Source organism: Patescibacteria group bacterium (assembly GCA_028715115.1).
Taxonomy (GTDB): domain Bacteria; phylum Patescibacteriota; class Patescibacteriia; order UBA2591; family UBA4787; genus JAQUSN01.
In genome coordinates, this window is sequence record JAQUSN010000001.1 from 287,444 (window position 1) to 345,114 (window position 57,671).

General features: G+C 39.2%; 58 protein-coding genes, 3 tRNA genes, 1 rRNA gene and 2 pseudogenes (2 of these 64 running past the window's edge). 44 read left to right on the top strand and 20 right to left on the bottom strand.

The window, feature by feature from the left end; genetic code table 11:
• A protein-coding gene (locus PHV78_01510; protein ID MDD5395912.1) for an ABC transporter permease crosses the window boundary here: on the top strand, positions 1–478 show its 3' portion. 272 nt of this gene lie to the left of the window's left edge; 478 of the gene's 750 nt are visible here — the last part of the coding sequence; the start codon falls outside the window, past its left edge; the stop codon is at positions 476–478.
• A gap of 58 nt (positions 479–536) precedes the next feature.
• Here the strand turns inward: PHV78_01510 and PHV78_01515 are convergent, their stop codons facing one another.
• On the bottom strand, positions 537–3,074 hold the full coding sequence (locus PHV78_01515) for a PBP1A family penicillin-binding protein (protein ID MDD5395913.1): 2,538 nt from the start codon (positions 3,072–3,074) through the stop codon (positions 537–539).
• 99 nt (positions 3,075–3,173) lie between these two features.
• Here PHV78_01515 and tyrS point away from each other — a divergent pair, with 99 nt between their 5' ends.
• The 6 genes from tyrS to PHV78_01545 all read left to right on the top strand — a co-directional run bounded on the left by tyrS (position 3,174) and on the right by PHV78_01545 (position 8,459).
• A complete protein-coding gene (tyrS, locus tag PHV78_01520; protein ID MDD5395914.1) occupies positions 3,174–4,418 on the top strand; it encodes a tyrosine--tRNA ligase in 1,245 nt (414 codons plus the stop codon).
• Positions 4,419–4,506: 88 nt separating this feature from the next.
• Entirely contained in the window at positions 4,507–4,839 is a 333-nt protein-coding gene (gene rpsP / locus PHV78_01525; GenBank protein ID MDD5395915.1) for a 30S ribosomal protein S16, read from the top strand.
• 166 nt (positions 4,840–5,005) lie between these two features.
• Complete coding sequence (locus PHV78_01530; protein ID MDD5395916.1) at positions 5,006–5,332, top strand: KH domain-containing protein; 327 nt, start codon at positions 5,006–5,008, stop codon at positions 5,330–5,332.
• Between the two features lie 357 nt (positions 5,333–5,689).
• Positions 5,690–6,343, top strand: coding sequence for a tRNA (guanosine(37)-N1)-methyltransferase TrmD (trmD, locus tag PHV78_01535; protein ID MDD5395917.1), 654 nt, complete (start codon positions 5,690–5,692; stop codon positions 6,341–6,343).
• A 16-nt stretch (positions 6,344–6,359) separates the two neighbouring features.
• Positions 6,360–6,590, top strand: a complete 231-nt coding sequence (locus PHV78_01540) for a hypothetical protein (protein MDD5395918.1) — start codon at positions 6,360–6,362, stop codon at positions 6,588–6,590.
• Positions 6,591–6,939: 349 nt separating this feature from the next.
• Positions 6,940–8,459: ribosomal RNA gene (locus PHV78_01545) — 16S ribosomal RNA — on the top strand.
• A gap of 272 nt (positions 8,460–8,731) precedes the next feature.
• Here PHV78_01545 and PHV78_01550 read toward each other — a convergent pair.
• Together PHV78_01550 and PHV78_01555 are read right to left on the bottom strand one after the other, a co-directional pair.
• A tRNA-Val gene (locus tag PHV78_01550) sits at positions 8,732–8,808 on the bottom strand.
• 3 nt (positions 8,809–8,811) lie between these two features.
• A tRNA-Ile gene (locus tag PHV78_01555) sits at positions 8,812–8,888 on the bottom strand.
• Positions 8,889–9,010: 122 nt separating this feature from the next.
• On the opposite strand from PHV78_01555, the gene PHV78_01560 reads away from it, so the two are divergent.
• The 6 genes from PHV78_01560 to PHV78_01585 all read left to right on the top strand — a co-directional run bounded on the left by PHV78_01560 (position 9,011) and on the right by PHV78_01585 (position 13,407).
• Positions 9,011–9,715, top strand: coding sequence for a DNA alkylation repair protein (locus tag PHV78_01560; protein MDD5395919.1), 705 nt, complete (start codon positions 9,011–9,013; stop codon positions 9,713–9,715).
• Positions 9,712–10,098, top strand: coding sequence for a cupin domain-containing protein (locus tag PHV78_01565; GenBank protein MDD5395920.1), 387 nt, complete (start codon positions 9,712–9,714; stop codon positions 10,096–10,098). The genes PHV78_01560 and PHV78_01565 overlap by 4 nt, the downstream gene beginning before the upstream one ends.
• A 30-nt stretch (positions 10,099–10,128) precedes the next feature.
• Positions 10,129–10,443, top strand: coding sequence for a thioredoxin (gene trxA, locus PHV78_01570; GenBank protein ID MDD5395921.1), 315 nt, complete (start codon positions 10,129–10,131; stop codon positions 10,441–10,443).
• 14 nt (positions 10,444–10,457) lie between these two features.
• The gene (locus PHV78_01575; GenBank protein MDD5395922.1) at positions 10,458–11,381 is read left to right on the top strand and encodes an FAD-dependent oxidoreductase; all 924 of its coding nucleotides are present in this window, start codon (positions 10,458–10,460) and stop codon (positions 11,379–11,381) included.
• Between the two features lies 1 nt (position 11,382).
• On the top strand, positions 11,383–11,943 hold the full coding sequence (locus PHV78_01580; GenBank protein MDD5395923.1) for an L-threonylcarbamoyladenylate synthase: 561 nt from the start codon (positions 11,383–11,385) through the stop codon (positions 11,941–11,943).
• Between the two features lie 732 nt (positions 11,944–12,675).
• Positions 12,676–13,407 carry a hypothetical protein gene (locus PHV78_01585; protein ID MDD5395924.1) on the top strand — a complete coding sequence of 244 codons (732 nt, stop codon included), beginning with the start codon at positions 12,676–12,678 and terminating at the stop codon, positions 13,405–13,407.
• Positions 13,408–13,503: 96 nt separating this feature from the next.
• On the opposite strand, the gene PHV78_01590 is transcribed toward PHV78_01585, so the two are convergent.
• On the bottom strand, positions 13,504–15,756 hold the full coding sequence (locus PHV78_01590) for an AAA family ATPase (GenBank protein MDD5395925.1): 2,253 nt from the start codon (positions 15,754–15,756) through the stop codon (positions 13,504–13,506).
• Between the two features lie 141 nt (positions 15,757–15,897).
• On the opposite strand from PHV78_01590, the gene PHV78_01595 reads away from it, so the two are divergent.
• Positions 15,898–16,305 (top strand): hypothetical protein, encoded by a 408-nt coding sequence (locus PHV78_01595; protein ID MDD5395926.1) that lies wholly within the window; start codon positions 15,898–15,900, stop codon positions 16,303–16,305.
• Between the two features lie 254 nt (positions 16,306–16,559).
• On the opposite strand, the gene rnc is transcribed toward PHV78_01595, so the two are convergent.
• The 3 genes from rnc to rpmF all read right to left on the bottom strand — a co-directional run bounded on the left by rnc (position 16,560) and on the right by rpmF (position 18,128).
• Positions 16,560–17,240, bottom strand: a complete 681-nt coding sequence (gene rnc, locus PHV78_01600; protein MDD5395927.1) for a ribonuclease III — start codon at positions 17,238–17,240, stop codon at positions 16,560–16,562.
• A gap of 4 nt (positions 17,241–17,244) precedes the next feature.
• Positions 17,245–17,697, bottom strand: a complete 453-nt coding sequence (nusB, locus tag PHV78_01605) for a transcription antitermination factor NusB (GenBank protein MDD5395928.1) — start codon at positions 17,695–17,697, stop codon at positions 17,245–17,247.
• A gap of 164 nt (positions 17,698–17,861) precedes the next feature.
• The gene (gene rpmF / locus PHV78_01610; GenBank protein MDD5395929.1) at positions 17,862–18,128 is read right to left on the bottom strand and encodes a 50S ribosomal protein L32; all 267 of its coding nucleotides are present in this window, start codon (positions 18,126–18,128) and stop codon (positions 17,862–17,864) included.
• Between the two features lie 131 nt (positions 18,129–18,259).
• Here rpmF and infB point away from each other — a divergent pair, with 131 nt between their 5' ends.
• The 10 genes from infB to PHV78_01660 all read left to right on the top strand — a co-directional run bounded on the left by infB (position 18,260) and on the right by PHV78_01660 (position 30,413).
• Positions 18,260–20,260: a translation initiation factor IF-2 gene (gene infB / locus PHV78_01615; protein MDD5395930.1), complete on the top strand. Its 2,001-nt coding sequence runs from the start codon at positions 18,260–18,262 to the stop codon at positions 20,258–20,260.
• A gap of 8 nt (positions 20,261–20,268) precedes the next feature.
• Positions 20,269–21,138 carry a C39 family peptidase gene (locus PHV78_01620; protein ID MDD5395931.1) on the top strand — a complete coding sequence of 290 codons (870 nt, stop codon included), beginning with the start codon at positions 20,269–20,271 and terminating at the stop codon, positions 21,136–21,138.
• A 183-nt stretch (positions 21,139–21,321) separates the two neighbouring features.
• Positions 21,322–21,936 (top strand): MBL fold metallo-hydrolase, encoded by a 615-nt coding sequence (locus tag PHV78_01625; protein MDD5395932.1) that lies wholly within the window; start codon positions 21,322–21,324, stop codon positions 21,934–21,936.
• A gap of 3 nt (positions 21,937–21,939) precedes the next feature.
• Positions 21,940–22,236: a hypothetical protein gene (locus PHV78_01630; GenBank protein MDD5395933.1), complete on the top strand. Its 297-nt coding sequence runs from the start codon at positions 21,940–21,942 to the stop codon at positions 22,234–22,236.
• Positions 22,208–24,706, top strand: coding sequence for a DNA gyrase subunit A (gyrA, locus tag PHV78_01635; protein MDD5395934.1), 2,499 nt, complete (start codon positions 22,208–22,210; stop codon positions 24,704–24,706). The genes PHV78_01630 and gyrA overlap by 29 nt, the downstream gene beginning before the upstream one ends.
• A gap of 88 nt (positions 24,707–24,794) precedes the next feature.
• Complete coding sequence (locus tag PHV78_01640; GenBank protein ID MDD5395935.1) at positions 24,795–26,162, top strand: extracellular solute-binding protein; 1,368 nt, start codon at positions 24,795–24,797, stop codon at positions 26,160–26,162.
• A gap of 85 nt (positions 26,163–26,247) precedes the next feature.
• Entirely contained in the window at positions 26,248–26,913 is a 666-nt protein-coding gene (locus PHV78_01645) for a magnesium chelatase domain-containing protein (protein ID MDD5395936.1), read from the top strand.
• Positions 26,914–27,098: 185 nt separating this feature from the next.
• The gene (locus PHV78_01650) at positions 27,099–27,956 is read left to right on the top strand and encodes a restriction endonuclease (GenBank protein ID MDD5395937.1); all 858 of its coding nucleotides are present in this window, start codon (positions 27,099–27,101) and stop codon (positions 27,954–27,956) included.
• 68 nt (positions 27,957–28,024) lie between these two features.
• Positions 28,025–28,834: a thermonuclease family protein gene (locus tag PHV78_01655; GenBank protein MDD5395938.1), complete on the top strand. Its 810-nt coding sequence runs from the start codon at positions 28,025–28,027 to the stop codon at positions 28,832–28,834.
• 1,003 nt (positions 28,835–29,837) lie between these two features.
• Positions 29,838–30,413, top strand: coding sequence for a hypothetical protein (locus tag PHV78_01660; protein ID MDD5395939.1), 576 nt, complete (start codon positions 29,838–29,840; stop codon positions 30,411–30,413).
• Between the two features lie 275 nt (positions 30,414–30,688).
• On the opposite strand, the gene PHV78_01665 is transcribed toward PHV78_01660, so the two are convergent.
• The 9 genes and pseudogenes from PHV78_01665 to PHV78_01705 form a co-directional block, all read right to left on the bottom strand.
• Complete coding sequence (locus PHV78_01665) at positions 30,689–31,324, bottom strand: hypothetical protein (GenBank protein ID MDD5395940.1); 636 nt, start codon at positions 31,322–31,324, stop codon at positions 30,689–30,691.
• A 686-nt stretch (positions 31,325–32,010) separates the two neighbouring features.
• Positions 32,011–32,199: pseudogene (locus PHV78_01670) on the bottom strand (DNA translocase FtsK).
• A gap of 188 nt (positions 32,200–32,387) precedes the next feature.
• Positions 32,388–33,278: an FtsK/SpoIIIE domain-containing protein gene (locus PHV78_01675; protein MDD5395941.1), complete on the bottom strand. Its 891-nt coding sequence runs from the start codon at positions 33,276–33,278 to the stop codon at positions 32,388–32,390.
• 4 nt (positions 33,279–33,282) lie between these two features.
• Positions 33,283–33,756 (bottom strand): DNA translocase FtsK, encoded by a 474-nt coding sequence (locus PHV78_01680; protein ID MDD5395942.1) that lies wholly within the window; start codon positions 33,754–33,756, stop codon positions 33,283–33,285.
• Between the two features lie 53 nt (positions 33,757–33,809).
• Positions 33,810–34,325: a hypothetical protein gene (locus PHV78_01685; GenBank protein ID MDD5395943.1), complete on the bottom strand. Its 516-nt coding sequence runs from the start codon at positions 34,323–34,325 to the stop codon at positions 33,810–33,812.
• 4 nt (positions 34,326–34,329) lie between these two features.
• Entirely contained in the window at positions 34,330–34,623 is a 294-nt protein-coding gene (locus PHV78_01690) for a hypothetical protein (protein ID MDD5395944.1), read from the bottom strand.
• A 9-nt stretch (positions 34,624–34,632) separates the two neighbouring features.
• Positions 34,633–35,064 (bottom strand): hypothetical protein, encoded by a 432-nt coding sequence (locus tag PHV78_01695; protein ID MDD5395945.1) that lies wholly within the window; start codon positions 35,062–35,064, stop codon positions 34,633–34,635.
• A gap of 5 nt (positions 35,065–35,069) precedes the next feature.
• Positions 35,070–35,285, bottom strand: a complete 216-nt coding sequence (locus PHV78_01700) for a hypothetical protein (protein MDD5395946.1) — start codon at positions 35,283–35,285, stop codon at positions 35,070–35,072.
• A gap of 95 nt (positions 35,286–35,380) precedes the next feature.
• The gene (locus PHV78_01705) at positions 35,381–37,450 is read right to left on the bottom strand and encodes a trypsin-like peptidase domain-containing protein (GenBank protein ID MDD5395947.1); all 2,070 of its coding nucleotides are present in this window, start codon (positions 37,448–37,450) and stop codon (positions 35,381–35,383) included.
• Between the two features lie 342 nt (positions 37,451–37,792).
• On the opposite strand from PHV78_01705, the gene PHV78_01710 reads away from it, so the two are divergent.
• From PHV78_01710 to murJ, 12 genes and pseudogenes are all read left to right on the top strand, one after another.
• A complete protein-coding gene (locus PHV78_01710) occupies positions 37,793–38,737 on the top strand; it encodes a hypothetical protein (GenBank protein MDD5395948.1) in 945 nt (314 codons plus the stop codon).
• A gap of 124 nt (positions 38,738–38,861) precedes the next feature.
• Complete coding sequence (locus PHV78_01715; GenBank protein MDD5395949.1) at positions 38,862–39,128, top strand: DUF5659 domain-containing protein; 267 nt, start codon at positions 38,862–38,864, stop codon at positions 39,126–39,128.
• Between the two features lie 12 nt (positions 39,129–39,140).
• Positions 39,141–39,296, top strand: a complete 156-nt coding sequence (locus tag PHV78_01720) for a hypothetical protein (GenBank protein MDD5395950.1) — start codon at positions 39,141–39,143, stop codon at positions 39,294–39,296.
• Between the two features lie 12 nt (positions 39,297–39,308).
• Positions 39,309–39,941, top strand: a complete 633-nt coding sequence (locus PHV78_01725) for a CHC2 zinc finger domain-containing protein (GenBank protein ID MDD5395951.1) — start codon at positions 39,309–39,311, stop codon at positions 39,939–39,941.
• The gene (locus PHV78_01730) at positions 39,938–41,305 is read left to right on the top strand and encodes a hypothetical protein (protein MDD5395952.1); all 1,368 of its coding nucleotides are present in this window, start codon (positions 39,938–39,940) and stop codon (positions 41,303–41,305) included. The genes PHV78_01725 and PHV78_01730 overlap by 4 nt, the downstream gene beginning before the upstream one ends.
• 26 nt (positions 41,306–41,331) lie before the next feature.
• Positions 41,332–41,643, top strand: a complete 312-nt coding sequence (locus PHV78_01735) for a hypothetical protein (protein ID MDD5395953.1) — start codon at positions 41,332–41,334, stop codon at positions 41,641–41,643.
• Positions 41,644–41,663: 20 nt separating this feature from the next.
• Complete coding sequence (locus PHV78_01740; protein ID MDD5395954.1) at positions 41,664–42,332, top strand: hypothetical protein; 669 nt, start codon at positions 41,664–41,666, stop codon at positions 42,330–42,332.
• A 15-nt stretch (positions 42,333–42,347) separates the two neighbouring features.
• On the top strand, positions 42,348–42,638 hold the full coding sequence (locus PHV78_01745) for a hypothetical protein (GenBank protein ID MDD5395955.1): 291 nt from the start codon (positions 42,348–42,350) through the stop codon (positions 42,636–42,638).
• Positions 42,639–42,817: 179 nt separating this feature from the next.
• The gene (locus PHV78_01750) at positions 42,818–44,464 is read left to right on the top strand and encodes a recombinase family protein (protein MDD5395956.1); all 1,647 of its coding nucleotides are present in this window, start codon (positions 42,818–42,820) and stop codon (positions 44,462–44,464) included.
• A gap of 163 nt (positions 44,465–44,627) precedes the next feature.
• A pseudogene (locus tag PHV78_01755) lies at positions 44,628–44,816 on the top strand (ATP-binding protein).
• Complete coding sequence (locus PHV78_01760) at positions 44,805–45,164, top strand: ATP-binding protein (GenBank protein ID MDD5395957.1); 360 nt, start codon at positions 44,805–44,807, stop codon at positions 45,162–45,164. Before PHV78_01755 ends, PHV78_01760 begins: the two are co-directional and overlap by 12 nt.
• 283 nt (positions 45,165–45,447) lie before the next feature.
• Positions 45,448–47,019, top strand: coding sequence for a murein biosynthesis integral membrane protein MurJ (gene murJ / locus PHV78_01765; GenBank protein ID MDD5395958.1), 1,572 nt, complete (start codon positions 45,448–45,450; stop codon positions 47,017–47,019).
• Between the two features lie 227 nt (positions 47,020–47,246).
• Here murJ and PHV78_01770 read toward each other — a convergent pair.
• The 4 genes from PHV78_01770 to PHV78_01785 form a co-directional block, all read right to left on the bottom strand.
• Positions 47,247–47,318: transfer RNA gene (locus tag PHV78_01770), tRNA-Arg, on the bottom strand.
• Between the two features lie 87 nt (positions 47,319–47,405).
• Positions 47,406–49,202: a prepilin-type N-terminal cleavage/methylation domain-containing protein gene (locus PHV78_01775; protein MDD5395959.1), complete on the bottom strand. Its 1,797-nt coding sequence runs from the start codon at positions 49,200–49,202 to the stop codon at positions 47,406–47,408.
• Positions 49,177–50,115: a tyrosine-type recombinase/integrase gene (locus PHV78_01780; GenBank protein MDD5395960.1), complete on the bottom strand. Its 939-nt coding sequence runs from the start codon at positions 50,113–50,115 to the stop codon at positions 49,177–49,179. The genes PHV78_01775 and PHV78_01780 overlap by 26 nt, the downstream gene beginning before the upstream one ends.
• Before the next feature lie 125 nt (positions 50,116–50,240).
• Positions 50,241–50,447: a hypothetical protein gene (locus PHV78_01785; protein MDD5395961.1), complete on the bottom strand. Its 207-nt coding sequence runs from the start codon at positions 50,445–50,447 to the stop codon at positions 50,241–50,243.
• Positions 50,448–50,716: 269 nt separating this feature from the next.
• Here PHV78_01785 and rpsO point away from each other — a divergent pair, with 269 nt between their 5' ends.
• From rpsO to tsaD, 8 genes are all read left to right on the top strand, one after another.
• Positions 50,717–50,983: a 30S ribosomal protein S15 gene (gene rpsO / locus PHV78_01790; GenBank protein MDD5395962.1), complete on the top strand. Its 267-nt coding sequence runs from the start codon at positions 50,717–50,719 to the stop codon at positions 50,981–50,983.
• A 24-nt stretch (positions 50,984–51,007) separates the two neighbouring features.
• The gene (locus PHV78_01795) at positions 51,008–51,514 is read left to right on the top strand and encodes an NYN domain-containing protein (protein ID MDD5395963.1); all 507 of its coding nucleotides are present in this window, start codon (positions 51,008–51,010) and stop codon (positions 51,512–51,514) included.
• Positions 51,515–51,552: 38 nt separating this feature from the next.
• Positions 51,553–53,769: a polyribonucleotide nucleotidyltransferase gene (locus tag PHV78_01800; GenBank protein MDD5395964.1), complete on the top strand. Its 2,217-nt coding sequence runs from the start codon at positions 51,553–51,555 to the stop codon at positions 53,767–53,769.
• Positions 53,770–53,816: 47 nt separating this feature from the next.
• Complete coding sequence (locus tag PHV78_01805) at positions 53,817–54,827, top strand: rod shape-determining protein (GenBank protein ID MDD5395965.1); 1,011 nt, start codon at positions 53,817–53,819, stop codon at positions 54,825–54,827.
• 90 nt (positions 54,828–54,917) lie between these two features.
• Positions 54,918–56,078, top strand: a complete 1,161-nt coding sequence (locus PHV78_01810; GenBank protein MDD5395966.1) for a putative glycoside hydrolase — start codon at positions 54,918–54,920, stop codon at positions 56,076–56,078.
• Between the two features lie 2 nt (positions 56,079–56,080).
• Positions 56,081–56,377, top strand: a complete 297-nt coding sequence (locus PHV78_01815) for a GIY-YIG nuclease family protein (protein MDD5395967.1) — start codon at positions 56,081–56,083, stop codon at positions 56,375–56,377.
• 20 nt (positions 56,378–56,397) lie between these two features.
• Complete coding sequence (gene rbfA, locus PHV78_01820; GenBank protein MDD5395968.1) at positions 56,398–56,745, top strand: 30S ribosome-binding factor RbfA; 348 nt, start codon at positions 56,398–56,400, stop codon at positions 56,743–56,745.
• A 143-nt stretch (positions 56,746–56,888) separates the two neighbouring features.
• Positions 56,889–57,671: the 5' portion of a tRNA (adenosine(37)-N6)-threonylcarbamoyltransferase complex transferase subunit TsaD gene (gene tsaD / locus PHV78_01825; protein ID MDD5395969.1), read on the top strand. It continues 303 nt past the right edge of the window; only the first 783 of its 1,086 coding nucleotides appear in the window; it begins with the start codon at positions 56,889–56,891; the stop codon falls past the right edge of the window.

Genomic DNA, 57,671 nt, shown 5'->3' on the forward strand with positions numbered 1-57,671 from the left:
TCCGGTTTCTCGCCTTAAAATTATGCTTGGCCGGACCTTGGGCGGCGCTACCGTGGCCACTTTACAGGGCTTGATAGTTTTTATTATTTCTATGCTAATAGGCTTTCACTCAGAGAGGCCAGCTTTGATTCTTTTAACTGTTTTTATAATGTTTTTTATCGCGCTTTTATTTGCTTCGTTGGGTACCGTCATTGCCGCTTTGCTGAAAGATATGCAAGGATTTCAATTGATTATGAATTTTTTGGTTATGCCAATCTTCTTCTTGTCCGGCGCGCTTTTCCCACTCAAAGGCTTGCCGCCCGCGATTGGCACCATTACGAGGTTTGATCCGCTTTCTTATGGAGTAGACGCCCTAAGAGGGTCCTTGATTGTTGGTGGCAGTCATTTCGGTCTGTTAACCGATTCGATAGTGCTGGTTTTAATCGTAGCTGCTTTGCTTTATTTGGGCAGTTATTTATTTTCCAAAATGCAGGCTTAAAAATTTAGTAAAACTAAAATCGGTTTTTGTTAAACCGATTTTTAATATATATAATTTATTAGAAAGCAACAGGAACAGGATTAACCAAATTAATATTAACCATTGCTTCGTTATTATTATCAATGTCGTCGTAGGCTACAATTTTTATTTGATGAGGGCCGGAAGAATATCCGCTTACATTTATAGGGCATGACCAAGGAGCACTATAAGAAATAGCAGCTTGATTATTATCAAGGAAGCATTCGACGCGGTTAATTCCGCGCGGCGCGAAAGCGGCGATGTTTACATTAATTAATTGATCGCTAACATAGGCTGCTTCGCTTGGGGAGGTGATAGTGACTGATGGTTTATTGGCCAAGGTGTGTACGTCATCATATTCGGTTGGCGGCAAATCAGCTTTAATATTATTTTTTGTCATCCAATTACGCACGGCTTCTTCCCAGCGGCTATATTGGGGGTCGCTAGACGGATTTATTGGGACTGGGCCGTTAGGATTGTTCTTGTCGACGTATTGCAAAATACTATGATAATCATGATAAGATTTTTCTATAATATAACTAGCGGGCGTTAACTCGGTCGCCAGTTTGCCCGACGCTTTATCAATTTTGACCATAGTTTTTCCAGGAACATCGCCAATTAACACTGGATTGCCAGGGTTAACCGGATCTGGCGAGGTAAAATATTCAATAGGTGAATTTGCCAAAGCGCGAACCATGAAATTATGCCAAATCGGCGCAGCTACTACAACGCCATCAGCCTGTTTTTTCATTTGAGCGTTGTCATTATTGCCAACCCAAACTCCGCAGGCTAAACTCGGCGTAAAACCCATAGTCCAACCATCAACCCAATCATTGGTCGTGCCTGTTTTGGCCGCGACTGGTCGGTCGCCCAAATAAAGAGGCGAGTTGGCGCCGAATATAAATGTTCGGGCCTGGTTATCAGTTAAAATACTATTAGTTAATCGGGCCACTTGCGTCGGCAAAACTTCCTCAGGTTGATAGTCACTATTCTTCCACTCTTCCAAGACGTTTCCTTGGCTATCTTCAACTTTCAAAATTGCGCTGGTGGTAATTTTTTTGCCCTCACGCGCCAAGGTGGCAAAGGCTTGAGTATGCTCTAATAATTTTACTTCTGCTCCGCCCAGAGCTAGCGATAAACCATAACGACTCGGATCGTTCAGGGTCGTGTAGTCCATTTTTTGCGCTAAGTTTAAAACATTATTTACGCCAGTTAGGTATAGAGTTTCTACGGCAGGAATATTAAGCGATCCGGCCAGGGCTTGGCGCATAGTGACGGGCCCGCGTTCTTTGCCGTCATAATCATGCGGGATATAATTTTTTCCATTTGGCCCGGCTGGACCAAAATTAGTTTCAACGTCAAAGAGCGGCGTATCTGGTGTATAGCCCTTTTCAAAAGCGGCACTATAAATGATTGGTTTGATTGATGAGCCGGGTTGTCGCGGGCTTAGGGTCACATTAACTTGTCCATCAATAGAGTCATCAAAGAAATCTTTAGAGCCGACCATAACCAGAATTTGTCCAGTTTTAACATCAAGCGCCACCATGGCCGCGTTATTGGCGCCAAAGTTTTTTGCGTTTTTTTCTGCCTGTTTAGTCACTTCTTCTTCAGCAATTTTTTGTTTTTCAACGTCGAGCGTAGTTGTGATTTTCAGTCCGCCCTGTTCTACCAAGCGTGTGCCGTATTTTTCTGATAATAATTCTTTGATATACATGACAAAATGAGGCGCTAAGATGCTTTCATGTCTGGGCGCTATTTTTTTAAGCGTATCAATATTCTTTGCGGCTTCGGCGCGTTCGTTATTAATATAACCATCTTTAACCATTAAATCTAAAATAAAATTTTTGCGGCCGACTAGCTCGTCGCGATGTTCTCCGTTAGGCGAATAATAGGTCGGTGCTTTGGGTATGGCCGCCAAAAGAGCCGATTCATCCAGGGTCAGGTCGCGGGCTGATTTAGCAAAATACATTTGGCTGGCCTCTTCAATGCCATAGGCATTGGAACCATAGGGAATCTCATTAAAATACATTTGTAAAATTTGATCTTTAGAGAATTTTTTTTCAATTTGATAGGCTAACAACAATTCTCTAATCTTTCTCGTATAACTTTTAGTATTGGTTAATAGGGCATTTTTAATGAATTGTTGGGTAATCGTTGAACCGCCTTGCGCTTTTCTTAAATTGATAATATCGGTAATAACGGCCCGAACGATACCCCTTAAATCAAAGCCGGGGTGTTTATAAAAATCTTTGTCTTCAACTACGATAGTGGCGTAAACCACGTCGCGAGGAATATCTTGGAGGGGAATAAGTGTGCGGCGTTGATCGGTAAAAATTTCATAAAGTAATGTTTTGCCGGTGCGGTCATAGATTTTAGTGCTTTGAGCGATCGACCGATCCAATAATTTATTCGGATTAGGCAAGGTGATGCCTAGCCAGACAAAATTTAAAATTAAAAAAACTACGCCCAAAATAGCCAAAAGTAAAATAAAAAGAAATAATCTTTTCATTATTCCGCCTTTGACCTTATGAACGCCTTTAATGGCTTGGCTTCTCCAGTTTGACAGTTTTTTCTTCATAATAAAGATTTAACGCGTTTAGTATAACAGAACAAAAATTTAAGGCAAGCGAGCTTGCCAGTTGACCTTATTTCTTAAATCCGTTATATTTTAAATAATATGATAAATACAGATCAAGTTAAAATTGAGCAATTACTTAGCCGTGGCGTTGAAAATGTTTATCCTAATCGCGAATTTTTGGCTAAACTTTTATCATTGGGCAAACGATTGACCTTATATACTGGTTATGACCCGACTGCGCCGACCCTGCACATTGGCCACGCTATTACTATGTTAAAATTGCGCGAATTTCAGGATTTGGGACATAAGGTTATTATGTTGATTGGAGATTTTACCGGTATGATTGGCGATCCGACCGACAAGAGCGCGACGAGAAAACAATTGACGCGGCAACAGGTTTTAAATAATTGCCAAGAATATAAAAAACAAGCTTCGACTATTTTAAATTTTAAAGGCAAAAATCCGGTTGAAGTAAAATATAATAGCAAGTGGCTGGCAAAATTAAACTTTGCTGATGTTTTGGAGTTAACTTCCCATTTTACGGTTCAGCAAATGTTAGTTAGAGACATGTTTCAAGAAAGAATGAAACAGTCGCGGTCAATTCATGTTCACGAATTTTTATATCCGGTGATGCAGGCTTATGACTGCGTGGCTATGGATGTTGACGGAGAAGTGGGCGGCAATGATCAAACTTTTAATATGCTGGCTGGCCGCGATTTGATGAAACAATTGAAAAATAAAGAAAAATTTGTGCTTACTACCAAACTTTTAACCGATAGTAGTGGATTAAAAATGGGCAAGACAGAAGGCAATATGATTTCTTTGTCTGATTCGGCTAAAGATATGTACGGCAAAACAATGGCCTTGAGTGATGATTTAATTGTCAGAAGCTTTGAAATCGCCACGCGCATACCCGTGGAGCGAGTCAAAGAAATAGAACGGCTTTTAAAAAGCGGTGCTAATCCGCGCGATCTTAAGGCAGAGTTGGCCTATGAAATAGTTAAGATCTATTACGGCGAAACCGAGGCTAAGGTTGCGCGAGAAGAATTCGATAAAATCTATACTAAAAAAGATTACCCAATGACGCCCGTTGTCATAAAGGCACGCGTTAAACCAGATAATCTTTTGGGTATATTATGGGAATTAAATTTATCTTTAGAATTAGGTCGTTTCCCAAGTAAAACCGAGGCTAAGCGTTTGATTGAGCAAGGGTCAATTAAGGTTAATGATCAAGTCGTGAAGGATTGGGCCAAGAAAATAGACGTGGAGAATGGTCAAAAAATAGATATTAAAATCGGAGGCAAGCATCCAGGAGAATATTCGATAACCTGGCTTGACAAATAAAACAAAGGTGATAGTATATTGAATATTAATGATATCTTCATGTAGGTATCTTTAATATTAATTAGTAAAAGCAGAGATTTTAAAAACTATGTTAGCAATTAAATTAGCTAGACGCGGCAAAAAAAATCAGCCTCTGTTTCGGTTGCTGGTTCAAGAAAAGGCCAAAGATCCATTTGGAGATTTTTTGGAAGAGTTGGGACATTGGAATCCAAAAACTAAACAAGGAGATTTTAATAAAGAGAGAATTGTTCATTGGATCTCTCAAGGCGCTCAGCCCACGCCTTCGGTTAATAATCTTTTAATTAATCAGGGAATCATTGAAGGTAAAAAAATGAAGGCCAGCAAAAAACCTCAGACCAAAGAGCAGCCCAAAGTAGAAGAAGCGAAAAAAGAAGAAGCACCTGCCGCTGAAGCCAAATAAATTTTATTTTATAAAAAATATTTTCCTAAGAGTACCAGTCTCGAATGCTTGAGTTCAACTTTTAAGCAATTCAAGTATTTTAGAAAAAGGTCGCCAGACTGGAGGCATGTTAACAGGTAGTTTTGCCATCTGCCTTAGGGCAGATTGAGCAATATGATAGAGCACTATGGCTGAGAAACATCTCGATCAAGAATTTCTTGAGAATATTGTCAAAGTGCTGGTCAATAATCCGAGCGACGTGAAAATCACCCGAACGGTTGATGAAATGGGAGTCCTTCTTTCTTTGAAGGTTAACCCGGCTGACATGGGTCAGATCATCGGCCGCGGTGGTGAGACTGCCCGCTGCATTCGATCTTTGGTCAGATTAGTCGGCTTGAAAAATAAAGCCAGAATCAACTTAAAGATCGAGGAACCGGAAGGCGGTCGAGCTCCAAGAGCTCCACGAGCCGCTCAACCGACCAGTGCTGTGACTGACGAAGAATTCAAGCTCTAAAGCGCGGTTCTTCAGAAGTGAGAATCACCCCAAAATTTGGGGTGATTCTTATTTAGCCGATTTTGTTTCCGCCTTAGCGGATTACAAAATCGAGCATCCCGTCACCGGCAGAGGCGGAGAGGGATTACCTTATAGTATATCGCTATGATGTATCGCTATTTGCAAAATAGCGGAGTTGCCAAATATATGATATAATTACATAATCTAAATAAAATTTATTTCACTATAACCCAATTCGACATAATCACTATATTTTGCCAATTTTCTTTCGCCAAAGGCGAATATAGAAAATTGAACATCCCGCCGAATCCGCCGGCTGGCGGAGAAGGCGGGACAGCCTAATTTAAAACATATTTTATGATTCAGTTCGACGTAATCACCATTTTTCCTGACATCTTTGACAACTATTTTAACACCTCAATTATTAAGCGTGCCAAGGCCAAAGGTTTGATTAAAATAAAAATTCATAATTTGCGCGATTTTGCCCTTGGCCGGCACAAATCAGTCGATGATCGGCCATACGGAGGCGGACCGGGCATGATTTTGCGCGCTGATGTGCTTTTAAGGGCGTTGAAAAAAACTTCCAAGAATAAGCCGTCGGAGAAGATAATTTTGACCAGCGCGGCCGGTAAACAATTTGACCAAAAAACAGCTTATCGTTATGCGAAATTAAAACGGATAATTTTTATTTGCGGCCGTTATGAAGGAGTTGATGCGCGAATAGAAAAATTTATTGACGAAAAAGTTTCCGTTGGGCCTTATGTTCTAACCGGCGGCGAATTGCCGGTTATGACTATGATTGATGCTGTTACTCGTCTTATTCCGGGCGTCATCAAAGAGGAGTCGTTGAAAGAAGAAACATTTACTTCTTCGGCGGCAGAATATGCCCAGTATACGCGGCCGGAAATTTTGACCTTTCGCCAAAAAAACGGTAAAATAAAAACATTAAAAGTGCCAAAAATATTATTAAGTGGTCATCATAAAAATATTAAGGACTGGCGAAATAAATAATCATTAAAAAATATTTATGCCTGAAGTTTTAAATGCTGCAGAAAATATAACCGATAAAATAGAAGCTCTTCATACAAGACTAAGACAACTAGAAGATGAAAGATTAAAATTAGAAGAGGCAATGAGGGCCTCTAATGACGATAGTTTTGTCGGTGAACTTAAGGAAAGGACAAGTGAGGTCATAAAAGAAGCAGAAGGGGTAAGACTAGAATTAAAAAAACTCAATGATCCGGTCTATTCTGGTTAAAAGCGTTTTTAAGACCTTTTCCACAGGGCTTGCTTGACAGAAGATCGAAATTGTCCTATAATATAAACATAAAATTTAACTATTACATTGTCACATATGTAACAGATCGGAATCAACAAGACTAGCTAAAAACTTAATAGCGGATGTTGTTGACCTCCGCTGTTTATTTTGTCCAATTTACAAAATTTAGTAATTTAGACAATCAGTTGTTCATTAACAATTTGAGTAATCGAATATTCCACCAAAGAATATTCCACTCATTTTACGACCACAACATTCATTCGTTTTTATGTTAATTTTTCCGGAGCGCTTAAATTTATTTAAGCGAGTCGGAAAATCAAATCAAATTTTTTTAGAGAATTTGATCCTGGTTCAGGATGAACGCTGGCGGCGTGTTTAATGCATGCAAGTCGAACGGTCCGCAAGGACAGTGGCAAACGGGAGAGGAACACATTGGTACGTACCCTGGAGTGGGGCATAGCTAGTCGAAAGACTAGATAATTCCCCATAATCTCTTCGGAGCAAAGTCGCAAGACGCTTCAGGAGCGGCCTGTGTCCTATCAGGTAGTTGGTGAGGTAATGGCCCACCAAGCCTATGACGGGTAGCTGGTGTGAGAGCACGACCAGCCTCATTGGGACTGAGACACAGCCCAAACTCCTACGGGAGGCAGCAGCAGAGGATCTTCCTCAATGGCCGAAAGGCTGAAGGAGCGACGCCGCGTGAATGAAGAAGCCCTTCGGGGTGTAAAGTTCTTTTGTTTGGGAACAAGCTTCGGCTGAGTGTACCAAGCGAATAAGCGTCTACTAACCACGTGCCAGCAGTCGCGGTAATACGTGGGACGCAAGCGTTATCCGGATTCATTGGGCGTAAAGGGTGCGTAGGCGGTTCGATAAGTTGGATGTTAAATCTCAGTGCTTAACATTGGGGCTGCATTCAAAACTGTCAAACTAGAGGTCGGGAGAGGTAAGCGGAATTGCCGGTGTAGGGGTGAAATCCGTTGATATCGGCAAGAACACCAAAGGCGAAGGCAGCTTACTAGAACGATTCTGACGCTGAGGCACGAAAGCGTGGGGAGCAAAAAGGATTAGATACCCTTGTAGTCCACGCCCTAAACGATGGATGCTAGACATTGGAAGTGTCGACCCTTTCAGTGTCGTTTACAAAAGATAACTCGTTAAGCATCCCGCCTGGGAAGTACGGCCGCAAGGCTAAAACTCAAAGGAATAGACGGGGAGCTGCACAAGCGGTGGAGCATGTGGTTCAATTCGACAACAAGCGAAGAACCTTACCAAGGCTTGACATGCTAGGAGTATCCCGACAGAAACGTCGGGGGACCGTTAAATCGGAGCTTAGCACAGGTGCTGCATGGTTGTCGTCAGCTCGTGTCGTGAGACGTCACCTTAAGTGGTTAAACGAGCGCAACCCCTATTTTTAGTTGCCCCCTCACTCGGTATTATTAAAAGATAGTATTGAGTGAGGGGGCTCTCTAAAAAGACTGCCGTAGATGATACGGAGGAAGGCGGGGATGACGTCAAATCAGCATGGCCCTTACGCCTTGGGCTACACACATGTTACAATGGCCAGTACAAAGGGGCGCTAAGCCGCAAGGCGGAGCAAATCCCATCAAAACTGGCCCCAGTTCGGATTGGAGTCTGAAACTCGACTCCATGAAGCCGGAATCGCTAGTAACCGTGGGTCAGCTACACCACGGTGAATACGTTCTCAGCTCTTGTACTCACCGCCCGTCAAGCCAAGCGAGCCGGTAGTACCCGAAAATCCACATTAGTGGAGATAAGGTAAGACCGGTGAGAGGGGCTAAGTCGTAACAAGGCATGGGTAGCGGAAGCTGCTCATGGATCACCTCTTTTAGAGGAAAATTTCCCTCACTTTCTAGTTTTTTTGACATCAACAGGTTAGTCAAAGATGAATATATATGATGATTTATCTGACAACACAGAAGTGCTTTAAGAAAACTAGAAAGTGAGGGAAAGTCGATTGTTTTTATCTTGCTTCGGCAGGGTAGAAACAATTTGCCCTAGTTCCAATTTTATTGGAATTATGGTAAACAAGAATGTTGTGGTCGTAAAAGTAGTGGAAATAAAAAGCAAGCTTTTGACAAGCTTGTTTTTTATTTAAAAAATGGTGGGCGCACGAGGATTCGAACCTCGGACCTTTACAATGTCAATGTAACGCTCTAACCAACTGAGCTATGCGCCCCTCTGGTGGGTGTGGGAGGACTCGAACCTCCGACCTCTTCATTATCAGTGAAGTGCTCTAACCAGCTGAGCTACACACCCATATAATTAAATCATTATAAATTATTCAGCAGATTTGTCAATTTAATTTTGTTGATAATAATTATAGGAATTATGGCTAGTTTGTCAATTGTGGGGTTTTAAATTTTTGCTATAATTAATATATGTTAAACAAAATCAAAAAAGATTTTTTAAAAGCGCAAGACAAGAAAAAGGCCAAGCTATTGGCTGGATTTTTTAAAACCGGTAAAGGGCAATATGGCGAGGGTGACGTTTTCTTGGGCATTATCGTGCCAAAGCAGCGCGCCATTGCCAAAAAATATTCTGATTTATCGCTTATTAATTGCCAAAAATTACTAAAGAGTAAAATTCACGAATATCGCTTGACAGCGCTTTTAATTTTAGTCGGACAATATAAAAAATCCGATTGGCCGAAGCGAAAAAAGATTTTTGATTTTTATTGTCGTAACTTTAAATACATTAATAATTGGGACCTGGTTGATCTCTCGGCGCCAAACATTACCGGCCATTATTTATATAACCAGAGCGGTGGACCCCTAATAAAACGCTGGATTAAATCAGATCATCTTTGGACTAAAAGAATTGGACTTTTAAGCACAGCTTATTTTATAAAGAATAAACAATTTAACGAAATTTTAAGCGCAGCCAGGTTATTATTAAAAGATCGGCATGATTTAATTCATAAAGCCAGCGGTTGGATGTTAAGAGAAGCGGGCAAAAAAGATGGTCAAGTTTTGACTAAATTTTTAGACCAAAATTTTAGACAAATGCCGCGAACTATGCTAAGATATGCCATTGAGAAGTTCCCAGAAAAAAAGAGACAACACTATTTAAAGACGTCAAAATGAAAATTAAACATATAAATTTAAATTTTTCTAAAGCTAATACTGATAAAGCAGCTAAAATTAAACACATTTCTTTGGTTAAGAACAAAGAAATTGGCTATTATGTTGCCCAGGTTGATAATTTTGTTCAGGCTCATTATCATAAAAAGGGCGATGAAATATATCATATTTTGAAAGGGCGAGGATTGATTTATCTTGGCCGATTAACTAAAAATTTAGTTCGCTGGGAAAGACCAAAAAAAATTTATAAAGATGATGTTATTTTTGTGCCGGCCGGTTACGCTCATTGTTTAATGAATTCCAGGAAAGAGCCATTAGTTCTTGCTTTTATTTGTCCGCCCTTACATTTATCGAAAGATAGAAAAGTTTTAAATAATCCCAAGTAATTTTTAAAAGTTAATCATTAAAATATTTTTATGATGTTTGACGATAAAAATTTTTTACAAGAAGTTCTAAAAGATAAGGATTTGGTCTTGGTTGATTTTTTTGCTTCTTGGTGCGGACCATGCCAGGCTTTGATTCCTATTATTGAGGAATTGACTAAAGATTATGAAGGTAAAGTAAAAATTGGTAAATTAAACGTTGAAGAATCTCTGGAAACTGCGCAAAATTATGACGTGATGAATCTTCCGACTTTGATATTTTTTAGAGACGGCAAAGAGATCGAGCGCGTATTAGGCTTTCATTCAAAAGAAGAATTAAAAGCCAAAATCGACAATCTACTAAAATAATTTTATATAATTTTATGCCGGAAAATAATTATGATTTGATTATTATTGGCACCGGTGCGGCTGGGTTAGCTGCCTCGATTTACGCTTCACGTTATAAGATTAACCATTTAGTCATCGGTCAGAAAACCGGTGGCCTGGCGGCTTGGTCGCATATGATTGAAAATTATCCCGGGACCCTGACTATTACCGGACAAGATTTAATGAATAAGTTTATGGAACACGCCAAACATTACGGCGCGCCAGTGATTGAATCGCAAGTTTTGGAAGTTAAAAAAGAAAATGATTTATTTAAAGTTACTTTGCCGGACAATAAAATTTTTTGGGCTAAAGCTTTGGTTTTAGCCTTGGGAACTGAACGCAAAAAACTCGGCGTGCCAGGCGAGCAAGAGTTTTGGGGCAGGGGGGTGACTTATTGCGCGACTTGCGATGCGCCGCTTTATAAAAATCGCACCGTGGCTGTAGTGGGCGGTGGTGATTCAGCCTTGACCGCAGCCTTGCTTTTGGCTAGCTATGCGCAAAAAGTATATTTAATTCATCGTCGCGATCAATTTGCCGGTCAAGAAATGTGGCAACATAAAGTGGCAGAAAATTCTAAAATTGTTAGCATTTTTTCGACCAATATCTTGGAAATAAAGGGTGATAAAGTAGTCAAAGAGTTAATTCTCGACCGTCCTTATGAAAACAGCACATCGCTGCCAGTTAACGGAGTTTTTATAGAGATTGGTTCTACGCCCAGTATTTATTTAACTAAACAGCTTAACATCGACCTAGATGATCATCAATATATAAAAGTAGATAATAATAACCAAACCAATCTGGAAGGAGTTTTCGCCGCTGGCGACGTAACTAACCAAAACCATTTGAAGCAGATTTTAACGGCAGCCAGTCAGGGGGCAGTGGCCGCTTATAGCGCTTATAAATTTTTGTTTAAAAAATAATATGTTGGTTTTGCCAGTCTCGCCGAAAAATATCAAGTTAGCCAGGCAAATTATCAAGAAGGGCGGGATTATCATCTATCCGACCGACACGATTTACGGCTTAGGCGCTGACATTTTTAATCAGCAAGCCGTTAAAAAAATCATAGACATTAAAGGCAGAAAGAAGACAAATCCGATTTCAGTGATGATTTCGGATTTTTTGCAAATAAAAAAAATAGCCTCAGTAAACGCGCGACAAGCTAAAATAATTAAAACATTATTGCCCGGGCCGTTTACAGTCATTCTAACCAAGAATAAATCAATTTCTGATCTATTAACCGCTAAGCGCAAAACAATTGGTGTTCGCTGGCCAAAATTAAAAATTTGTCAGGCTTTGGCAAAAAATTTGCCGATTACTACCACTAGCGCCAATTTATCAGGTCAGCCGAATACTTTAAGCGTAAATAAATTAAATAAAATTTTTAAAAACAAGGTAGATTTAATGCTAGTTGGCGGAAAAATGTCTGGTCGCGCTTCGACTATTATAGATTTGACGGTTGGGCCATTTAAAATTTTGAGATAAATTTTTTTAAAAGGCAAAAAGAGCCCTTGGGGGCTCTTTTTTGTTTTCTTGACAAAAAATAAAATTTTGCTAAGATTTAAACTTCTTTACAAGGACCTAACAAGGAGCTATCGTGGCGAAGCGACGTTACTTGTCTGACCATTTCAATCAGGATCTGAAAGGATTCAGGATTCTGGAGGTTTGCTATCTAAGAGAGCCGCCTACATATAACTCTCCTCGGGTAGAGATGCTTTGTCGGAAAACGCGCAGGGGCGCCGGACCGGTGATCTTCTTTCCAGAGGGGTTGTTGCACGGCGGGCTTTCCGTTGGACGAGCATTCCGCGGCTGGCACTTGCACAAGGGCTATGCCCTGGTGCACCTAAAGACAGGCAGAGCCTTCTGGCTTAACGGGTTTCAGAGCACAGAGCGGTATCCGTCCAGACCGGCCGGGCTGTGGGTTACTAAGCGGCGCTTAGCCGCTTGGCGTCGGCAAGGGCGCCTGCCTCTTACTGCCGGCCTGAGGTCTGTCAGCGATATGAGTGGAGTCGATTAGGGAGGTGGTATCATATTCACGGGCGCTGGTTTGCACCAGCGCCCTTGGTTTTTTAAAAAAACAATTCTTGACAAAGCCATAAAATTTTGCTAAAATATCAATATTACTGGGTGAGCCCGGTATACCTAAGTCATGAGGGTAAAATCATGACAAGGTCCAAACTGCTTTCAGAGGTGCGCCTTTGAAGCAAAGGAGGATACATGTCTGATGGTGCCAATGTCGTTGAGTGCCTTGCTCGCACTACGCCGCTTTCCAGCGCAGAATGGGCTGCGTTGGTAGAGGCTCGCCGTCGTCTCTTTTCTCGGGTGGTTGCGAAATGGCGAACTCTGCCAAGTATCGGGGATCAGAAAGGTCTCTATGTCGAAGGCCATCCAAGTCCAATCAATGGCGGTTTGCTAAGGAGCAGGATCGTCTATGTATTTGGGGAATTAGGCAGCACGACCGTTTCGGAGACCGGGGAAGCGCAGGGCGTATTCGAGCATATCGGCCATGAGTTGCCAAAGCGCCGGGTCAATGAAGATCTTCCGTTGCCCTCGGATCTAGATCCCGATATAATAGGGACTCTTCGCTACTGGGCCTTAATGAGGAATGGTGCCTGGGCTCTAATAACCGTTTTTTACGTAACAGGTTACGGTTATAAGAATCGGGGCAAGGACATCGCATTTAGGGTCGTAATTCAGCATTGCGCTTTCGACGAGCTACTCAAAGAGGCGAAGATTCATCCACGACAGATCTGGTGGCGGTTAAGAATAGCTTTTGCCGAGGCCATCAACGCCACTCGACGCCGTGCTCAAGTCGCAGAAGAGCTGGCTCGTCGCATAATGGCTGAAGACGAGCTGCTCAGGGTTTCGCCAGGAGAAAACGAAGCAGCTCCTACAGACGCCCTGCGGCACTTTGTCCGTGAGCTCGATAATCCCAGCAACGACGACTGAGGGAGTCGTAGAATCGGGCGCTGGTTTCGGCCAGCGCCCTCGGTTTTTAAAAAAACAAGGCTGTTAGGCCTTATTTTTTAAAAACAGATCTTATATTTAGAGCTTCATAGACAAGAGCTTGGAAATTCCGTCTTTCATCATGGTCACGCCATACAAAGTATCGGCTGATTCCATGGTTTGGCGATTATGAGTAATGACGATAAATTGAGTTTTGTGAGCCAATTCACGTAAAATATTAGAAAAGCGAGAAGAGTTTTGTTCGTCGAGCGCAGCGTCAACTTCGTCTAAGATAACGAACGGTGGTTTATTGATGGCAATGATGGCGCAAATTAAGGCGAGCGAGGTTAGCGCTTTTTCGCCGCCGGACAAAGCTTCGATATTTTTTAACTTTTTCCCTGGCGGATTAGCCATGATTTCGATATTAGTCACTTCTTCTTTTTCCTTAGACTCGGTTTCTTTTTCTTTTGCTTCTTCTGTTGGTTCGTCTTCTTTTTTTTCGGCTGGGTCACTTTCAACTTCTTCTATTACCGATTTTTGCAAAACTATCTTGGCCTTGCCGCCATTAAAGAACACGCCAAAATAATAATCAAACTTATCATTAATTTGATGAAAAGTTTTATTAAACTGTTCGTCCATTTTTTCGTTCAATTGTTTAATGACTTTATTGAGGGATTGTAGTGCGCCGCGCAAATCTTGGATTTGGTTGGTCAAAAATTCATAACGCTCTTTGGCTTCCGGATATTCTTTGGTGATTTCAGGATCAATGCCGCCAATAAGTTCAAGCTGCCTTTTTAATTCCTGAACTTGGCCGTAACAATTTTCATCATCACCGGTGTTTTCGGTTTGGCTGGATAAAATTTGTTCAGGATTTTCGACGTTCATCTCCCGTTTAATTTCTGCTATTAGATCTTCTTTGCGCGTATCGATTTTAGCTTGATCGACTTCGAAAACATTAAGTTCATGGTTAATGGCATTTAATTCATTTTGTTTATGTTGGGCTTTTTGCTGCAGCTCAAAGAAGGCCCGGCGTTTTTCCTGTTCGCTCTGGGCGAAGTTTTTGAGTTGCTGGTTAATGCCGTCGATTTGTTCGTTTAATTTTTTAATTTCTTGGTCTAGGCCTTGAATTTCCTGCTCGATTTTTTCTATTATACTGGATTTGTTTTGCTCTGGTGTCTGCTCCGGTTCACCCGATAAATAAGCCAGTAAGTTATTGATTTTTTGCTCTAAGCGGTTAACTTGGTCTTTTAGTTCTGACAAATTATCAAGGGAATTTAGTGTTGCCAAGGCGGTATTTAATTGGTTGTTTAATTGTTTAATACTTTCCAGGTCGGTGATGATTTTATTGGTATCCAGTTCTTCTTCTTGGCCTGATTCTGGTTGCTTGGCCCTTTGCTGTTCAATAATTAATTTTCCTCGCCAGACGGTAATTTGTTCTAAATATTTATTTTTTAATTCAACTAATTTTTGTTGATCTTGCTGCAAGCGGCGATAATTATCATCTATATTTTCTTTGGCGATTGATTCAAGTTGTTTTTGCAGGACTTCGAGTTCGGTCTCGAGTTTTTTTTGTTGGTTAGCGTTATCGACCGATTGTTGAGAAATATTTTTTGATTGTGCTTCGAGATTTTGCCAAAGGCCGCTATAATATTTTTTTTGTAGAGCCAAAAGCTCTTCTTCGAATTGTTGCCGGCGTTCGAGTTTTTTTATTTGACGAGTCAAAGATCTCATGCGCGGTTCAAGCTCTTGAAGCGCTACTTCGGCTTGCTGGAGATTATTCTCGGCTTTTTCTATTTTTCGCAGTGCTTCATCTTTTTTAATTTGATATTGGCGAATGCCGGTCGCTTCATCAAAAAAGTTTTTTCTTTCGGCCGGAGAGCTGTGTAAAATAGAGTCGATCATGCCCTGGCTGACGATACTATAACTTTTTTGTCCAAAGTTGGCTTGGGCTAAAAGCATTAAAATATCTTGTAAGCGGACTCGAGCATTATTTAAAAGATATTCTCCTTCGCTCTGGCGATTGACACGGCGGAGAATGGTAAACTGGCGATATTCAATGGCCGCCTCGTCTTGTTCGTTATTAAAATGCAAGGATACTTCAGCGGAATTGAGTCGGCCCTTTTTATCTGAACCGGAAAAAATAATATCTTCGGCGCGTTTGGTGCGCAAGCTTTTCATGCTTTGTTCGCCCAAGCCCCAACGGATAGCTTCAAGAACATTGCTTTTTCCCGAACCATTGGGACCCAAAATTGCGTTAATGCCATAAGAGCCGTCCTTGGGTCTAGGGAACTCCAAAACTGTTTTGTTGGCGAAAGATTTAAAGCCGTTAATTTCTAAACGCTCGAGATACATGAAGGGGAAATATTAATTAAACTCACGAATAGAACATTTTAACATAAATAAAATTTTTGACAATCAAAAATTGGACAATATTGACAAAACGAGCATAAAAGATACAATAAAAACGTCACTATAGAGTGGCAAGGAGACAAAATGAAGATAGTTACAATCCACCGAGCAGCGAAGCTTAGAGCTTTTCTGGCTCATCATGCCGGGAAAGATGATCTCGGCAACAGGACGTATCGACTCGCTACCAGGAGAGACATTCGAGCACACGCTCCTTTGTTCTGGGTTCCGATATATCGGGGTCTTCGCTTCAGCGGGGAAGCCCGTTTCGATGATCTCTACGGCGGTATGTATGAGATTATACTAGGTGACGATGCTTTCGTCGGCGAATATGTTCAGTTTTCGGTCGTCGATAGCGTCATTGACGGCGATCCGGCCTTGAGGCGGTCAGGTCTGATAGAGGTAGACTTTGACTATATGACCGAAGAGGCCCACCCAGCGTCTGCAAATTCGCCGCACCTGACTGACCTGTTCCTGGTCGAGGACAAGTCGTAGGAGACAAAGTGCCCAAGACAAAGAAAGCGAAGAGATACAAACCTCGTCGATCAAGACCTCGAGGTATGAGCGTTATGGAGCGAAACGAGGTCAGGTGGCGGGAGGAGCACGTTTATCCCTATACCTTCCCAGTTCGCTAGAACAAGGAGGCAAAATGCGCATACGCGCTGGTCCCGTCGACTTTGGTCGGCGGGACTTGCTTTTAAAATAAAAAACGAGCGTAAAGCTCATTTTTGTTTTAACTTGATTTTTAATTAAATTTTGCTCAAGCCGTTTTTAGCAGCATCAACTTCGGCTTCGAACTTACTGGTACCCTGGCCCTTGGAAATCAATTTATCGCCGAGGAATAAGCCAACTGTGAATTTTTTTTCATGGGCTAAGCCGGTTTCTTTCAGAACTTTGTAAGAAGGAGTGATTTTTTGTTTAGCTTGAGAGATCTCCTGAAATTCGCTTTTCGGATCTTTGTATAATTTATTTTTAATGATTTTCGGCAATTTGATCAAAAGATTTTTACTGATGAATTCTTTGGCCCTTTTCGCTCCTTGGTCCAAATAAATTGCGCCGATTAAGGCTTCAAAAGCATCCGCCAAAATTACGTTACGCGCTTTGCCGGTTGACTTGGCTTCGCCGCGGCTTAAAAATAAAAATTCATTTAAACCGAGCTCTTTAGCTAGAGCCGATAAACTATCTGTATTAACCAAACTGGCGCGCCAGGAGGTTAATTCGCCTTCGGGGTTATCGAATTTATGGTAAAGATATTCAGTGACGATTAATTCTAAAACCGCGTCGCCTAAAAATTCCAATCGTTCATTGTGTTCTATCTTTTCTCGAGAGTGTTCGTTAACATAAGAGCGGTGGGTCAGGGCCTGTTTTAAAAATTTAATGTTTTTAAACTTTAATTTCAGCTGATTTTCCAGTGTATTCAAATTTGTCATAAAACTAAGCTTCTTTTTTAATTAGGCCATCCTTTAACATATCTTCGTAGAGAGCGCCTAAGACGCCATTAACGAATTTGCCACTCGAATTTCCACCGAAAACTTTAGCTACTTCAATGGCTTCGTTAATCGCCACTTTAGGCGGAGTTTCTTTCAAGAATAACATTTCATATAAACCGATGCGTAAGACATTGCGGTCGATTAAAGTAATTTGATCAAGCGGCCATTGCGAGGCGTATTTTTTTAAGTAGCCATCAATAGTCGATAAATTTTTTATAATTTCATCCACCAATAAATAAGCGAAATCATTTTTTTCGTTGGCATTTAAACCGGCCCCCTGGATATTTTGTTCGATAATTTCTTTTTTTTCCTGCTCTTTTATTTTCTCAAATCCAAGGAAGTCCAGCTCATAAAGCGTTTGCAGAGCAATGGTGCGACAAAGATGCCGATTGCCCATAGGAATAGAAGTTATCCCGACGCTGCAGTCAAAAATTAAGAGAAGGTCGGGATCCCGACTTTACGTCGGGAGAAAATATCAGCCCAAGGCCTGCCTACTGGATAGGTGGGCCGACCTCAGCCCAAGACTGATGAGCCTCGGGCTCACGCTCTCGGGCGGGGAAATTATTTATGTTTGTGTTCGTGTTTTTCTTTTTCTTCTTTTTTATGCTTATCATTGTGCTCGTGTTCGTGTTGGTGAGCTTTATGTTTTTTATCGCGCAAGGTAATGACCTGGCGATTGGCATAATAACCGCAGAATGAACAGGCGTGGTGCGATTGAACTGCCTTTCCGCACTTCGGGCATTTATTCAATCTCATTTTTTTTATGCGCAAGCGATATTGTTTTACTCTTTTGCGACTTTTAGCTCGTTTTTGATTTGGCAAAGCCATAGGTGATTCGTTAACATTTTAAAATTAATGGTTTTAGTATAGCCCTTTTTTTAAAAAAGGCAAGTACGCCATCTAATAAAATAGGGCTTATTTATTTGACTTTTTAATTGCAATGCATTATAATATAGTATATGAATTTAAGCGAATTGGCTAGAAAACTGAAAATTACCACCAAGGAGCTCAAGGAAAAATTACCGGAGCTCGGTTTTCACATTGGGCTGCGAGCCATTCAAATTCCGGATGGCCAAGCGGAAAAGGTTATTGCCAAATGGTACGAGTTAAAAGCTCAAGAAGAAATAGCTCAAAAGGGCGAACTTTTAAAACAGCGCGGCGAGGCACAGGAAGAAGAAAAAAAACCGGAACGTTCGGTTAGTTTACAGAATGTTGTCACTGTTAATCGTTTAGCAGAAAAGCTAGGATTGCCGGTGGTAAAAATTATCAGCGAACTTTTAAAACAAGGAGTCGTGGCAACGATTAATGATAATTTAGATTATGAAATCGCGGCGATTATTGCCGAAAGTTTGGGCTGGCGCGCGGAAAAAAGTGAAGAGCAAGAAACACAAAAAATTCGTTTAAAAGAAAAGCTAAAAAATCTATTAGCCGAAGAAGATAAAAATAATTTAACTATTCGACCGCCGGTTGTAGTGGTGATGGGACATATTGATCATGGTAAAACTAGTTTATTAGATTATATTCGTCAGACCAATGTAGTGGCCAAAGAAACCGGCGCTATTACTCAACATATCGGCGCCTATCAAGCCGAGATTAATGATAAAGAATTCGGTAAACGCTTAATCACTTTCATTGATACGCCTGGCCATGAGGCTTTTAATGAGATGCGTTCTCATGGCGGCCAAACAGCCGACATCGCCATATTGGTTGTAGCAGCTGATGACAAAGTTCAACCGCAAACCATCGAATCGTTAAAAGTCATTCAAGAATCAAATTTACCATTTGTGGTAGCTATTAATAAAATTGATAAATCCGAAGCCGACCTTGATCGCATTAAAAAAGGTTTGTCAGAAATAAATTTAGCCTCAGAAGATTGGGGCGGTAAAACTATTTGTGTACCGATTTCAGCTAAAACCGGCGAAGGTATTGATAATTTATTGAAAATGGTTTTGTTATTAGCTGATATGGAAAAAGAAAAATTAATGGTTAATGCCGACCGCGACGCTTTGGGGGTAGTCATTGAGAGTCATCTTGATCGCGGTCAAGGCCCTGTGTCTACAGTCTTAATTTATGCCGGCACTTTACATACCCGTGACATGATTATTATCGGTCAAACTTCAGGGCGCATTCGTTGTTTAAGAAATTTTCGTCAACAATTAGTTGACCAAGCTGTGCCAGGCATGCCAGTTCAGGTTTTGGGTTTAAAGGAACTGCCCAGAGTGGGTGATATTTTAGAAGTTGTCAGCGACCAAAAAGAATTTAAGCGTCGCAGTAAAAGTCTGGACTCGTCTTTCAGGGGCAACCAAAGCTTAACGACTATTAAAGAAAAAAATAAAGAGGCTGTTGATTTAAATGTTGTCTTAAAAGCCGACGTGCTTGGTTCTTTAGAGGCCATTGTGACTGCTTTGGATAAATTAAATAAAAATCCGGAAGTTAAAATAAAAATAATAAAAAAAGGGTTAGGAAATATTACTGACACTGATTTTACTATGGCTCGTTCGTCTTCGGCTTGGCTGATCGGTTTTAATGTCGACATTAATTCCGCGGCTAAAAGTTTAGCCGAAGAGACTTGTTATCCTTACGACACTTATAAAATAATTTATGAATTAATCGAAGAAGCGCAACGCCGCATGAATGCGTTGTTTAAGCCAGAAATTGTCGAGCACGCGTTAGGCAAGGCTAAAGTTTTAGCTTTATTTAGAAAAAGCGGCAATCAAAATGTAGTTGGTGTCCGAGTCAATGAAGGCAAGGCGGTTAAGGGATCTAAGGTTAGGGTTTGGCGCCAGGATAAATTAGTGGGTGAGGGCATTTTAGCCCAATTACAGATCAATAAAGAAGAAGCCCAAGAAGCCAAGACCGGAGCAGAGTGCGGCCTAAGAGTTGATGGACACGTTAGCATAGAGATTGATGATATATTAGAATTTTATTCAGAAGAAAAGAAAGAGCGCAAAATCTTTTAAGTTAATTTATGAAAAATAAAAATAAAATATTGATTCCCGTGGGAATCATTATCTTTGCCATTTGTTTAATTTCTGCTGCAGAAAATTTTTTTATTTTTCCAAAAAAAGAGCTAAACGATAACACGCCGAGTATTTTTAAGACTCTTCCGTCTAGCTTGCCGGTAGGCGAGCCAACCAAACAAGAAAATAACGAGTTCGTAAACTTACCAACTAATAACGTTGTCACTTCGCCCTCGGCCAATGTAATGCCCAGTAAATCCAAAGACGTGATTACTAGTTATATAATAGAAGTGCCTTTTACTTCGCAAGCTCCCTTTAAGGTCTGGGATGCTGTTCATAATGACGCTTGCGAAGAAGCGTCTCTAGTAATGGCTAGGCATTGGAGCGATGGGCATTTATTAAACGCTGCAATTGCCGATAAAGAAATTCTAGATTCGATAAATTGGGAAGATCAAAATTGGGGTCAGCAGTATGAGTTAAACGCAGAAAAAATTGTCGAGCTTGGCCAGAGATTTTTTAATTTAAACAATTTGACTATTTCCCCAAATCCCACCGTTGATGACATAAAAAATAAATTAAAAGAGGGTAATTTAATTTTGGTGCCGATAGCCGGAAGAGAATTAAACAATCCTTATTATCGTAGCCCAGGGCCTATTTATCATGTTTTGGTTATTAAAGGATATGATAGCGCAGGATTTATTACCAATGATCCGGGCACGCGTAATGGCGAAAGCTATCATTACAGTTATCAAACATTATTGAATGCCATTCATGATTGGCCGTATCCTAGTCCTGATTTCGGCATAAATGTGGATAAAAATGAGCAAGCAAGGGCAATATTATCTGGTTCGAAAGTAATAATCGTGGTTGGCAGGTAAAATGTATTGTTTTTTGTTTTTATTTTAGTATAATATATAGATAATAACTCATAAATTTTAACCATAGCCAAGGTTACTTCTTTCCGCTCCGCTGGCTGGCGGATAGTGGATTCGGAGGACTAAAATTTGTAACGAAATTTACTTCGTTACAAAATATAACTCGTAAATTTCGACAAATTTGGTATGTATATATATTGGTACGGACAGTCGTCTTTCAAAATCCAAGATAAAGAAGTAACGGTTTTGCTGGATCCGTATAGCTCTCGGCAGGCTGGCCTTCGTGGTCCTAATTTTAAGGCCGACATTACCATTTTGGACAGCGAAGAATTATCAAAACAAGCGCAAAAAGATATTAAAGAAGGTTTTTTAATTGATTCGCCCGGCGAATATGAAGTTAAGGGCGTTTTTGTTTTAGGAGTAAAAACAGGCAGCAATAAAATAATTTATCAAATAGAAGTTGATGGAGTCAAAATCGGTTATTTGGGGGAAATAAACAAAACCTTAAACGACACTGAACTCGACAAAGTCGACAATATCGATGTCTTAATTATTCCGGTTGGCGATAAAAAAAATACACTGGGTTCAAAAGAAGCGGCAGAAATTATCCGTGAAATAGAGCCGAAAATAGTTATTCCTTCCTGTTATCAAATCTCCGGACTAAAAAATGAACTCGAATCGCTCGACAAATTTTTGAAAGAAATTGGCGTGAAGAAATATGATATTGACGACAAGGTCCGTATTGTCAAAAAAGAATTGCCAGAAAACGGTATGCAGGTTATGGTTTTAAAAAATTCGTAAATTATGTCCAAGGGATTTTTAATTGTTTTAATAATCATCCTTTGTCTAGTGGTAATGTTTTTCTGGTTTAATAGTTTTAATACTAATTTTAAGGCTGACAGCTTGAGTAAAATTATGCGCAAGGGCTGGCAAGACGCTTCGCAAATTTATCAAGGTTTTAAAATCCAAACCAGTCCTGTCGGCAGGTTTATTAATTCTTCGGCGGCTAACGAAAGTACAACAGACCAGACGCTAACGCCGATTAATCAATCAATAGAAACAAATCAAACCAATGACACCCAAGAAAAAACCAATAATTAAAATTAACGAAGAACCGACAGTCGGTCGGGTCATTTCGCGTCCAATTGACGAAGAAGTTAAGAGTTCTTATCTGGATTATGCTATGTCGGTTATTGTTTCGCGCGCTTTGCCTGACGTTCGCGACGGCCTGAAGCCAGTTCATCGCCGAATTTTATATACGATGTGGAAAATGGGACTTAAATCAAACGTCAAATACAGAAAATCCGCGACGGTTATTGGTGAGGTTTTGGGTAAATATCATCCCCACGGCGACGTGGCGGTTTATGATGCCTTGGTGCGTATGGCCCAAGATTTTTCCTTACGCTATCCATTGGTAGATGGTCAAGGCAATTTCGGCAGTATTGATGGCGACGCGGCCGCGGCTTATCGTTATACTGAAGCCAAGCTAGCGGCTATTGCTGAAGAAATGCTGATTGATATTGAAAAAGAAGTGGTGCAATTCGTGCCTAATTATGATGGTACCTTGAGCGAGCCCTTAGTTTTACCTTCAAAGCTACCCAATCTTTTATTAAACGGCGCCCTGGGCATTGCCGTGGGTATGGCCACTAATATTCCGCCACATAATTTAAAAGATTTATCACAAGCGATTGTCCATTTAATTGATCATCCTGATTCAGACGTAGATGATCTAACCGAAATTTTAAAGGGACCGGATTTTCCAACTGGCGCCCTTATTTTTAATCCCAATCAAATTAAAGAAGCTTATACTTTGGGCAAGGGCCCAATAGTGATGCGAGCCAAAGCTGAAATCGTGGAAGCTTCGGCTGGTAATTTCCAAATCGTCGTGACAGAAATTCCTTTCCAGGTGAACAAGTCAACTTTAATCGAGCGCATTGCCGATTTAGTTAAAGATAAAAAAATAGAAGATATCCGCGACCTTAGAGATGAATCGGACAGAGAAGGCATCCGCATAGTTATCGAATTAAAAAGACATACTTATCCGCAAAAAGTTTTAAATCAGTTATTTAAATTGACCGATTTGCAAACCACTTTTCATGTTAATATGGTGGCCCTGCTTGATGGTATTCAGCCGCGGCTATTGGATTTAAAATCAATTTTAGAAGAGTTTGTTAAGCATCGCCAAGTTGTTATCAAAAGACGCACTGAATATGATTTGGCCCGCACCAGAGAAAGAATTCACATTTTAAAAGGGCTAAAAATTGCCGTTGACCACATTGAAGAAATAATTCGTTTAATTAAAAAAGCTAAAGATCGCGACGACGCCAATGCTAGTCTGAGAAAAAAATATAATTTATCCGAGATACAAGCTAACGCGATTTTGGACATGCGTTTGCATCAATTGGCCAATTTGGAGCGGATGAAAATAGAAAACGAATTAAAAGAAAAATTAAAAATAGAAAAAGAATTAATGAGCATCTTAGAGCAACCAAAGAAAATTTTACAAATGATTAAAGCAGATTTGCAATCTTTGATTGATACTTACGGTGAACCCAGGCGAACGCAAATCGTTACTCAATCAATCGATGATTTCAAGCAGGAAGACTTAATTCCCAATGATCCGACTTTAATTTTAACCACCCAAGACGGCTATATTAAAAGATTGGCGCCTTCATCGTTTAAAACTCAAATTCGAGGCGGTAAAGGCGTGGTAGGCGTAGAAGCCAAAGAAGAGGATGCGGTCGAGCACTTGATCTCTGCCACGACCCATACTGATTTATTATTTTTTACCACGACTGGTCGAGTATTTCAAATTAAAGCCTATGATGTGCCTGAATCAGCTAGAGCGGCCAAGGGTCGCGCACTGGTCAATTTTTTAGAGCTGAGCGACCAAGAAAATGTTTCAGCTATTTTGCCGCTTGGTAAAGAGAGTGGCGCTAAGTTTTTAACCATGGTTACAGCCAATGGTATAATCAAAAAGACTGAAATATCAGAATTTGAAAATGTTCGCCGTTCCGGATTAATCGCCATTAAATTAAAAGATAACGATGCTCTAAAATGGGTTAAATTAACCTCTGGTCAAGATGAAATAATTTTGGTTACAGCTCACGGCCAAGCTATTAGATTTTCGGAAAAGAATCTGCGGTCCATGGGCAGGTCAGCGGCTGGTGTGCGCGGCCTAAGACTGTCGAAGGGTGACTTTGTGGTAGGCATGGATGTCTTAGAAGCGTCGAAGATAAAAACCGGCCAAGTAAAATTATTAGTTGTAATGGAAAACGGTTTTGGCAAAATGAGCGAAGTTAAAGATTATCGTTTACAACAGCGTGGTGGTGGCGGCATTAAGACTGCGAAAATAACCGACCGTACTGGCGGGTTGGTGGCCGCTTTAGTGATCGACGAAAAGGGTTTACCTGAACATGCCACCGGCGATTTATTGGTAGTTTCCAAGACAGGGCAAATTATTCGTTTGCCGTTAAAAACTATCAAAACTGCCAGCCGAGCCACGCAAGGAGTTAAATTAATGCGCTTTAAAGATGAAAAAGATAAAGTTGCTTCCGTTACTTTAATTTAATTGCCACTACGAAATTATAAATTTTAATTAACTTTAGCCTAACAAGCTTAATTAGCTTAAAGGGCTTAATGAGCTTATTTTCTAATTTATGATGAAACGCAATTTTTCTAAAATTATCATTTTGGTCTTGTTTTTGTCTTTCATCACTTTAACCGGTTTGCGTTGTACGATTTTTTCGCAAAAAGCTGCAGAACGCATTAAGCCAATTGTTTTAAATTGGTGGCGCGTGGCTGATTCAGCTGATACGACTACCGAATTAATCAGTGCCTTTAATGCGCAATATTCTCACGTTAAAATTAATTATCAGCAATTCCGCCCTGAAGAATATGAGCAAGCATTGCTTGAGGCTTGGGCAGAGGATAGGGGACCGGATATTTTTTCCATTCCCAACACCTTACTCGGCAAATACGAAACAAAAATTTTACCCATGCCGCCTAAAATTACTATCGGTAAGCAGGTTTTAACCGGCACTATTAAGAAAGACTATAAGATAGTTGTAGAGACTAAACAAGCGCCGACCTTAAGAGATTTAAAAAATAATTTTGTCGGGACTGTAGTTGAGGACACTTACAAAGATGATAAAATTTGGGGTTTGCCCATGGCACTTGATACTTTAGCCTTATATTATAATCGCGATTTATTAAACCAGGCGAGATTAGTTGAAGCGCCCAAGACCTGGGAAGATTTAGTTTCGGACATGAAGCTTCTGACTATTCTTGATTCAAAAGGGAAGATCGTGCAGTCAGGCGCCGCTTTGGGCACGGCCAATAATGTTGATCATGCGGTTGGGATTTTATCGGCCTTGATGTTACAGAACGGAACGATGATGACTCGAGATAATAAGGTTAGTTTTAATTTACCTTCTAACGATGATCCGACTTATTTTCCGGGCGAAGAGGCGATCAGGTTTTATACAGACTTTTCTAACCCCGGTAAAGAAGTTTATGCTTGGAACAAAGATATGCCGTCGTCTCTTGATGCCTTTTTGCAGGGCAAGGCAGCGTTTTATTTCGGCTACGCCTCTGATTTATTAAAAATTAGAAGCATGGCGCCGACGCTTAATTTTGACGTTAGTAAAATGCCGCAAATTGGTGGTTCGTTAAAAGAAGCGAATTACGCCAATTATTATATTGAAACGGTTTCCAAAAAAACTAAATATATGAATGAAGCTTGGGCGTTTGTGATGTTTGCCACTGACGCAAAAAATGTAAAAAGTTATTTAGACCGCGCCAAACGCTTAACCGCCCAACGGTCGCTTATCAAAGGACAGTTAGCAGATTTTGATCTCGGCGCTTTTGCTAATACAGTATTAACCGCGGAGTCGTGGTATCATGGAGAAAATTGGCCGGCTGCAGAAAAGGCGATAAAAGACATGATTAACGATGTAGCCAACAACAACCGTACTATCAAAGAAGCGATTGCTTATTATATGCAAATCATCAATCAAACCTACTAAAAAGACATTGTTACGAAAATACAATTTTTTACCCTAGCCCGTCCCATTTACGAGATAAACGGGTCTAGGACGAATATACAAATTTATGATTGCGAAATTATTGTCTGCGGTAAATGTCGGGCTTGAAGCGCGCTTAGTTGAAATAGAAGTTGACGTCAGCCGCGCTTTCCCGTGTTTTAATATCGTTGGCTTACCGGATAAGGCCGTGGAAGAGGCGAAAGAGCGGGTGCGCGCGGCCATAGAAAATTCCGGCCTAAAGTTTCCTGGCCAGCGTCGCATTGTTGTTAACTTGGCTCCGGCTGACATAAAAAAAGAAGGCCCAGTTTACGATTTGGCCATCGCCTTAGGAGTTTTAATCGCTTCTGAACAATTACCGCAAGAAATCCTTAAGCAAGGGATTTTTTTCTTGGGAGAATTAGCGCTTAACGGAGAATTACGGCACACGCGCGGCATTTTACCGATGATGATTTTTGCCCGAGAGAAAGCCATCAGTGAAATATATTTGCCCAAAGATAATTTAGCAGAAGCGCAGCTTATTCCCGGACTCACTATTTATCCTTTAAATTCTTTAAGCGAATTAATCGGCCATTTAACCAAAGCCAAAACTATTGAGCCAATTATTAGTAGAGGAGTAAAAATAGAGGCGAGCGATGAATTTGAGGTTGACATGGCTTATATCAAGGGCCAAGAATTTATTAAACGCGCCCTAGAAATCACTGCGGCCGGTGGGCATAATATTTTGGTGGTATGAACAACATCCCACCAATGGCCTTAGATTTGAGATAGAAGCAACGTTCTAACAATATTGACGAGGTGGTCGTGAATTATAATAAATTAAAAGTTGGTATCTCAAAATTGTTCTATCCCCCTGAAATCATTGTTTTATTCAAATTTAGTGATAATATAAATTTATAGTAAAATAACTTTATAAATCATATGAAACGAAGCTATAAAGATCGGTATAATGATGGTAATGATTTTGCAAACCTTGTTACGGGGATCATAGTTTTTTATCTTCTTTATTTAGTTCTTTTGTGGTTTACCAATAAAGCTAATTTCTGGCGGTGGTTGTTATACGGTTTTGGTGTTGTTGCTTTATCGTTTATCGGTGTTTTAGTTTGGCGTAGAATGAAAGAGAAAAGACGTTTAGCAAAAAGAGATTGGACTGTTAACACTATCAGTCAAGCTGGACTTGAAGAATCTATTAATAATTTTATAGTCCGATTCGGTCTTGGCGAAAGAAGCAAAAACGCCTGGAGACGAAGAAACTATAACATAGATTGGTATCGTATTCATGATCTTCAGGAGGATCTGGCCAAACAAAATATCAAATTTACACTTACTGATATGAGCATTCTTTTGTCTCACTATATTAATAAAAGAGAGCATGATGTGACCACAAAAAGCATCAACGCATCTACCATCAACAGCTTTACAAAATTAAGCAGTTCTGACTTTGAACGACTTTTGGACAGACTCTACCGAGTTATGGGTTACTCTGTGCAATTAAACGGGAGAACCGGAGATCAGGGCGGAGATTTAATTGCCACAAAAGGTCAGGAAAGGATACTTATTCAGGCTAAGTGTTATATCAATTCAACCGTAGGCAATAGTGCAGTGCAGCAAGTCGTCGCCGCAAGAAATCATTATGATTGCAACAGAGCAGCGGTGGTCACTAGTGGTTATTTTACAAAAGAGGCGGTAGAGTTGGCTAAAACCAATAATGTAGAATTAATACCACGAGAAATACTTCAAAAAATGCTTTTAGATTATTTACACGAAAGCTGGAATTGATTGTAAAGGGACTTCAGTAACAAAGAAGAGCCTTGACGGGGGCTCTTCTTATGATATAATATAAATATATGAGAAAAACATTAATTCTATCGTTTGGATTTTTAGTGATTTTACTTTTTTTATCTGGTTGCACCATTTCCGAGAATAATCATAATAGTCAATTAACAAACATTAGCAACGGAGAAGCTCAAGAAACAACAACGAAAACAGAAGAAACAAACAATCCCAGTGTCCAGACAAACAATTCGGTCCCAGAAATTCAGTTAACCAACAAACTATTTAAAGTAATTAAAGTTGTCGATGGAGACACAATTGATGTTGATTTAGACGGGAAGACAGAAAGACTAAGGCTTATTGGGATTGATACCCCCGAGACAGTTGATCCGAGGAAAGTCGTTCAGTGCTTTGGAAAAGAGGCATCAGATAAAGCAAAAGAGATTTTAAATGGGAAAATGGTATCTCTTGAATCCGACAAAACACAGGGAGAAAGAGATAAATATGACAGACTGTTAAGATATGTTTATTTAGAAGACGGAACTATGTTTAATAGGTATATGATTGCCGAAGGATATGCTCATGAATATACATATCAAAGCAATCCCTATAAATATCAAGCAGAATTTAAAGAGACAGAAAAGCAGGCCAGAGAACAGAATAAGGGGCTTTGGGATATTAATACTTGTAATGGAGATACGGCTCAAGCTGCCGATAAAGATCTAAGCAAGATTAATGATGTAGACCAACCGCAAGTTAAAAAAAGCACCACTGGGATATGTCATGAGAAGGGATCGACATATTATTTAAGAACAACGCATTTTACGCCTTATAACTCTATTGAAGAATGTCTAAATAGCGGAGGGAGATTACCCTTAAGATAATATTTATATAAATAACAGTTAACCATCAAAATTATGAAAAAATGTTTATTAGTCGCCTCGCTATTAATTATTTTAGTATCCTTAATAGGATGTAGTGCTTCAAATAATAATTATAACCCTACCCCCAATCTTCCTGCCCTTCCTCAATATAATGGAGAACCACAGGTTAAGAAGAGCACAAGCAACATTTGTCACGAGAGAGGGTCAACCTATTATGATAGAACGAAAAATTTTATTCCTTATAATTCCATTCAAGAATGTTTAAATAGTGGAGGGAGACTGCCTTTAAAATAAACAGGGTCGAATATCGTCCAGTCTCCCACCCCAGAATTTAAAAAAGAGCCTTGATAAAGGGCTCTTCTGGGCATCTTGACTTTTAATGGGGAACATGATAGTATTATAAGATAATATATCAATTCAAAAAACTATGAAAAAAATATTCATTGTCGCAATGGTTTTATTCTTTAGTCTTATATTGCAAACTTCAAATGTCTATGCTGTACATGTAAATGGATACTATCGAGCTAATGGGACATACGTTAATTCTTATGAACGTACTGCACCAGATAGTAGCCCGTACAATAACTATGGTTATCCAGGGAACTATAACCCCAATACAGGGAAAATTACTGGGGGCAATGCAGGTACTTATTTAAATAATTATTATAAGACTTCATCTGGAAATAGTTACGGTTATCCATCAACATCCTATACTGCTCCGTCTACACCATCTTGTCCATCGAATTCATACTATGATGGCATTGGTTCTTGTAAGTGTAGCTACGGGTACCTTGTTAGTGGCGGGAGTTGTGTGTCGGCAAATAGCGTGTGTTATGCCCAAACTGGTTATGGTTCAAGCTATGACTCTTTAAGTAAAAGCTGTAAATGCAACTCAGGGTATATCATAGGGCCTTCTGGTCAATGCATAAGTGCTAGTTTGTATTGTTCCACTCAGTTGGGGTTGATGTCTCAATATAACAGCATATCAAAAAAATGTGAGTGCATGGCAGGCTACAAATTTAATGGTTCAAGTTGCGTATATCAATCGCCAAGTTATTCGGTAAAATCATACGATTGTCCGCTCAATTCACACATCTCAACCGTTGATCCAACAAAATGTCAGTGCGATTCAGGATATCAGGTTAATTCAATAAAAACTGCGTGTGTGATTATTGCAACTCAAAATTTGACCACTCCTATTTCTGGAACTGGTGACTCAGGCATTGGCACTAATTCTGCTTCCCAAGCTTGCTCTTGGGGTTATAAGAAAAACCGTGTTAATGGTCAATGTGATAAAGTTGTGGTTCCTTCTAACGCTCATTTCGTTTATTCGGGGGATGACTGGGTTTGTGATAATGGTTATAAACAAATAGGGAACTATTGTCAATTAATTCAAGTTGGTCAAACTACACCAACATCTGATAATCAGGAGTGCAATTGGGGATATAAGAGGAGTGGTGTTGCTCCTTGTGAAGTAATAATTTTACCATCACATGCTCATTATACTTATGATGGTCACGACTGGGTTTGTGATAATGGTTATAAGCAAATTAAAGATGCGTGCTATTCTACAAAATAAAATTATATTTAATAACATAGAGATTATTATTGCTACTATTTGAGAAAAAGAGCCCTGATAAGGGGCTCTTTTTAGGTACGAAGGGTTAATAATGGTTAATATTGATCTGACTCAATTTGGACAAAGAGGGCAAAACACTATTTTAAAAGAGAATATGGTGTTTTATTTTAGCTTGGACCACTCAACCAATGCCGAGAGTCACTCCAAAACCTGGTTGTGCTAACGCCACGACATACTTAGAGAATTCAGTTCGCTTTTTCACCCCTCAAGATCCATTATGTAATCAGGTTAGAAGTTGTTTTGTTTAAAAGCAAAGAGCTTGATCTTTTAAATAGGACAATAATTATGATTAAAGGTATAACAAATAAAAATACAATAATGCCTATAGTAAAGACGCTTTGTCCAAAATGGCTGAGGCCATTAACCCAGTTGGGAGAGAATAGGTTGGGAATAAAATTATATGCTCCGTGAAATAATATTGAAAACAAAAAGCCCAAGAAGGGCTTATTAAGCAGGATAAAGTATATTAGAATTATAGAGGCTGCAGGATGCACTAAACTTAAGAATCTTAATGGGGTAAATTGAGCACCACCAGCTAAACAATACATTAAGTGCTCTAAAATAGTAAAAACTATAGAAACTATTAAAATCTGTCCAACCCATTTAACTTTATTTGATTTGCCTGAAAAAAATTTGAACCCAAAATATTTTAATAACTCTTCTGTTATAGGAGAATAAAGGAAGAGATAAATAAAAAGACTGAGAGGGGCGCCCCCGGCTATAAAATCAATAAAGGGTTTATAGATGATTCTAACAGTAAAATATAAGAATCCTGTTAGTAAGAAAGCTAAAATACCTCCCAAAACACCAAGAAATACATCTCGTTTATTTAGAATACGTAATAGATTCATATAGTAAAGAATAGATCATTGTTTGCAATTCAACAAGCTTTTTGTTAATTTTTATCACTATTATTTAGAGGCAAAGACTCCCAAAAAACGGGAGTCTTTTTGTCGGAGTAGCAAGCTACTGAAAGAGAAACAAAATTTCGTCGTTTGTTCTACTCTTTGTTCGCTCCCGCAAACGCGGCTCTTGGTGTGCCCGTAAGCCACCGTTGCTTTTAACCGCACCTTTCACCCATCTCTGGGCAAATCCACCGCACAAAGGCGGATGGCGGACTTATTACAACACTGTTATCAGCGAAAAGCCGATAAACACCAACTCTCGCTACTCCAATTAGATTATAGCGCTCTTTTGTTTAATGTCATAAAATAAGGCTTGTGCGACCACCATTCTCTATTCTACAACTAGCGTTTTGTGGATTTTTATAAATTCTTTCATAAATATTTATATAAAAAGTGGTTCATGGATAAAACTGGTCAAAACGACTACGAGAAACACTGAATAATGCTTGCTTCACAATGTTTTTCTGAACTTTTATGCAAAAAATGGTTATTAGAAAAACTATGTCAAAATAACCACGTCACTACACAGGGGCGGATTTACTTTATTTATTACCTACCCCGCCATGCTGCACGCCCTATATTTTTTAAAAAAATAGGGTCGTTCCTCATTGAGTAACGAAAAAAAGTGAGAATCAATCCTTGACTAAAACCTCCCTGGGGACAGAGCCGTTGGCTGGACCGACGATACCCTCTGCCTCCAAGAGATCCAAAAGATGGGCTGCCCTAGCATATCCAACGCGTAGTCGACGCTGGATAAGTGATGCCGAAGCCCTACCAGCTTTAATCACAGCCTCGCGTGCATCTGGCAACAATTCATCGTCAGTTAAATCACTAAAATCTCCAGTTTTATCAAAAGAAAATATTTTTTTATTTAATAGCTCAATCCCCTTTCTTAATTTAGCAATCTCTAAAATAAGCCAAACGAAAAGCCCGAGGGATATTAAAGATACAAGAACAAGCAAGGTAATCATAAAATATATTATTTAATTTTATTAAAAATATCTCAAAATTATTGGGTCTGATGAGCAATCTTATATATATCTTCATCGCTAACAAGGGCCACCCGAAACTTAATAGGTCCTTTTTCGCCAATATAAGGGTTGGTCAACAGGGCTTCGTATCCTAACTCCAGTTTTTCTGCTCCTCCATAATCAAAGATAAACTCTGTGTCTTCTTTACTAATAGTAGCAAAGCAAATTTTAGTTGTAAAATTTACCCGAAGAAGAATAGGTAAAACCTCTTCTTTAAAATACCAGGCATTGATAATTAACCGAATATTAACGCACCTGCCCAGCTGAAGTATTCTAATTAAGTTTTTCTCTATTGCTTTTGCCGTTTTCGCATCCTCTAACATAAATTTTGCCATCTCATCTATAATTAAGAATAAGTGGGGCATTTCAAAAGATTTTTCATTATTATATTTATCAGCAGTACGCATTCTCGCTTCTCGCAAAATATCATATCTTCTATCTAATTCTTTTACTGTTTCATCGGTGGCCTTAAGTAATTCTTCGGCATTTCTCAAAAACGGCCCCTTTAAGTATGAAGACTCTGAGAAAAAAGCATAATCAATATAAGACGAATCGGCAATCACAAACTGAAGTTCTTTGGGGGTGAATTTCTTTATCAAACTAACCATAATAGCGTTAGTATATTCGTTGGTGGGAGAATTAACGTTTCCGCCTATTATTAAATGTGGAAGGTCTTTGAGGTCTAAAAATAGATATTTCTTATTGGTTACCATCCACAATAGATTAGAAAGCGAGAATCTCTTGCCGACCCTTACTCCCAGCGGAACCACTAAGTTTTTCTTGTCTGCTCCAAATTCCTTATGTTTCCATAAGTCCTTTGCTAAGGCTGGCTTCCCCTTAAACCTTAATTCTTTGCGAGGATAAATCATGGGGTTATAAAATTTTAATTACTTCTTTAGTTATAATCTCTCTTGGTTCGGCGCCATCGCCTGGGCCAATCGTACCCTCTGCCTCTAAAAAATCCAAAAGCGCGGCTGCTCTGGCATAACCAACGCGTAGTCGGCGCTGGATAAGCGAAGCCGAAGCCCTACCAGCTTTAATCACAGCCTCGCGTGCTTTTGGTAATAATTCTTTATCAGTCAAATCAACAAATCCTTCACCATCAGCTATTCTTCTTAATTGCCCAACTTCATTTCTTATTTGAAAAATTGAGGCCGAGACGTTGTTGCTGCTTATAAGATATTCTCTGACATCTTCATAAATTTTATTAAGAATATCGGGGTTTTCTTGGGGAAATAATTTTTTATTTAACGAATCAAGTCCTTTTCTTAATTTAACAACCTCTAAGATAAACCAAATGAAAAGACCGATGGACACTATGGATAATAAGACTAAAAATGTGATCATAAAAATTTATTCAATTTCTACTATTAGTTTATTTCCTACCATATTTTTATATTTTATTTTGAGATTTCACATTTTCCAAATGATACTAAAGTCATTGTACCTAGTGTTGCGACGTCAACAAATTCTCCCTTATTACCTAGAATGTCTCCAGTGGCAACCTTAAACAACATCGCTTGACCTTGCGATGGAACAAATTGTGTAAATTCTCCTGACAGATTTACCTTGACTGGATAAGGGTCACATCCTTTGGCATCACATCTAAAATATGTTCCGCTTTCGGTACCATAATCTACAAAATAATATGTTGCTGGAGCGTCGGGTTTACATCCATCCATATCACAGTTATATCTAATAGTTGGAAAACATGAGAGTTCAGCTATGTCTGCCATTGCAGAATGTTGCGCAGATTCATCAAAAGATGTTTTTAATTCTTGACTCGGTGAAATTATATCGGAACTGGGGGAATTTGTTATTTCCTTTCCCGTCTTAACAAGCTCTTTATTGAAAAACAAAAAATAAAAAGAGACACCCAATGCAATAACGAGCATAAAAATAATAAAATTTTTCATAAAATTATCTTTCGTAAATTACCCTTCTTGCACGAAAACAATAATCAATGCATTCTTCTTTATTGGGAAAATATTTAATTCCCATCATAACGCCAGCATCAGTATATCCTAAAAAATAACCCCAGGATTTGTCTGTTGGTTCATATTCACAATAAAGATCAGTGCATAAGCGTTTACGAAAATTATTAGCTTGAATTTTAGGCTCTATTTTTAATTCAAAAAAGACATAACTTCCAATTATTAGAGCAATAACAAAAATAATCCAACCAACAAAATTTTTATTATTTTTGTTTTCCATAAATTATCTCTATCTAATGACTATGTCAAAGTTATATTCTTCTGCCCATCCAAAATCAGAAAAATTTAATAAGGTTGAATGTAACCCCTCTTCTACTATTTCTTTTATATCGTTAAGCCTTGATTGTGATAAATTGCTTTTTGGATAAACGTAGATTACAATGCTTTTTGCAATGACTGACCCATAAGCATCAAAATCATCAAAAAAGAGTGAATCTTTTATTTTTCTTCTATAAAAATAGTCATCTATAAACCCCTCGAGTTGTAGCTCGTCTTTTCTGGTAATTTCGTTTTCTTGTGGAATTTCTGATTGTTTTTGTTGTTCTTTTTCTGCTCTAGTTTGTTCCCTTTGTGGCAAAAAAATAACAAAATAATAAAAAATAGAGAGACTAATTAGCAAAATGCCAATCACCAACATAATTTTCCAGTAATTTTTTTTCATATATTTTATTCTTTTAAACCAAACCTATGAAGGCAAGTTTTATAATAAGCATCTATAAACCGTAGCGCTTCCATGTCATCAATTTTAAGAATTGCCGTTTGGTTAAATTCTGCTTCAGCTAAACATACTGACCTTATCTGTCTTGGTTTATATTCATACCAATAAAAAGCAAAACCTAAAATTAAAATTAAAGTTACAAAAATGAGAAAGTATTTTTTCATAAACAATTATTTAAGAGGTAATCTTCCACCACTATTTAAACCATCCTCAATAGGTTTTTGAGCAATGTTTTTAAACAAGTCCGTTAAACAAGCATCTATTTAACTATTTTAGCATACTGACTCATCACCCACCCTGCTTTATTGGCGACATAATATATCTTATACCAACCATTTTGCTGATCAATCACTGAATAGATTTTTTTATTTAAAATTGATGTGATAATTTTACCGCTTAAACTCGGAAGACTTCTAACCCTCAAACCGGGAACAGTTGCTTTTATATTAAATGTCTGACTGTCTGGGGTTGTGTTTATTTGTTCTGATATTGTTAGATCTGGACCCGTAGGATAAGCACTTAATGTAGCCACATCAACGTCTACAACGTCTTTCCACTTATATCCTCTACCTAAGAACACCGTAGCGCTTTTAATGGGGCGTTTTTGATTGTTATAAATTAAATAAACACCGGCAGTGCCCTTTACTCTGGCCAGAGTTCCGTTAATTAAATCGCCGACATTTGAAGATGTTTTACTGCTATCTGCTATAAATAAACTTAAAGAGCCGAGCGTAGTTAAGTCAATATTGTCTAAAATTGAGGACACTCTCGAATAATTATTAGAACCTCCGTTATCGTAAGCCATTGGAGAATTGTTAAGCCAACTATTAATTTTATTGATTGATAAAATTCCTCCCATATTGGTAAAATTTCCCAGAAAAACCTTTGAGGGTATGCCGACGAAAGTACCATTTTTAAGATAAGCGCCGCCCCCCGAATTACCAGAATCAAGAATGGCTTGTGTTTTTAAATAATTACCATCAACACCGCTGAAAGCACCGCTTGTATAGTTTATCTTTGTTCCGAACTTTGCGGGATAACCATAGGTTGTCAAGGTATCGCCTAAACGAAGACTATCACTGTTACCCTGTATAATGCTTACAAATGTTAAACTCTTGTTGCCTTGATTTCTTAATTTTAAAAGTGCAACATCGATATCGCTTGAAACTTTATAAATATCAGCGATCTGTCTGTCGCCACAATATGGCTCATTGTTGTAGTTATCTACAAAACAAACCAAGCAACCCAGCGTTCCGTCAATTACATGCTTATTGGTTAGTATCGTCCCCTTTGAATCAATTATCGTTCCCGAACCCTGGCTCGCCATTGTTTTATCAACGGGACAAATGAGTTTAACCGTGGATTTTATTATTAAATTTTGATTAACTATTCCTAAGTTTTCTGTTGGTGACTGTAGTGCAGGCTGATTTGGCGCTACACAATATTGCGAGGTTGCAGGAGATGCCGTTTCAGCGGAAGAACAATCAAATACTTTATTGCAACTTCTTGTTTGAATTCCTTGGGGTGAACAAGCGCCCCAATTACCGCAAGACCAAGTATCAGCATTGCATGTGGATTCTTGCCGTGGTGGCGTACAGCTTTGTGAGGTTGATGGTGAGGACGTATAGGCTGTCGGACAATCAAAAGTTTTACTGCAGGTTCTGGACTGCGAACCATAAGAGGCACAGGTGCTCCAGTCGCCACAAGACCACGTGTCGGATGTGCACGGCGGAACATAATTACAAGATTGAGTGGTTTCGACTGCTGGGCCAGTGTTAACTGTCGGACAATCAAATGTTTGTGTGCAGGTTCTATTTTTTGTACCATTTTGTTCGCAGGGTCCAAAATCACTGCAAGTCCAAAGATCATAATAACATACTGGCAAAAGCCTAATGGATACATCTTTGTTTAAATAAACCCATCTATTTTCCTCGCCGTAATAATAAATAAGTTTAATGTTCTTGATTTCATAGCTCCCTGACGTCATAAAAGAATTCGCCCCAAGTGCCCGATAGAGCAACTCATTGGGAACTTTTATCTGTGAATTAGACCACTCCTCAATATTGCCAGTGCCCTGGCCATCAAGTTCTAGGGCATGACTGCCGCAAGGGGGAAGAAGATTATTTCCATTGATTATTAAGTCTGGTGCCCCCGCCTTGTACCTATCTGGCACGCTATATCCAAGTCTTATTTCAGTAGGAGTTACGTCTGTGATTTGAGGTGGTAAGTTTTCGTTATAAGCACAATCTGCATAAACAAAACCATGTGGAATTGCAAATAAACTTAAAATGAATAGGGAAGTTAAAATGATTGTAAATTGTTTTTTCATAGATTTTGTTGCTTAATTTTTTTGTTAAATTTGCTGGCGAAAATACAAAACCCGCCGCCAAGCGAGACTTGCGCCTCCTATACCCTTTCGGATATAGACCACGTGTATGGAGCCTGAACGACGGGTTCAGTCAGTATACACGTGGCTTTATTGCCATGCCCACAGAGATTCCATGGGTTTAGGCAACTTAATTGTTGATTTTATAATAACATAAAGAAATAAAAAGGGTAGCCCAGTGAATAAATTGTGTAAATTTTCGGCTTCGTTTAGCTTGACAAATGTAAAAAATGCTATAAAATATAATAAACAAGGTCCAAATTGGACCCTAAAATTAAAATAACAATGAATATGGATGTCCACGATAGAAAATTTATAGAAAGTCACAATAGCTTATGCACTGATCCAACACGCAAAATTAATGAGAAAATTTTGCGTTGTTTTAAAAAAAATTTATCGATTAAAAAACCGACGATTAAAAAGCATCGTGATAAATTAGTTAACTGGATAACCTCTACTACATACCAAAAAGACTTAAACCTAAAAATATTGAGGAATAACTTTGAATATTTTAACTACAAAACAAACATCATCTTTTCAGACAAAAAAATAAATAAACCGGGAGTATTTTATTTAGGAAGAAGCTCAACTCAAAGAATCTATTGGCAAGCAATTTATAGCAAGCATTATTTTACAAAAAGAATGTTATTAGATGATTTTTTAAAACTTGATTTAGAATATAACAAAAACGATCAAAAAGAAGGAAGGAATTTAAATAAAATTAAAAATTTTATAGAACAATATAGTGTTTGCTTTATTAACTACCAAAACTTATTTAACTATCAAGATGGACTAGAGACTTATTTCGATGTTTTAATTAAAAATTATTTATTTTTTAAAAATTTTTACAAATTATTATTAGAAGATAAAAAATTTCCTTACAAAATAAAAGAGCCAGCCTTAAAAAGTAAGCATTATTGGCATTGGTATAATAAATATGCAAGATTATTATTCGCCCTTAATGAAGAAAAAATTTTTATCAAGAATGATTGTTTCCTTCCCCTTAAATGTATAATTAAAGAACCCAAAACCAACATTCCCTTGATAACCGATGAATTCCCATATCTTATAAACCTACTTTATGGTTTCATAATACAAGAACGAGCTGGACTGGAGAGATGTGGGTATTGTAAGGTATTGTTTGTGAAACGAAGAAAAGACCAAAAAGGATGTTGCCCAAATCATTCAAAATCATTAAGAGATGAGAAATATAGAGAGAAAATGGCTTAAATAAAGCAAAAGATTCGATATTAAAACGTCGCTTTGAGCGGCGTTTTTATGTTAATTATTAATTACTTTATAATTATAATAATGTTGTATTTTGAAAAATTAAAAGTTATAAAAATTAGAATTTATGAAGCGAGAAATATCAAAACAAAATGATTTTTTTGAAAGTTCAGATTTAACAATTTGCACCACTCTCTGTTATTTTGGTTATCAAATAGAAACCATTAGCAGACAAATATCGTCTAAGGTTATCTTTTCGATTAAAAAAGATGAAAAATTAGACGAATTGATTCAAAAATATTGGGCCCATCAACTCTTAGTAGAGCCGATGGCCTTTTTTAATTGTTTAAAAGAAATTAAATCGAGAATTTATAGTAGTTTACCGAATAATTAATTTTTCACCCCGATGAATCTAAAACAGTCAAACAACAAAAAGAACGACATCGAAATTGAGATAATTTATAATTCTCCGAAAGAGGGAGCGGATTGTTTATTATCTAAGGCCATAGAGATGATCTTGCCAGAAGAGACTATAAAACAATATTTAAATAATAAAGAATAACATATAAAAATTATGAATATGAAATATGCGGAAACCTTGAACAATTTATATCTTTCTAATTTAGAGAAAGAATGGCAGAAATCGTCAATAAGGTATTCAGAAAGACAATGGGTGGGGGTGTTTCCAGAAGCAAAAGAAATTATTAGAGAAATCATCAAAGGCTTTGAAAAAGAAGAGCAGGAGATTTTAAGCACGATCCAAGAAAACTTAACTTTAATTAGAAGTCAAATATCTGGTATATCTCTGTATTTTTGGAGAGAGTGGGTTAAATGTAGCCAGGTTTCGCGGTTAATAGAGATTGAAAAAAAAATAGCTGGGCTAAGGGCGGCCATTTCGGAGGGCAAAGCTTTTAAGGGCGAGAAGAACCATAGAATCAATGACGAAGATATTTATCAGGCCCTGCAAACATCAATAATTGACGTAGCTATTCCTTCTTTAAATCAAGCCAGACAACTCGGAGAAAACTATCTTTCTCTTTGCCCGTTTCACAAGGAAAATCACCCCTCCTTTTATTTATATGCTTTAACTAATTCTTTTTATTGTTTCGGCTGCGGAGTCGGTGGAAATGTTATTAATTTGGTAATGAAATTGCACAATCTCCCATTTAAGGAGGCGGTGCGGTTTCTATTAAGAGGACAATTATGAATATTAAAATGCCAAGCGAACAAGCGCTTGAACAAAAAATTCAGGAAGTTGAGAAAACGGTTCAGGAGGTTGAGAGGGATGTCGTTGAGAGGGTTTTGCCAATAGAATTTAAAGGTCAATCGGTAGGAATTGACGAATGGCGAAAAACTATACAAGCCAACTTTCCTGAGTTGTTTTTCCCCGCAGAAGTGGGTCTAAGCGTTATTGCTCAATTATTAATCAAAGACATAAGCAATCCCTTCGGGATGGTTTATGTCGATGTACCAAGCTCGGGGAAAACCATAACTTTAAACTTTTTTACTGAGGTTGAAGAATTGGTTTATGCAACAGATAATTTTACTCCCGCTTCTTTTGTCTCCCATGCTAGCAATGTTAAAAGGGAAGACTTAAAGAAAATTGATCTTCTGCCCAAAATACGTTATAAACTTCTAATTGTTCGTGATTTGGCTCCAATTTTTGGTGCAGGAGAAGAAGACTTACAAAAGAATTTAAGTACCCTAACCAGAGTATTTGACGGCGAGGGGTTGCAAACTGACAGCGGTATCCACGGTCAGAGAGGATATTGCGGAGATTATGTGTTTATGTTTTTAGCCGCCTCTACTCCAATTTCTCCTAAAGTGTGGAAGGCAATGAGCAGCTTCGGTTCTCGGCTTTTCTTTTTAAATATGGAAACGAAAGAAAAGGACGACGATACTCTGGCCCAGCAGCTAACTCACAACTCTTGTAAAGAAAAAGAAACAGTCTGCCGAGAAAAAACGGGACATTTTATTAGAACTCTTTGGCATAAATATTCTGACGGGGTTGATTGGAATAAGGGCAATGACTCTCAAGAATTAAAAAAGATGATTGGCAAAATAGCAAAATTATTAGCTAAATTAAGAGGGACGATTAAAGTTTGGGAGAAAAGCAATTTAAGAGATGATGAAAATTTTGACCATCAAATTCCAATAATTGAAAAACCAGACCGGATTAACCAGTGTCTTTATAACTTGGCTCGCGGACACGCCTTGGTTTGCGGTAGAGAACAAATTGACGAAAGAGATGTTGCGGTAGCCCTGGAAGTGGCACTTGATTCTGCCATATCATCAAGGGTCCAGTTGTTTAATGCCCTGTTGGACAATAACGGACAACTAACGACCGATGAAGCTATGGATAGAATTAACTGCTCTAGGGTTACGGCCCTTAAAGAAATGGAGGCGTTTAAAATACTGGGGTTGGTTGATTTGAAGAATGAAGTTATGGGTATTGGCCGCCCGGAATATGTCATAACACTAAAAGAGAAATTTAAGTGGTTTTTAAGTGGAGAATGTAAGAACATAAGAGAGCCAAAGGTCGCAGACACAGGGGTAGATTTACTAAATTAATTAATAAATAAAGTAAATTTACCCCTATGTATACAGAACAACAAATCATTGAAAATCTTAAAAAGTGTCCTTATTTCAATAGATGCTCTCAGAATCTATGTCCCTTGGACCTGGAACTTCACCTGAGAACAGGCAATAAACAGGATAAATGTCGCTGGATGAGAGAACCCAAGCAAGCAAGGGTCGAAGGTAAAGAGTTCATCTCTGGAGGAGGGGTTATGCCGAATGTCCTTTTGAATTTCGTGCCTGAAGCGAATTTAGAGTGGCTCAACCAATCGTCTCAAGAAGCTTGTCGACGGCTTATTGACCCTGATTCTCACCTGGTATCAGGTAAATAACAGGTAATAATAATTAAAATATGACGAATCAACAAGATAACGAATTAAGTAAAATCGAAGAAGGCACCAAGCCTGTAGTTAAAAAAGAGCTTACGCCAACAGAAATTGATAATTTGAAAAAGTTTTTTTCAGACCCACATACCAGTGAGGAACAACGACTGAAGGAATACGATGGATTACGAAAAACGAGGCAAAGATCAAAGGAACAAGAAGATAGGAAAGAAAAATTGAGCATGGAGCTTGCAATAATTCACGGATTTGATAACGGAATTCTACTTCAGAGTATTGTCGGTGATAAAAGGTGTGGACCAGGACTTATAAAAATGAGACGGGGTTTAATAGAAGAACATCGATGCAAGGCCGCCTCGGAGTTTATGTTGGTAGATAAAATCGTTACAGCCTACTGGAAAAGTATGCGATACGAGACATTCCTTAATAGGATTATTGAACCAGAGCTAGACAAATTTATATTCAAAGAATCCCAAATAAAAATAATTAAAGAAATCCAGAAAGGTATAGAACTAGCTAATCGACAATTTGAAACAAGTCTAACCCTACTTAAAAGTCTGAAGCAGCCCAAACTAAACGTGAAGGTAAGCGCCGATAATGCCTACATCGCCCAGAACCAGCAAGTTATTAATACAGACGAGATTAATCCTTCTCCCAAAGAAATCATTAAGGCCAATTGATTTGGGAACATTTTTATGAAAACTTTAATTGAGCATTGTCAAAAATTAAACATTAACGAACTGGTAAGAAGCATTAAGTCAGAGTTAAAAAAGGTTAAACTGCAAGCAAAAATTGATGCCCTGGGGCAGAGAATTGATATAACGACTACGCCCTGCCATTTTGGAAATGAAAGGATTTGGTTTGTATGCCCATCCTGTAAAAAGCGAGTGGCCACGCTATATAAACCACCAATGAAAAACGCCCTATTATGCCGAAAATGCCATGATTTGACCTATCTAAAGGCACGCTATCACCGAATGGTATAAACTTGACTGGATATACCAGGGTGTTATAATAATAACGTTGACCCATGTCCCAAAACATCCCTAAGATTTTTATTGCCCTGTTGCCCTCAAGGGGGCGGCTATGCCAATGAGGCAATCCTTAGGGAAAGCGGATTTGGGTCAACCATGGCCGCCCCTTTAATTTGTTTATAAAAAATTATATGAAAGTAGCTATTTATGCTCGGGTTTCTACAGAGCACCAACAAGAGCAAAAAACAATTGAATCCCAGGTAGACGAGTTAAGAAGAATTTGTAATAAACAAGGAGTCTATATTGTTAGAGAGTATGTAGACAACGGTTGGAGTGGCGAGACCCTGGATCGACCAGAATTGGATAGGCTAAGAACCGAGGCCTCCCAAGGAATTTTTGAACGAGTTTATTTTTATTGCAACGATAGATTATCCAGGAATCTCTCTAATCAAGGGATTATAGTTCAAGAGTTGGAAAGAAAGGGTATTGAGGTCTATTTCTATGACAAACCAATAGCCGACACTCCCGAAGGCAGATTTTTATTTCAAATATTGGGAGCTGCGTCAGAGTTTGAGAAGGCGAAGATTTTAGAACGGACAAGAAGGGGGAAGCTTTATAAAGCAAGAAGAGGGGTGGTGGTTGGGAGCTTGTCGCCATTGGGATTTGAATATATCAAAAAAACGAAGGAGAAAGACGGATATTATATAATAAATAAGTCAGAGGCTGAGATTATTAATCTAGTTTTTGATTTATATCTACAATTTGGCAGCGTCAGAGAAGTGGCCAAAGCATTAACAAATAGAAATGTTAAGCCCAAGAAAGGGAGACATTGGCGTACTAGCACTTTACATAGAATTTTAAGAAACGAGACTTATATTGGCACCACTTATTTTAATAAATCTTATGCCATTGAAACAAGCACGGTAAAACAAAAATATAGAAAGATAGTTAAAACTGGTAGAAAAATGAGAGATAAAAAAGACTGGATTCCGATTGCCGTTTCTCCGATAATTGAAAAATCAAAATTTAATGCAGTACAGGTGTTATTGGCAAAAAATCATAGGGCCTTTGTATCTGGAGGCAATCATTATTTATTGGGTGGATTATTGAAATGCGCTATCTGTGATTCGCCCGTGGGAGGAGAATTAAGCCATGGCCATAGATTTTATCGGTGTAATAATAGGCACCGGACATTTCCATTACCAAAGAAATGTAATGCTAAAATGATTGGTGTCGATAAATTAGACCCCGCCGTTTGGGAGTCTGTTACTAGGGCGATAATGGATCCTCGCATATTGGTTAAATATATATTAGATAAGACAGAAAAGATTAAAAAGAACGCGGGGTCTTTAAATACAGAGATAGAATCATTACGTCAAGAAAAGAACAAGGTCAAGGCCAAAAAAGATAATCTATTTGACTTATATGCCGACAGTGGCATTAACAAAGAATCAATTTTAGAGAAAATAAGAAATTATGAGAAGCAAGAAGAGAACCTAGATAAAAGAATAGCAGATCTAAGTCTTCAGCTAACTCAGAGGGTTGATAGGCCATTACTTATTCAAGATGTTGAATATTTCTGCGAAGTGGCCCAAGGGAAAATAAAAGACTTCTCTCTTGAAGAGAGGCGCAGGTTCTTAACGTATCTTATAAACAAAATAACCGTTGACTCTATTAAAAAGAAGGTTATAATAACAGGATATATTCCTTTAACTCAGGCTCAAGAGGGGCCAACGAATTTGACAGAAGTTCTTTCAAATCAATATAATAGGTTGGGCGGTTATGTTTGTGGTTCTCCGTCTCAACCTTATGGTGGTGTGTTGTCCCCACAGTGTTGATGAGCGGGCCGCCTGGTTCGGGAAAAACTTTTTTAGCTCGCGCCTTACCGTCAATTTTGCCGATTATGACGGAGCAAGAAGTCTTGGAAGTGACGAAAATTTATAGCATCGGTGGATTATTAAAAGAAAATCAACCCTATATTAGCGAACGACCTTTTCGCGCGCCAAAGGCCACATTACTTATCCGGCTAAATTTACCCTGGTTGCCTCGCAGAATCCTTGCCCGTGCGGTTATTTTGGCGATCCCGAAAAAGACTGCACATGTAGTCCAATTCAAATAATGCGCTATCGCAAGAAAATTTCCGGCCCGCTTTTAGATAGAATCGATTTGCACGTTGAAGTGCCAAGAATAAAATTCGAAAAATTATCGAGTGAAGAAGCGGCTGAGCCGTCTAAAAATATCAGGACTCGAGTGCAGGTGGCGAGGGAAAGGCAGTTAAAAAGATTTGAAGGACTTAAGATTTTAACTAACGCCGAAATGTCAGCCCAGCAATTAAAAACATTTTGTCCAGTTGATGCGACTGGCCAGGATTTATTACGTCGGGCCGTTGACGAATATCACTTGTCTGCCCGTACTTATCATCGTATTTTAAAAGTGGCGCGCACCATTGCAGATTTGGCCGGCGAAGAAAAAATTTTACCACAATACTTAGCCGAAGCCATTCAATATCGGATCAAGGAAGAAGAAAAAATATTCTAAAAAAAGACCGCCGCGGGGCGGTCTACGATCTACCGGCGGCGGACATGACCAGCCAAACCCGTACACTGTTCGAGGCCCTTTTTAAGGGCATCGGGATGGGGTTGGATCGCCACTCGCGCTCCATTGGGGCGGTCATCGAAATAGTCTCCGTTTACGTGTGCACCACAAGTAGCGCACACCACTTCGACATCGCCCGTTTTTGGGGACTCGGATTGAGTCAAGTAATCCTCCTCTAGTTGAATATTAATTATAGTACTATTTTTTACGAATTTGTCAAGATTTAATGCTCAAAAAAATTAAGATTTTATTATTTAGTTCCGTAGCTGGTGGCGCGATAATCATCGCGACCTTTTCTGTTTTAAGCCGTTTAATCGGACTACTTCGTGATCGCTTATTGACCGGAACCTTTGGCGCCGGCCAAATTCTCGACGCTTATTACGCCGCTTTTCGTTTGCCAGATTTAGTCTTTAATACGTTGGTTTTGGGCGCCTTGTCTTCAGCCTTTATCCCAGTTTTTCTTTCGATTTGGCATAAAGACAAAGAAGAGGCCTGGAAAGTAGCCAATTCAATTTTAAATATATTATTAGTTTTAATTTTCGTTTTCGTCATTATACTCTTTGTTGCCGCGCCGACTTTGGTTAATCTTTTCGTCCATGGATTTTCGCCGGAAACCAGGGCGCTAACGACTAACCTGACGCGCATTATGCTGTTTAGTATTTTATTTTTTACTATTAGCAACGTCGCCGGCAGCATCTTGAACTCATTTCGTCGATTTCTGGCCTTTAGTTTATCGGCGATTATGTATAACCTAGGAATTATTTTTGGCATTGTTATTTTTACTCCGCGCTTAGGTCCGATTGGTTTAGCCTGGGGCGTGCTTTTGGGCGCGGTGTTACATTTTTTAATTCAAGTACCGGCCTTATTAAAAGTTGGCTATCGTTGGCGACCAGGCTTCAATTATCGAGAACCAAATGTCAAAAAAATAGGCTTATTAATGCTGCCGCGGAGTTTTGGTTTAGCTATCAGCCAATTAAACGAAACTGTCACAACCTTTATCGCTTCGGGATTGGTGGTTGGCACGGTTTCAATTTATAATTTAGCTTTTAATTTAATAAGTTTTCCGATTAATATTTTCGGTACTTCACTGGCCACTTCGGTTTTTCCTGTTTTCTCCCAGGCCATCATTAACAACGATCACGAATTATTTGTTTATCATTTTTCAAAAACCGTCCGTCGGGTATTATATTTTATAATTCCGACCACTATTATTTTTATTTTGCTCCGAGTGCAAATTGTGCGTTTAATCTTTGGCACTGGCCGGTTTAATTGGGAAAATACGATTTTAACCGCGCAAACGCTCGGATTCTTTTCTTTGTCTTTGTTCGCTCAGAGCTTGATTCCGGTTTTTGCCCGTTCATTTTACGCCAGGCACGATACGCGGACACCGGTAAAAACGGCGGTTATCGGATTTATTTTAAATATAATTTTGTGTTTTATCTTAGGCCCAATAATGGGTCCGGCCGGTTTAGCTCTGGCATTGTCGATTTCTTCGACAATTAATTTGATTATGCTTTTTATAATTTTAAAAGAAAGAATGGGCGGACTCGATCAAAAGAATATTTTCAGATCATTTCTTAAAATCATCATTATGTCGCTGGCCATGGCCGTTTTCATCCAATTATTTAAAAACATCATGGGCGGACTGGTAAATATGCAAACCTTTTTGGGCGTCTTTTTACAATCTTTAATTGCGGGCCTGGTAGGAGTTGCTATTTATTTTATTTTAAGCTTATTATTCAAATGTCAGGAAGTCGAAACAGTTAAAAGGATTTTTGCTAGAGTTTTTAATAAATAAGTTTATTAAAGAGATAAATATAAAAAGCGGGCTCGGGGCTCGCTTTTTATATTCTATTTTCATACCCCCAAGAGGAATTGAACCTCTATATCCAGTTCCCGCCTGCAATGTCAAGCGTAGTTTTGGCGGGCAGGTAGAAGGCTGGTGTTCTATTTATTGTCCGCTTTTGGCGGATCAGCCTTGGGCTGAAACTATAAGGTAAGTTGATTGGCTTATCTGCTCGCCAATACCCCCAAGAGGAATCGAACCTCTATATCCAGCTTAGAAGGCTGGTGTTCTATCCATTGAACTATGGGGGCAGTGGCGAGTAGATAACAAATTATTATAAAATTTTAGCAAAAATTCAGAAAAAGTCAATTATTATTTAATGGCTGAATAAAATATTTTTAGAAATTCCAACCGCTATTACTTCCGCCATTCGCGTTGCCATCAGAGATAAGCGCATTCCAGGTGGCTCCGCCAGCCGCAGCGCTTCGGGTGATAGAGGTGTAATAAAGAGTATTAGTGCCAGCACTATCAGATAGATTAAACGTACTCGCCCCAGTGTCAGTGTCCATGGTAATTAAATGGCCACTGGAGCCAGTCAAAGACAAAGAGGTAACCGTAGTAGTAGATTCTGCTTTAAACTTAATGGTCTTGTCGGGAGTGGTTGAGGTAAGATTGTTAAAAGTAGTATTTGATGTATCGCCAATAGTTGAGATTTTGGTGGCGTCGTTAAAATTAACCGTGGAGGTGCCGGCAGTAAAAGTATCGTCGTTAGTGAAATTTCCACCGATATTAATAGTGTATGAACCGGCGTCAAAAGAACGTATTTTACCCGCCACATACTGAATAGCAAAATCATTGAGTATGGTTAAATTAGATTGTAAAACAATCGAAATATTATAATCTGACCCACTACCAGTCCCAACTGTATAATTATACAATGATTGTGTCGAAGAAAGTGAACGAGTTGTTGTACTATATTTTTGGTATATTGTTGACAACCCAGCATCAAAATTTGAACTGGTAATATCTAAATTTCCCCACAAAATAATATTAGCCGTATTGGTAGCGGTGAAGGTTCCTGTGCCCGAAACAGTAAGGTTTATAATGTCTATCATTCCAGTAGAAATGGTTATAGTCGCTCCTGTTGGAACAGTAAGACTAGCGGCATTAGCACAAATAAATCGTCCAGCTCCTACATTAAGCGTAAAACCACTACCTAAAGTAATAGGATTACCATAGCTTCCATTAATATATGATTTCCCATTAAAAATAAGTGTTCCTGAGGTAAAGGCGATGACCCTATTTTGCAGAAAATGATCCTGCAACGTCCATTCTCCGCCGTTGCCATTCCAGGTAACACTAGAAAATGTTTTTCCCCCGGTAGTAATAGTTTTTCCTGTGGTAGTGGCAGCAAAAGTAACGGTTTGGGTGTTGGGGGTAAAGGTCATACCGGCTACAAATTTAAGATTACCATAAACAGTAAGACCAGCATCTAAGGCTAAGGTGTGCGTGTAGCCAGTGGCATCAATGTCAGTAGTAACAGAGGCTGTGTCTACGGTAATGTTGCCAGAATTAACGTCCAGAATTGCCGTATCTCCTTGAACGGGATGCGTGGTTATGGTAGATCCTCCTGATTCAGTGACCCAAGCTCCGTCATCGCTCGACCAATTACCTCCAACAGCAGAAGCATATTTATTTCGTGATAAAGAAATAAGGCCCGGGCTGCTTGAAGATTCAAAATATTGAGCATAATTACCGCCGTCATTTTGGGCTAGAGCTTGATTAGAAGAGGACTCTAGAGTAGTAGCTATTCTGAAATTAGTGCCATCTGAATTATATAGATAGCATTGTTGGGTGGGCAAAGGGTCATTAGGAATATTGGACATTTGAGTTAAAAGAGTGGAACACCAACTGGGAGGAGAAACGTCCATACACACCGAAAGACAGACCGTACCCAAAGAATTGGGGTAGGAATCATTAAAAGAAAAAGATAGCTCTAGGGCTTTGGTGATTTGACTGATGTCAGCTATGCGTCTGACGTCTCTGGCTTTAACCCTGGCGTTATTGAAGGCTGCCACAGCGATACCCGCCAAAAGACCGATAATGGCAACCACAACAATAAGTTCAACAAGAGTGAAAGAGGCTTTTTTATTTTTGAATATCATAATTTTATTTCTCGTTTCTTTTTTTATCATGAAAGGCCTGGTAAACTTCTTTTAATCTTTTGTTGGTGACATGGGTGTAAACTTGGGTGGTGGTAATATTTTTGTGTCCCAATAATTCTTGCACGGCGCGTAAATCAGCCCCGCCGGTTAAGAGATCGGTAGCAAAGCTATGGCGCAAGGTATGAGTGGTTATTTTTTTGGTAATGCCGACTATTTTGGCATATTTTTTTACCAAACGCTGAACGCTACGCGGAGTTAATCGATTTTCTGGTTGGGATTTTTCCGCCTCATGCTGGCCGCGGTCGTGGCGGACAAAAAGGGAGGGATCTAGATCGGTTCTGGCCTCCAAATATTTTTTTAGCCAATATTTAGCTTGGTTAGAGAGAAAAACCACTCGCCATTTATTTCCTTTACCGCGGATAGAAAATTCTTCTTTTCTTAAATTAATATCGTCTTTTTTAAGCGAGGTTAATTCCGAGACCCGCAAACCGGCTGAAAATAATAGCTCTAAAATGGCCTTATCGCGCAGTTTAATAACGTCGTCTTGTTTAATTTCAAAGGGAGCTTTAATTAATTTTTCCAAATCTTCACCTTCTAAAAAGGCGATTTGTCGTTCGGGAATTTTAGCCAATTCTATTTTCTCCGGTGCCATGGTGGTAATGTCGCGCTTGGCTAAATATTTTAGGAAAGTTCGGATAGCTATTAAATAATAATTTTGCGTAGAAGAAACAAGTGTGCCGCCGCGCGGATTTTGCTTACGAGCCAAAAATAGGCGATACTGTCTGATCAGGGCCGGCGTAATTTGAGCGGGTTGGCTAATTTTTGTCCACGCCAAAAAATCTTTTAAATAAAAGCCATAGTTGCGAATCGTTAATTGACTGCGCCCTTTTTCAATTTCTAGATGTTCTAAAAATTCATTAATAAGTTGTTGTAAAGTATTCATATTTATATTGTAAATTATAGAAACTACCTGTCAAGATTTTGCGACACTAAAATTTACTTTAAAATTTGACATTTTGGAGAAAATATTATAAATTAATAATAACGAAAACCTATTAAGGAGGATTGTTAATGGCGCAAAAGCACGTTAAGGCCGCGAATGGCCAAGGCATAGTCAACGGAACGCGAGTCAAGAAGGTCGTCGACAGCAGTCGGCGCCACAGTAGACATCCCGTCGGTTCGACAGGAAGGGCCATACATATCAACGAAAAAATTGGCACCTTCGACGTTGCCTATGACCGTGGCGGCCGAGCGAACGATTGTCGACCTGATCACTTCGAGGTCGTTTCCGGAGGCGCTCCGACTAGTTAGGCTTGATGGGCGAAGAAAGCGAGATCAAACTGCCCGTGAAGGCGCCAACTCCCCGTGATCGCCTCGTGGCTGCACAGCCTAGTCGATTTCAAGCGGGGCCAGGTATATCCTGGCCCCGCTTCTCCATTTTTTAGGGCCTTTCACATGATTTTCACCTTGGCACTTGACGTTTTATTTTTACCTGCTACAATGAGATATACTTAATAAGTCGTTATCTACACAATTTTTAAACTATGAATAAGAAAAAAGAAATTAAAAAGGCCGTGATTAAAAATTTTCAGAAGAAAGACCAGGATACTGGTTCGGTAGAGGTTCAGATAGGTCTTTTGACAAAAGAAATTAGTCAATTAACCGATCATCTCAAAAAAAATAAACAAGATTTTTCTTCTCGCCGAGGTTTATTGCGCAAGGTTGCTCACCGACGTAAGCTTTTAAAATATCTACAGCACAACGACCCGAAGAGTTACGAAAAAATTGTCAAAAAGATTAAAACGGCTTAAGCACTTCCGCAATTTTAAAATTATATGAAATATCCTCATCAACGTGTTGGCGTTTTTATTGACGTGGCTAACATGTATCATTCGGCTAAAAATTTATTTCGGGCGAATGTTAACTTTGCTAAAATCTTAGAAACAGCCCTAGCCGAAAGGCAATTAATCCGCGCTATCGCTTACGTTATCCGCTCTAAAAGCCAAGAAGAACAGACCTTTTTCGGAGCCCTGGATCGCCAGGGATTTGAAGTAAAAATGAAGGATTTGCAAATCTTTGCTGGAGGTATGAAGAAAGCCGATTGGGACGTGGGTATTGCCATTGACGCAATAAAGTTAGCCGATAAATTAGACGTGATAGTTTTGGTTAGCGGCGACGGTGATTATGTGCCGCTTTTAAATTACTTGCAAGAAAACAAGGGCTGTCGAGTGGAAGTCATCGCTTTTAGCGAGACGACTTCATCCAGACTAATTGAGGCAGCTGATGAATTCTTGGATTTGAGTAAAAATAAAAGAAAATTTTTATTCAAATCAACCAGATAAAAAACAAGAGAAATAAATTAATTATTAATTGTAAACTTATGAAGTTTGAAACAGAGTTTGCCGGACGAAAATTAATTGTCACTACCGGCGAATTAGCTGGACAAGCCAATGGTGCTTGCACGGTCCAGTATGGTGAAACAGTGGTCCTCGCGACTGCAACAATGGGAACAGAAGACAGAGATACCGATTTCTTCCCCTTAACCGTGGAGTATGAAGAAAAATTTTATGCCGCAGGTAAAATAAAAGGTTCTCGTTTTATTAAACGCGAAACTAAACCGACCGATGAAGCTATTTTAACCGGTCGCTTAATTGACCGCAGCTTGCGGCCTCTTTTTAATCAAGAAATGCGCCGCGATGTGCAGTTAATCAATACAGTTTTGGCTTTTGACCAAGAAAATAGCCCGGACATGGTCGCTTTGTGCGCTTCGATTTTGGCCTTGTCGATTTCCGACATTCCTTGGCAAGGTCCGATTGCTGGCATGAGAATAGGATTGGGCCAACCAGAATGTGGTGAGCAGTTTGCCATTAATCCAATCAATGCGAATATAAAAAATAATAATTTGGACTTGATCGTTTCCGGTTCGCCGGACAAAATCGTGATGATTGAAGCTGGTGCGCAGGAAGTTGACGAAGAAACAATGTTTAAAGCGATGAAATTTGCCAACGATCATTTTCAGGTATTGCTTAACTTTTTTAATGAGATTATTAAGAAAGTTGGCAAACAGAAAAACGTTGCCTTACTCGAAGCACTTAACAAAGTCAAAGATGAATATAAAACTTTGGCCGATGATTTCATTCGCGATAATGCGCAAAAATATTTATTTAAGCAAACTTTAAAAACCAAAGCTGATCGTAGCGCCGCCAAAGATGAGTTAGAAAAATCTTTGGATGAATTTTTAGCGCAAAGAGGCATCGACGAAGAGACTCGTTCCAAGGCCGCTAGTTATATCCACGGCCTGGTTTATCGCGAAGTCAGTCGAGCCATTTTAGAGCAAGAAAAGAGAATTGATGGTCGTAAAATAGATGAAATTAGGCCATTGTCGGCCACAGCCGGATTTTTACCGCGCGTGCACGGTTCAGCCTTGTTTCAGCGCGGCGAGACCCAAGTTCTATCAATTGTAACTTTGGGATCGCCAGGCATGGAACAAACCCTAGATACCATGGAAGAAAGCGGTACTAAGCGTTTTATGCATCATTATAATTTTCCTCCATTTTCGGTTGGTGAAACTGGTTCAATGCGCGCAACCGGTCGGCGAGAGACTGGACATGGTGCTTTAGCCGAACGCGGGCTTTACCCCATGATTCCCAAAGAAGACACTTTTGCTTATACGATTCGCGTGGTTTCGGAAGTAATGTCTTCCAATGGTTCTTCGTCTATGGCTTCAAGTTGCGCTTCGTGTTTAGCTTTAATGGATGCGGGCGTGCCAATGAAAAAGCCAGTGGTTGGCGTGGCAATTGGTTTAGCTTGCGAAGTTAAAAATAATGAAATCGTTAAATATAAAACTTTTACCGATTTACAAGACCTCGAAGATGGTCCGGGCGGTATGGACTTCAAAGTGATTGGTACTCGTGACGGAATTACTGCTGTTCAGATGGACACCAAAACCCCGGGACTTAATTTCGATATTATTAAAGAATCCCTTGATCGCGCTAAAAAGGGCAGAAATCAAATTTTAGATTTAATAGTTTCTATTTTACCCGCGCCGCGAGCAGAGGTTTCTCTTTACGCGCCTAAGATTATTTCTTTCAAGATTAATCCTGATAAAATTCGTGAAGTGGTTGGTCCGGGCGGCCGAGTTATTAATGACATTATCGCTAAGACGGGCGCGACTATTGATATTGAACAAGACGGTTTGGTGGCCATTACTTCAGAGAATAACGAAGGATTAAAAAAGGCGGAAGAAATGGTCAAAAACATTGTGCGTGAAATTCAGGTTGGAGAGACGTTTGAGGGTAAGGTGACGAGAATTATGGATTTCGGCGCTTTTGTTGAACTCGTGCCTGGCCATGAAGGCATGGTCCATGTTTCAGAAATGGCGCCGCACCACGTTGAGCACCCTTCCGACTTTTTGAAAGAAGGAGACGTTGTGCCAGTTAAAGTTATTGAAGTTGATTCAATGGGCAGAGTTAATCTATCAATTCGTGCTGCTAAAGAACCTGATTATGTTCCTCGGCCAAAGCCAGCCAGAAAGCCAATGGGCCGCGGCGGAAGAGGCGGACATAGTCATTCAGATCGACCTCGCCGAAGATTCTAAAATTAATTCATTAGTACTTAGAGTTAATTAGTAATTTGCAGGCTTAAATGCTTTTCGTCAAAAAAATCGGCATTGACCTAGGGACGGCGACGACCTTGGTATTTTTACCGGGCCGGGGGATTGTGTTAAATGAACCGTCAGTTGTGGCGATTTCGGCTCTTGATAAAACGGTCTTAGCAGTGGGCAATGAAGCTAAAGAAATGATTGGCCGCACGCCAGATACGATTATTGCTAGAAAACCGATGCGTGATGGCGTGATTGCCGATTACCGTACCACAGAATCAATGTTGCGTTATTATATTAATAAAGCTATTGGTAATTTTCATTTTTTCAGGCCCGAAGTTATGGTGGCTGTGCCGGGCGGCATTAGTTCAACCGAAAAAAGAGCGGTCATTGATGCAACCCTAGCTGCCGGCGCTAAAGCTGCTTATATTATTAAAGAACCGATTGCTGCGGCTATTGGCGCCAATATTCCGATTGGTTCGGCTTCTGGGCACATGATTATTGATATGGGCGGTGGCACCTCAGAGATCGCGGTTATTTCTTTGGGCGGAGTCGTGGCCTGCACTTCAGTACGCGTGGCTGGTAATAAATTTGACGCAGCCATCACCGAATATATTAGAAAAAAATACAACTTAGCCGTGGGAGAGCGAACAGCCGAGGAAATAAAAACCAAGGTTGGCGCGGCCATGTATCCGGATAAAAAATTAACCATTGATATTCGCGGTCGTGACATGATTAGCGGTTTACCGCGCATCGTTACGGTTTCTTCCAACGACGTAGTTGAGGCCATTCAAGATGAATTGAATATGATAATTTCTGCGGTTAAGTCAGTTTTATTTGAAACGCCTCCGGAATTGGCCGCTGACGTCATGGATAAGGGTATGGTTTTGGCTGGCGGCAGTTCGCTGTTGCGTTGCATTGATAAATTATTAACCCAGGCAACAGGCGTGCCGGCTTATGTTGCTGACGAGCCGAATTTATGCGTAGCCAAAGGCACCGGTATCGCCTTGGAAAATTTGGAATCATATAAAAAATCCATTTTGGCCGTGCGATAATTACTACAAAACAATTTATTTTTCAAAAAAAACACCCTTGCCTCAAGGCGTTTTTTTTGTTAGTATAAGTTAATGATTGAAAACAATAAAATGAAATCCAAGAAAACGCGTTTCATCTTAAAGCGATATTTTATTATTATTTTTATTTTATTGCCGATTCTTTTGTGCGGTCTATGGATTTTTACCGTTTTTGTTCAGCACAAATATTTACTTACAAACAATGAAACGCCGAAAAAATTCTATCGCGAACAACCATTTTATGTGCGCGGTATTTATTTGTCGTCTTGGACTGCCGCCACGCCCAAATTATTAGATAAAACCCTAGAGCTAGCTAGAAATAATCAAATAAATTCTCTAGTTATTGATCTAAAAGATTCTTCAGGGAATGTGGCCTATGACAGTCGTGTACCGCTGGTTAACCACCTTAATACCAAGCAAGTGCGCATTAGTGTTCTTAGAGAATTAACCGATAAATTACACGGACAAGGATTTTATTTAATCGCTCGTTTGTCGATGTTTCAGGATACGGTTCTAGCGGAAAGCAAACCAGAGTGGGCGTTAAAAAACGTTAACACTGGGAAGATTTGGCGCGATCGGAGAAATTTAGCTTGGGTTGATCCGGCCTCGCCTGACGTTTGGCAATATAATTTAGATATTGCCAGAGAAGCTTATGATAACGGATTTGATGAAATAAACTTTGATTATATTCGTTTTCCCTCGGACGGCGATATTAGTTTAATTAAGTATCCGGTTTGGGATAAACAGAACACTAAAGCTGAAGTTATTAAACAATTTTTTGCCAAACAATACGACGAATTAAAAAAATATGGTCCGCGTTCGATTGATCTATTCGGATTAACCCTGTGGCACTTAGAAGATGGAAGTGATATGAATATTGGCCAATCGTTAGCCAATGCTATGCCTTATTTTGATTATATTTGTCCAATGGTTTATCCATCGCATTATCCCAGCGGTTTTGAAAATTTTTCTAATCCGGCCGATCATCCTTATGACGTGGTTTATCGCAGTTTAAATAAATCTAGAATTACTTTTGAAACAATGCGCGCTGACCCCAAGGCCAATCATCCATATGTGCGCCCTTGGTTACAGGCCTTTGACTTGGGGGCGACTTATAATTTGGCTATGATTAAGGAGCAGATTAGGGCGACTGATGAAGGCGGTGGCCTAGGGTGGATCCTATGGAATGCGCGTAATGATTATTCTTCTTTTAATGGTTATAGTTTAAAATAAATATGCCCAATAACAAAACTTCACCAGTGTTCTTCTATACTTACGTGCTCTATAGTCCCAAAGACGACCATAACTATATAGGTTATACCAACAATTTAAAAAAACGACTTCAAGAACACTGGAAAGGAGAAAGTTTTGCTACCAAGGGCAGATTGCCATTAAAATTAATCTACTTTGAGGCATCACTTCACCAAGAAGATGCCAAACAAAGAGAAAAATATCTAAAAACCACGGATGGTCGAAGGTTTTTAGCTAAACGATTAAAACACTATCGTACCAATAATGTTTGGCATCTTTAGTGAAGTTGTTGTTACTGGGTATGTCTAAATTTCGCACAGAAAGAGTCGGTTCTTTAATTCAACAAGAGTTGGGTCAGTCTTTTTGCAAAGAATTAGAATTTCCAGTTGGGTCGCTGGTTACGATTAGCGCCGTGGAAATTAATAATAAAATAGATGAAGCTAATGTTTGGATTAGCGTTTTTCCTTTTAAAAAATCTGGTCAAGTTTTAAGTTTATTAAAAAAGCGTGCGCCATATTTTCAAAAAATGTTAAACAAAAAATTAACAATGCATTTTGTTCCGCAGATTAAATTTTGTTTAGACACAACCGAAGATAGGGCGGCGGATGTTGAAGAATTAATTAATAAAATATCGAGACATACCAAGTAATTGCGTTTATTGGAATAAGTCATGAATCTAGATACCATAATTAAGGCTATCCCGTAAAAGCCGACCGAGGTCGGCTCACGGGATGCTCAAAATTATGGAAAAAATTTACGAACTTTCGTTCTTAATTTTTTAATAATTTTGGCATGAAGATTCTAGCCGTTGAAACGTCATGTGACGAAACCGCCGCATCTATCGTTGAGCTGCGCGGGCAAAAAGAAAAAACGAGATTAAAAATTTTGATTAATCTCGTTTCTTCGCAAATAAAAATTCATCAACAATTTGGCGGAGTGGTACCGGAGGTGGCAGCGCGCGCCCACATTGAACAGATGCCGCTTGTTTTGTCTCAGGCCATATCTCGGGCCAAATTAAGATTTTCTAATATTGATTTAATCAGCGTGACCAATGGTCCAGGACTGGTTACTTCTCTTTTGGTTGGAGTAGAAACGGCCAAAAGCCTGTCTTACTTATTGGCTAAACCGTTGATCGGTGTCAATCATTTGCGAGGCCATATTTATGCGGCTTTGGTCAATTATTTTCTTGGGAAAGAAAAATTAGTTAATAAAAAAATATTTCCAGCCGTAGCGCTTATCGTTTCCGGCGGTCATACAGAACTATTTTTAATGAAAGATTGGTATAGCTTTAAAAAATTAGGACAAACCCTTGATGATGCCGCTGGTGAATATTTTGACAAAACAGCGAAACTTTTAAATCTCGGTTATCCGGGCGGTCCGGTTATTTCTCGGCGAGCTGTGCGGGCTGATAAAAATAACGTTCTAACCGGGTTATTACCTCGCCCAATGTTACAGAGTCAAAATTTTGATTTTAGTTTTTCTGGGCTAAAAACGGCCGTCTTATATTTTTTAAATAATAAAAAAAATAAGCCGTTTATTAAAAATAAGTCTTTTGTCAATAATTTTTGCCAAGAA

Bases quoted from the DNA above. Each gene is read 5' to 3' on its own strand.
- PHV78_01515 (MDD5395913.1), bottom strand. From the start codon at position 3,074: ATGAAGAAAAAACTGTCAAACTGGAGAAGCCAAGCCATTAAAGGCGTT.
- tyrS (MDD5395914.1), top strand. From the start codon at position 3,174: ATGATAAATACAGATCAAGTTAAAATTGAGCAATTACTTAGCCGTGGC.
- rpsP (MDD5395915.1), top strand. From the start codon at position 4,507: ATGTTAGCAATTAAATTAGCTAGACGCGGCAAAAAAAATCAGCCTCTG.
- PHV78_01530 (MDD5395916.1), top strand. From the start codon at position 5,006: ATGGCTGAGAAACATCTCGATCAAGAATTTCTTGAGAATATTGTCAAA.
- trmD (MDD5395917.1), top strand. From the start codon at position 5,690: ATGATTCAGTTCGACGTAATCACCATTTTTCCTGACATCTTTGACAAC.
- PHV78_01540 (MDD5395918.1), top strand. From the start codon at position 6,360: ATGCCTGAAGTTTTAAATGCTGCAGAAAATATAACCGATAAAATAGAA.
- PHV78_01560 (MDD5395919.1), top strand. From the start codon at position 9,011: ATGTTAAACAAAATCAAAAAAGATTTTTTAAAAGCGCAAGACAAGAAA.
- PHV78_01565 (MDD5395920.1), top strand. From the start codon at position 9,712: ATGAAAATTAAACATATAAATTTAAATTTTTCTAAAGCTAATACTGAT.
- trxA (MDD5395921.1), top strand. From the start codon at position 10,129: ATGATGTTTGACGATAAAAATTTTTTACAAGAAGTTCTAAAAGATAAG.
- PHV78_01575 (MDD5395922.1), top strand. From the start codon at position 10,458: ATGCCGGAAAATAATTATGATTTGATTATTATTGGCACCGGTGCGGCT.
- PHV78_01580 (MDD5395923.1), top strand. From the start codon at position 11,383: ATGTTGGTTTTGCCAGTCTCGCCGAAAAATATCAAGTTAGCCAGGCAA.
- PHV78_01585 (MDD5395924.1), top strand. From the start codon at position 12,676: ATGTCTGATGGTGCCAATGTCGTTGAGTGCCTTGCTCGCACTACGCCG.
- PHV78_01590 (MDD5395925.1), bottom strand. From the start codon at position 15,756: ATGTATCTCGAGCGTTTAGAAATTAACGGCTTTAAATCTTTCGCCAAC.
- PHV78_01595 (MDD5395926.1), top strand. From the start codon at position 15,898: ATGAAGATAGTTACAATCCACCGAGCAGCGAAGCTTAGAGCTTTTCTG.
- rnc (MDD5395927.1), bottom strand. From the start codon at position 17,240: ATGACAAATTTGAATACACTGGAAAATCAGCTGAAATTAAAGTTTAAA.
- nusB (MDD5395928.1), bottom strand. From the start codon at position 17,697: ATGGGCAATCGGCATCTTTGTCGCACCATTGCTCTGCAAACGCTTTAT.
- rpmF (MDD5395929.1), bottom strand. From the start codon at position 18,128: ATGGCTTTGCCAAATCAAAAACGAGCTAAAAGTCGCAAAAGAGTAAAA.
- infB (MDD5395930.1), top strand. From the start codon at position 18,260: ATGAATTTAAGCGAATTGGCTAGAAAACTGAAAATTACCACCAAGGAG.
- PHV78_01620 (MDD5395931.1), top strand. From the start codon at position 20,269: ATGAAAAATAAAAATAAAATATTGATTCCCGTGGGAATCATTATCTTT.
- PHV78_01625 (MDD5395932.1), top strand. From the start codon at position 21,322: ATGTATATATATTGGTACGGACAGTCGTCTTTCAAAATCCAAGATAAA.
- PHV78_01630 (MDD5395933.1), top strand. From the start codon at position 21,940: ATGTCCAAGGGATTTTTAATTGTTTTAATAATCATCCTTTGTCTAGTG.
- gyrA (MDD5395934.1), top strand. From the start codon at position 22,208: ATGACACCCAAGAAAAAACCAATAATTAAAATTAACGAAGAACCGACA.
- PHV78_01640 (MDD5395935.1), top strand. From the start codon at position 24,795: ATGATGAAACGCAATTTTTCTAAAATTATCATTTTGGTCTTGTTTTTG.
- PHV78_01645 (MDD5395936.1), top strand. From the start codon at position 26,248: ATGATTGCGAAATTATTGTCTGCGGTAAATGTCGGGCTTGAAGCGCGC.
- PHV78_01650 (MDD5395937.1), top strand. From the start codon at position 27,099: ATGAAACGAAGCTATAAAGATCGGTATAATGATGGTAATGATTTTGCA.
- PHV78_01655 (MDD5395938.1), top strand. From the start codon at position 28,025: ATGAGAAAAACATTAATTCTATCGTTTGGATTTTTAGTGATTTTACTT.
- PHV78_01660 (MDD5395939.1), top strand. From the start codon at position 29,838: ATGGCAGGCTACAAATTTAATGGTTCAAGTTGCGTATATCAATCGCCA.
- PHV78_01665 (MDD5395940.1), bottom strand. From the start codon at position 31,324: ATGAATCTATTACGTATTCTAAATAAACGAGATGTATTTCTTGGTGTT.
- PHV78_01675 (MDD5395941.1), bottom strand. From the start codon at position 33,278: ATGATTTATCCTCGCAAAGAATTAAGGTTTAAGGGGAAGCCAGCCTTA.
- PHV78_01680 (MDD5395942.1), bottom strand. From the start codon at position 33,756: ATGATCACATTTTTAGTCTTATTATCCATAGTGTCCATCGGTCTTTTC.
- PHV78_01685 (MDD5395943.1), bottom strand. From the start codon at position 34,325: ATGAAAAATTTTATTATTTTTATGCTCGTTATTGCATTGGGTGTCTCT.
- PHV78_01690 (MDD5395944.1), bottom strand. From the start codon at position 34,623: ATGGAAAACAAAAATAATAAAAATTTTGTTGGTTGGATTATTTTTGTT.
- PHV78_01695 (MDD5395945.1), bottom strand. From the start codon at position 35,064: ATGAAAAAAAATTACTGGAAAATTATGTTGGTGATTGGCATTTTGCTA.
- PHV78_01700 (MDD5395946.1), bottom strand. From the start codon at position 35,285: ATGAAAAAATACTTTCTCATTTTTGTAACTTTAATTTTAATTTTAGGT.
- PHV78_01705 (MDD5395947.1), bottom strand. From the start codon at position 37,450: ATGAAAAAACAATTTACAATCATTTTAACTTCCCTATTCATTTTAAGT.
- PHV78_01710 (MDD5395948.1), top strand. From the start codon at position 37,793: ATGAATATGGATGTCCACGATAGAAAATTTATAGAAAGTCACAATAGC.
- PHV78_01715 (MDD5395949.1), top strand. From the start codon at position 38,862: ATGAAGCGAGAAATATCAAAACAAAATGATTTTTTTGAAAGTTCAGAT.
- PHV78_01720 (MDD5395950.1), top strand. From the start codon at position 39,141: ATGAATCTAAAACAGTCAAACAACAAAAAGAACGACATCGAAATTGAG.
- PHV78_01725 (MDD5395951.1), top strand. From the start codon at position 39,309: ATGAATATGAAATATGCGGAAACCTTGAACAATTTATATCTTTCTAAT.
- PHV78_01730 (MDD5395952.1), top strand. From the start codon at position 39,938: ATGAATATTAAAATGCCAAGCGAACAAGCGCTTGAACAAAAAATTCAG.
- PHV78_01735 (MDD5395953.1), top strand. From the start codon at position 41,332: ATGTATACAGAACAACAAATCATTGAAAATCTTAAAAAGTGTCCTTAT.
- PHV78_01740 (MDD5395954.1), top strand. From the start codon at position 41,664: ATGACGAATCAACAAGATAACGAATTAAGTAAAATCGAAGAAGGCACC.
- PHV78_01745 (MDD5395955.1), top strand. From the start codon at position 42,348: ATGAAAACTTTAATTGAGCATTGTCAAAAATTAAACATTAACGAACTG.
- PHV78_01750 (MDD5395956.1), top strand. From the start codon at position 42,818: ATGAAAGTAGCTATTTATGCTCGGGTTTCTACAGAGCACCAACAAGAG.
- murJ (MDD5395958.1), top strand. From the start codon at position 45,448: ATGCTCAAAAAAATTAAGATTTTATTATTTAGTTCCGTAGCTGGTGGC.
- PHV78_01775 (MDD5395959.1), bottom strand. From the start codon at position 49,202: ATGATAAAAAAAGAAACGAGAAATAAAATTATGATATTCAAAAATAAA.
- PHV78_01780 (MDD5395960.1), bottom strand. From the start codon at position 50,115: ATGAATACTTTACAACAACTTATTAATGAATTTTTAGAACATCTAGAA.
- rpsO (MDD5395962.1), top strand. From the start codon at position 50,717: ATGAATAAGAAAAAAGAAATTAAAAAGGCCGTGATTAAAAATTTTCAG.
- PHV78_01795 (MDD5395963.1), top strand. From the start codon at position 51,008: ATGAAATATCCTCATCAACGTGTTGGCGTTTTTATTGACGTGGCTAAC.
- PHV78_01800 (MDD5395964.1), top strand. From the start codon at position 51,553: ATGAAGTTTGAAACAGAGTTTGCCGGACGAAAATTAATTGTCACTACC.
- PHV78_01805 (MDD5395965.1), top strand. From the start codon at position 53,817: ATGCTTTTCGTCAAAAAAATCGGCATTGACCTAGGGACGGCGACGACC.
- PHV78_01810 (MDD5395966.1), top strand. From the start codon at position 54,918: ATGAAATCCAAGAAAACGCGTTTCATCTTAAAGCGATATTTTATTATT.
- PHV78_01815 (MDD5395967.1), top strand. From the start codon at position 56,081: ATGCCCAATAACAAAACTTCACCAGTGTTCTTCTATACTTACGTGCTC.
- rbfA (MDD5395968.1), top strand. From the start codon at position 56,398: ATGTCTAAATTTCGCACAGAAAGAGTCGGTTCTTTAATTCAACAAGAG.